The organism is Rhizobacter sp., from assembly GCF_046595475.1.
In the GTDB taxonomy this organism is placed as follows: domain Bacteria; phylum Pseudomonadota; class Gammaproteobacteria; order Burkholderiales; family Burkholderiaceae_C; genus Rhizobacter.
The window spans coordinates 1-52,906 of sequence record NZ_JBKJOQ010000085.1; the positions used below are offsets into that span (position 1 = coordinate 1).

42 protein-coding genes are annotated in these 52,906 nt (G+C 65.4%); 18 read left to right on the forward strand and 24 right to left on the reverse strand.

All coding sequences use genetic code 11. The features are described 5' to 3' along the window. From AC30QB_RS14975 to AC30QB_RS15025, 11 genes are all read right to left on the reverse strand, one after another. The coding region (locus tag AC30QB_RS14975) for a YhjD/YihY/BrkB family envelope integrity protein (protein WP_489547037.1) at positions 1 to 320 on the reverse strand (320 nt) is incomplete at its 3' end. A gap of 25 nt (positions 321 to 345) precedes the next feature. Next, positions 346 to 762, reverse strand: a complete 417-nt coding sequence (locus AC30QB_RS14980; protein ID WP_489547038.1) for a CBS domain-containing protein — start codon at positions 760 to 762, stop codon at positions 346 to 348. A gap of 112 nt (positions 763 to 874) precedes the next feature. Next, positions 875 to 1,573: an ABC transporter ATP-binding protein gene (locus AC30QB_RS14985; protein WP_489547039.1), complete on the reverse strand. Its 699-nt coding sequence runs from the start codon at positions 1,571 to 1,573 to the stop codon at positions 875 to 877. Between the two features lies 1 nt (position 1,574). Beyond that, positions 1,575 to 2,345, reverse strand: a complete 771-nt coding sequence (locus AC30QB_RS14990) for an ABC transporter ATP-binding protein (RefSeq protein WP_489547040.1) — start codon at positions 2,343 to 2,345, stop codon at positions 1,575 to 1,577. After that, on the reverse strand, positions 2,338 to 3,363 hold the full coding sequence (locus tag AC30QB_RS14995) for a branched-chain amino acid ABC transporter permease (RefSeq protein WP_489547041.1): 1,026 nt from the start codon (positions 3,361 to 3,363) through the stop codon (positions 2,338 to 2,340). The genes AC30QB_RS14990 and AC30QB_RS14995 overlap by 8 nt, the downstream gene beginning before the upstream one ends. Further along, positions 3,363 to 4,235 (reverse strand): branched-chain amino acid ABC transporter permease, encoded by an 873-nt coding sequence (locus AC30QB_RS15000; RefSeq protein WP_489547042.1) that lies wholly within the window; start codon positions 4,233 to 4,235, stop codon positions 3,363 to 3,365. Before AC30QB_RS15000 ends, AC30QB_RS14995 begins: the two co-directional genes overlap by 1 nt. Positions 4,236 to 4,261: 26 nt before the next feature. Continuing rightward, positions 4,262 to 5,356: an AAA family ATPase gene (locus tag AC30QB_RS15005; RefSeq protein WP_489547043.1), complete on the reverse strand. Its 1,095-nt coding sequence runs from the start codon at positions 5,354 to 5,356 to the stop codon at positions 4,262 to 4,264. Further along, positions 5,299 to 5,859, reverse strand: a complete 561-nt coding sequence (pnuC, locus tag AC30QB_RS15010) for a nicotinamide riboside transporter PnuC (RefSeq protein ID WP_489547044.1) — start codon at positions 5,857 to 5,859, stop codon at positions 5,299 to 5,301. Before pnuC ends, AC30QB_RS15005 begins: the two co-directional genes overlap by 58 nt. Then, positions 5,856 to 7,244: an AMP-binding protein gene (locus tag AC30QB_RS15015; RefSeq protein WP_489547045.1), complete on the reverse strand. Its 1,389-nt coding sequence runs from the start codon at positions 7,242 to 7,244 to the stop codon at positions 5,856 to 5,858. The genes pnuC and AC30QB_RS15015 overlap by 4 nt, the downstream gene beginning before the upstream one ends. Continuing rightward, positions 7,237 to 7,800: a hypothetical protein gene (locus AC30QB_RS15020; protein WP_489547046.1), complete on the reverse strand. Its 564-nt coding sequence runs from the start codon at positions 7,798 to 7,800 to the stop codon at positions 7,237 to 7,239. Before AC30QB_RS15020 ends, AC30QB_RS15015 begins: the two co-directional genes overlap by 8 nt. Before the next feature lie 76 nt (positions 7,801 to 7,876). Next, the gene (locus AC30QB_RS15025) at positions 7,877 to 8,866 is read right to left on the reverse strand and encodes an SDR family NAD(P)-dependent oxidoreductase (protein WP_489547047.1); all 990 of its coding nucleotides are present in this window, start codon (positions 8,864 to 8,866) and stop codon (positions 7,877 to 7,879) included. Between the two features lie 89 nt (positions 8,867 to 8,955). Here AC30QB_RS15025 and AC30QB_RS15030 point away from each other — a divergent pair, with 89 nt between their 5' ends. From AC30QB_RS15030 to AC30QB_RS15055, 6 genes are all read left to right on the forward strand, one after another. After that, positions 8,956 to 9,177 (forward strand): hypothetical protein, encoded by a 222-nt coding sequence (locus tag AC30QB_RS15030; protein WP_489547048.1) that lies wholly within the window; start codon positions 8,956 to 8,958, stop codon positions 9,175 to 9,177. A gap of 286 nt (positions 9,178 to 9,463) precedes the next feature. Continuing rightward, on the forward strand, positions 9,464 to 9,850 hold the full coding sequence (locus tag AC30QB_RS15035) for a PepSY domain-containing protein (RefSeq protein ID WP_489547049.1): 387 nt from the start codon (positions 9,464 to 9,466) through the stop codon (positions 9,848 to 9,850). Positions 9,851 to 10,040: 190 nt separating this feature from the next. Beyond that, the gene (locus tag AC30QB_RS15040; protein ID WP_489547077.1) at positions 10,041 to 10,790 is read left to right on the forward strand and encodes a COG4705 family protein; all 750 of its coding nucleotides are present in this window, start codon (positions 10,041 to 10,043) and stop codon (positions 10,788 to 10,790) included. After that, positions 10,787 to 11,545, forward strand: coding sequence for a COG4705 family protein (locus AC30QB_RS15045; RefSeq protein ID WP_489547050.1), 759 nt, complete (start codon positions 10,787 to 10,789; stop codon positions 11,543 to 11,545). The genes AC30QB_RS15040 and AC30QB_RS15045 overlap by 4 nt, the downstream gene beginning before the upstream one ends. 27 nt (positions 11,546 to 11,572) lie before the next feature. Beyond that, positions 11,573 to 12,238: a response regulator transcription factor gene (locus AC30QB_RS15050; protein ID WP_489547051.1), complete on the forward strand. Its 666-nt coding sequence runs from the start codon at positions 11,573 to 11,575 to the stop codon at positions 12,236 to 12,238. Next, positions 12,214 to 13,560 carry a sensor histidine kinase gene (locus AC30QB_RS15055; protein ID WP_489547052.1) on the forward strand — a complete coding sequence of 449 codons (1,347 nt, stop codon included), beginning with the start codon at positions 12,214 to 12,216 and terminating at the stop codon, positions 13,558 to 13,560. Before AC30QB_RS15050 ends, AC30QB_RS15055 begins: the two co-directional genes overlap by 25 nt. Before the next feature lie 85 nt (positions 13,561 to 13,645). Here AC30QB_RS15055 and soxR read toward each other — a convergent pair whose 3' ends face one another. Beyond that, positions 13,646 to 14,194 carry a redox-sensitive transcriptional activator SoxR gene (gene soxR / locus AC30QB_RS15060; protein ID WP_489547053.1) on the reverse strand — a complete coding sequence of 183 codons (549 nt, stop codon included), beginning with the start codon at positions 14,192 to 14,194 and terminating at the stop codon, positions 13,646 to 13,648. Positions 14,195 to 14,281: 87 nt separating this feature from the next. Between soxR and AC30QB_RS15065 the strand changes: the two genes are divergently transcribed. Next, entirely contained in the window at positions 14,282 to 14,626 is a 345-nt protein-coding gene (locus AC30QB_RS15065) for an antibiotic biosynthesis monooxygenase family protein (protein ID WP_489547054.1), read from the forward strand. Positions 14,627 to 14,706: 80 nt separating this feature from the next. On the opposite strand, the gene AC30QB_RS15070 is transcribed toward AC30QB_RS15065, so the two are convergent. Genes AC30QB_RS15070 through AC30QB_RS15080 form a run of 3 tightly spaced genes read right to left on the reverse strand, consistent with a single transcriptional unit; the run spans position 14,707 to position 20,933 of the window. After that, a complete protein-coding gene (locus AC30QB_RS15070; protein ID WP_489547055.1) occupies positions 14,707 to 15,297 on the reverse strand; it encodes an SCO family protein in 591 nt (196 codons plus the stop codon). A 10-nt stretch (positions 15,298 to 15,307) separates the two neighbouring features. Then, positions 15,308 to 15,757 carry a hypothetical protein gene (locus AC30QB_RS15075; RefSeq protein WP_489547056.1) on the reverse strand — a complete coding sequence of 150 codons (450 nt, stop codon included), beginning with the start codon at positions 15,755 to 15,757 and terminating at the stop codon, positions 15,308 to 15,310. A 37-nt stretch (positions 15,758 to 15,794) separates the two neighbouring features. Further along, entirely contained in the window at positions 15,795 to 20,933 is a 5,139-nt protein-coding gene (locus AC30QB_RS15080) for a putative Ig domain-containing protein (RefSeq protein WP_489547057.1), read from the reverse strand. 231 nt (positions 20,934 to 21,164) lie between these two features. Between AC30QB_RS15080 and AC30QB_RS15085 the strand changes: the two genes are divergently transcribed. Next, entirely contained in the window at positions 21,165 to 21,911 is a 747-nt protein-coding gene (locus AC30QB_RS15085) for an SDR family NAD(P)-dependent oxidoreductase (protein WP_489547058.1), read from the forward strand. A gap of 14 nt (positions 21,912 to 21,925) precedes the next feature. On the opposite strand, the gene AC30QB_RS15090 is transcribed toward AC30QB_RS15085, so the two are convergent. Further along, positions 21,926 to 22,477 (reverse strand): hypothetical protein, encoded by a 552-nt coding sequence (locus AC30QB_RS15090; RefSeq protein WP_489547059.1) that lies wholly within the window; start codon positions 22,475 to 22,477, stop codon positions 21,926 to 21,928. Positions 22,478 to 22,492: 15 nt separating this feature from the next. Then, on the reverse strand, positions 22,493 to 23,653 hold the full coding sequence (locus AC30QB_RS15095) for an ABC transporter substrate-binding protein (protein ID WP_489547060.1): 1,161 nt from the start codon (positions 23,651 to 23,653) through the stop codon (positions 22,493 to 22,495). Between the two features lie 472 nt (positions 23,654 to 24,125). On the opposite strand from AC30QB_RS15095, the gene AC30QB_RS15100 reads away from it, so the two are divergent. Next, on the forward strand, positions 24,126 to 25,421 hold the full coding sequence (locus tag AC30QB_RS15100; RefSeq protein WP_489547078.1) for a pectate lyase family protein: 1,296 nt from the start codon (positions 24,126 to 24,128) through the stop codon (positions 25,419 to 25,421). 86 nt (positions 25,422 to 25,507) lie between these two features. On the opposite strand, the gene AC30QB_RS15105 is transcribed toward AC30QB_RS15100, so the two are convergent. The 6 genes from AC30QB_RS15105 to AC30QB_RS15130 all read right to left on the reverse strand — a co-directional run bounded on the left by AC30QB_RS15105 (position 25,508) and on the right by AC30QB_RS15130 (position 35,560). Further along, positions 25,508 to 28,186, reverse strand: a complete 2,679-nt coding sequence (locus AC30QB_RS15105; RefSeq protein ID WP_489547061.1) for an EAL domain-containing protein — start codon at positions 28,184 to 28,186, stop codon at positions 25,508 to 25,510. 180 nt (positions 28,187 to 28,366) lie between these two features. Continuing rightward, entirely contained in the window at positions 28,367 to 29,023 is a 657-nt protein-coding gene (locus tag AC30QB_RS15110; RefSeq protein ID WP_489547062.1) for a PAS domain-containing protein, read from the reverse strand. Between the two features lie 77 nt (positions 29,024 to 29,100). Beyond that, on the reverse strand, positions 29,101 to 30,924 hold the full coding sequence (locus tag AC30QB_RS15115) for a sensor domain-containing diguanylate cyclase (RefSeq protein ID WP_489547063.1): 1,824 nt from the start codon (positions 30,922 to 30,924) through the stop codon (positions 29,101 to 29,103). Between the two features lie 332 nt (positions 30,925 to 31,256). Then, positions 31,257 to 31,856, reverse strand: coding sequence for a lipase secretion chaperone (locus AC30QB_RS15120; RefSeq protein ID WP_489547064.1), 600 nt, complete (start codon positions 31,854 to 31,856; stop codon positions 31,257 to 31,259). 54 nt (positions 31,857 to 31,910) lie between these two features. Further along, complete coding sequence (locus tag AC30QB_RS15125; protein ID WP_489547065.1) at positions 31,911 to 33,266, reverse strand: esterase/lipase family protein; 1,356 nt, start codon at positions 33,264 to 33,266, stop codon at positions 31,911 to 31,913. A gap of 656 nt (positions 33,267 to 33,922) precedes the next feature. Then, the gene (locus AC30QB_RS15130) at positions 33,923 to 35,560 is read right to left on the reverse strand and encodes a cellulase family glycosylhydrolase (RefSeq protein WP_489547066.1); all 1,638 of its coding nucleotides are present in this window, start codon (positions 35,558 to 35,560) and stop codon (positions 33,923 to 33,925) included. A gap of 327 nt (positions 35,561 to 35,887) precedes the next feature. Between AC30QB_RS15130 and AC30QB_RS15135 the strand changes: the two genes are divergently transcribed. Continuing rightward, a complete protein-coding gene (locus AC30QB_RS15135) occupies positions 35,888 to 36,598 on the forward strand; it encodes a hypothetical protein (protein WP_489547067.1) in 711 nt (236 codons plus the stop codon). A gap of 299 nt (positions 36,599 to 36,897) precedes the next feature. Then, complete coding sequence (locus tag AC30QB_RS15140) at positions 36,898 to 41,829, forward strand: diguanylate cyclase (RefSeq protein ID WP_489547068.1); 4,932 nt, start codon at positions 36,898 to 36,900, stop codon at positions 41,827 to 41,829. Between the two features lie 39 nt (positions 41,830 to 41,868). Here AC30QB_RS15140 and AC30QB_RS15145 read toward each other — a convergent pair whose 3' ends face one another. Next, a complete protein-coding gene (locus tag AC30QB_RS15145; RefSeq protein WP_489547069.1) occupies positions 41,869 to 43,437 on the reverse strand; it encodes an acyl CoA:acetate/3-ketoacid CoA transferase in 1,569 nt (522 codons plus the stop codon). Between the two features lie 191 nt (positions 43,438 to 43,628). Here AC30QB_RS15145 and AC30QB_RS15150 point away from each other — a divergent pair, with 191 nt between their 5' ends. The 7 genes from AC30QB_RS15150 (at position 43,629) to AC30QB_RS15180 (ending at position 52,623) form a co-directional block, all read left to right on the forward strand. Further along, positions 43,629 to 44,438, forward strand: coding sequence for a crotonase/enoyl-CoA hydratase family protein (locus AC30QB_RS15150; RefSeq protein ID WP_489547070.1), 810 nt, complete (start codon positions 43,629 to 43,631; stop codon positions 44,436 to 44,438). Next, positions 44,435 to 46,309, forward strand: coding sequence for a feruloyl-CoA synthase (locus AC30QB_RS15155; protein ID WP_489547071.1), 1,875 nt, complete (start codon positions 44,435 to 44,437; stop codon positions 46,307 to 46,309). The genes AC30QB_RS15150 and AC30QB_RS15155 overlap by 4 nt, the downstream gene beginning before the upstream one ends. A gap of 51 nt (positions 46,310 to 46,360) precedes the next feature. After that, the gene (locus tag AC30QB_RS15160) at positions 46,361 to 47,623 is read left to right on the forward strand and encodes a thiolase family protein (RefSeq protein WP_489547072.1); all 1,263 of its coding nucleotides are present in this window, start codon (positions 46,361 to 46,363) and stop codon (positions 47,621 to 47,623) included. A gap of 87 nt (positions 47,624 to 47,710) precedes the next feature. Further along, positions 47,711 to 48,475, forward strand: coding sequence for an SDR family NAD(P)-dependent oxidoreductase (locus tag AC30QB_RS15165; RefSeq protein ID WP_489547073.1), 765 nt, complete (start codon positions 47,711 to 47,713; stop codon positions 48,473 to 48,475). Between the two features lie 42 nt (positions 48,476 to 48,517). Then, positions 48,518 to 49,660 (forward strand): ABC transporter substrate-binding protein, encoded by a 1,143-nt coding sequence (locus tag AC30QB_RS15170; protein WP_489547074.1) that lies wholly within the window; start codon positions 48,518 to 48,520, stop codon positions 49,658 to 49,660. 126 nt (positions 49,661 to 49,786) lie between these two features. Then, positions 49,787 to 50,860 carry a branched-chain amino acid ABC transporter permease gene (locus AC30QB_RS15175; protein WP_489547075.1) on the forward strand — a complete coding sequence of 358 codons (1,074 nt, stop codon included), beginning with the start codon at positions 49,787 to 49,789 and terminating at the stop codon, positions 50,858 to 50,860. Then, entirely contained in the window at positions 50,857 to 52,623 is a 1,767-nt protein-coding gene (locus AC30QB_RS15180; RefSeq protein WP_489547076.1) for a branched-chain amino acid ABC transporter ATP-binding protein/permease, read from the forward strand. The genes AC30QB_RS15175 and AC30QB_RS15180 overlap by 4 nt, the downstream gene beginning before the upstream one ends. Positions 52,624 to 52,906 lie beyond the last annotated feature (283 nt).

Genomic DNA, 52,906 nt, shown 5'->3' on the forward strand with positions numbered 1-52,906 from the left:
GCCAGCAGCACCCAGCCGATCGAGCCCTGGTGCTCTAGGAAGTTGGCGAGCTCCTTGACGATCGGACGTGACTGCCCCGGCACCAGCCATTCGAGATAACGGCCGAGCGTCGACAGGAGTTCGCCCTGGTTGACCAGCTGCGACAGCGCGATGACCGTGAGGATCAGCAGCGGGACGATCGACAGCAACGCGTAGTAGGCGACCGCGCCGGCGAGAAGCAAGCCCTGGTTGGCCCGGAACGCGCGCAACGTGCGCCACGCGAACGTGCCCGGGTGGAGCAGTATTTCCTGCGTCGAGGGGTGAAGGTGGAGGAAACGCATCGGCGGCCGGCGCCGTGATCATCGCTCAGTCGGGAAGGGAAATCTCGCGCAGGACTTCGTCGGTGTGCTTCGACTGGCGCGTCGCCAGGTCACCCAGGGCGACGATGCCGACGATCTGGCGCGAAGCGTCGAGCACCGGAAGACGCCGCACCTGATCAGTGCCCATCTGTTCGAGCACGCTCTCGACGGTGTCGTCTTCGGCGCAGCAGCGGACGTCGGCGGTCATCACGTCGGATACCAGAGCCTCCTGCGGAATCATGCCTTCGGCGACCCCGCGGACGGTGATGTCGCGGTCGGTGATCATGCCGGCCAGTGCCTTGCCGTCGGCCACCGGCAGCGAACCGACGTCGAGCGCCCGCATGCGCTGGGCAGCGTGCTGGATCGTGTCATCGCGCTGTATCAGCTCGACGTCGCGGGTCATGATGTCGCCGATTCGGGTCATGGCGTGCTCCTGGTGCAATGGCGCTGTAGGCTAACGCCCTCAGGAAGGCAGGCCTACAAGCGCCGCGGCCGATCGACTGTCGGACAGCGCCGCGCTTGCCCGAAGCCGGTGCTCAGACGCCGAGGAACTCTGCCAGACGGCTGTCGGCGCGCAGCGCATGTGCCGGTCCGGCGAGCACGACACGGCCCTTCTGCAAGACCACCAACTGGTCGGACCGGGCGGCGACCTTGCGGTAGTCGCGGTCGACGATCAGCGTTGCAATACCGCTCTCGCGAACGTCGCCGACGACCCGCCAGATCTCGGCGACAACCAGCGGCGCCAGGCCCTCGGTCGCTTCGTCGAGCACCAGCAGTTGCGGATTGGTCATCAGCGCGCGGCCGATCGCGAGCATCTGCTGCTCGCCGCCAGAAAGTTGCTGGCCGCCGTGGCCGAGACGCGCAGCCAGGCGCGGGAACATGCCGAGCACGCGCTCCAGCGTCCACGCAGAAGCGCCATCGACGCCCGGACGCGCCGCCATCACCAGGTTCTCGCGCACCGAGAGGTTGGCGAAGATGCCACGGCCTTCGGGCACGTAGCCGATGCCGAGCCGCGCCATGCGCTCCGGCGGCGAACCGGTGACGTCGCGCCCGTCCCACTGGATGCTGCCGGCGGTCGGCCGCAGGTATCCCATCAGCGAGCGGATCAGGGTGGTCTTGCCCATGCCGTTGCGGCCGAGCAGGCCCACCGACGTCCCGGCCTCGATCATCAGGGTGACATCTCGGAGGATGTGGGCGGCGCCGTAGTGGGCGTGCAGGCCCTCGATCTGCAGCATTTCAGTCGCCCTCGCCGAGATAGGCCAGGCGCACCTCGGGGTGGGTACGGATCGCCTCGGGCACATCGCTGGCGAGGACGACGCCGTTGACCATCACCGTGATCCGGTCGGCGACGCGGAAGACCGCGTCCATGTCGTGCTCGACCAGCAACACGGCGTGCGTGCGCTTGAGGGTCGCCAGCAGCTCCAGCATGCGCTCGGTTTCCTCGGCGCCCATGCCGGCGAGCGGCTCGTCGAGGAGCAGCACCTGCGGCCGGGTCGCCAGGCACATCGCGATCTCGAGCTGGCGCTTGCCGCCGTGGCTGAGGGTTGCCGCGGGCCGCGCCGCACCGTCGGCCAATCCGGCCGCGGCAATTGCCTCGCGGGCGGCCGCACCACTGGAGCGGCAGCTCGCCGCACCCTGCCACACCGCCCAGACGCGCTGATGCGCCGCCTGCGCGCACAGCCGGGCATTCTCAAAGACGCTGAAAGCCTCGAAGATGTTGGTGCGCTGATAGCTGCGGCCGACGCCGGCGCGGGCGCGGCGGGCCTGCGACCAGGCCGTGACGTCGGCACCGCGCATCCAGATGCTGCCGGCAGAGGGCGCGAGCTCGCCGGACAGCATGTTGATCAGCGTCGACTTGCCGGCGCCATTGGTGCCGATGACGGCGTGGATCTCGCCTTGGCGCAGCTCGATGGAAACGCCGTCCACCGCGGCCACGCCGCCGAAGCGCCGCGTCAGACCATCGGCCCGCAGCAGGATCGCCGCGTCCGTCGCGACCGCGTCAGTCATCGTCGGCCACCAGGTCGACGCGCGGATGGCGGCGCAGCTGCGCCGGCAATCCCATCAGGCCCTTCGGCAGCAGCGCGACGAAGACGATGATCGTCAGCCCGAGCGTGAGCTGCCAGTGATCGGCGAGCAGCGCGCCCACCCAGGCCGGCGATGAATAGCCTTCCTTGAGCAGCGTGAAGGCGATCGCGCCGATGACCGCGCCGCGCAGGTGTCCCAGACCGCCGAGGATCAGCATCAGCAGCACGGCGCCCGACTCCTGCCATGCCAGCATCTCCGGATTTACATAGCCGTCGCGCGCGGCGATGAGAAAGCCCGCCAGGCCGGCGAGCGTTCCGGCGATGACGAACGCGGCGAGCTTGTAGCCGTAGGTGCGGAATCCCGCCGCGCGCATGCGCTGCTCGTTGACGCGGATGCCGGCCAGGGCGTGGCCGAAGCGCGACCGCAGCAGGACGGCGAGCAGGCCGTAGGTCAGGGTGAGCGCCGCGAGCGTGAAATAGAAGAAGTGGCTGCGGTTCTTCAGGTCGAGCAGGTCGCCGAAAACCGGCTTGAAATTGAGATAGATGCCGTCGCTGCCGCCGCCGATGCTGGTGTCGTGGAAGACGAAATAGGCCATCTGCGCGAAGGCGAGCGTTACCATGATGAAGTAGACGCCGCGGGTCCTGAGGCTGAGCGCGCCGACGAAGAGCGCGTAGCCCGCCGCGCAGGCGAGAGCCGCCGCCAGCAGCAGCGGCAGCGAACCGGCTCCCGCCGCCGGGGCGAGCAGGACGGTCGCATAGGCGCCGATGCCGAGGAAGGCCGCATGACCCAGGCTGACCAGGCCGGTGGTGCCGACCAGGAGCTCCAGGCTGAGGGCGAAGATCGCGAGGATCATTACCTTGACGATCAGGTCCTGGGTGTAGGCGCCTACGACGAACGGCACGCCGGTCATCAGCGCCAGCACGATCACCGGCACGAGCGCGCCGTAGCCATGCCTCGGCAGCGGCGTTCGGGCGGCCCGCAGCGGGGTCGTCTCGGCCATCAATAGCCCCGCTTCGCCAGGCCTTCGGGACGCCAGATCAGGATCACCGCCATCAGCAGGTAGATGCCGATGCCGCTGACCTCGGCGAAGAAGACCTTGCCGAAGGTGTCGACGAAGCCGACCATCAGCGAGGCGACAAGGGCGCCGGTGATCGAGCCGATGCCGCCGATCACGACGACGACGAAGCAGATGATCAGGACGCTGCCGCCCATGCCGGGATAGACCGAGGACAAGGGCGCGGCGATCATGCCGGCGAGCGCGGCGAGCGCGACGCCCGCGGCGAAGACCAGCCGGTACAGCCGCGTGATGTTGATGCCCAGGCCGCGCACCATGTCGCGGTTGCTGGCGCCGGCGCGCACCATCATGCCCAGGCGCGTGTGGTTGACCACGGCATACAGCCCGAGCGCGATCACGATGCAGGCAGCCGATGCGAAGAGGCGGTACACCGGGTAGCGCATCAGCTCACCGAGTGCGATGCTGCCCGAGAGCCAGGCCGGCACCGGCACGCCGTGCACGTCGTTGCCGGCAATCAGGCTGCGCGCCTCTTCGAACACCAGGATCAGCGCATAGGTCATCAGCACCTGCTGCAAGTGCTCGCGCTGGTAGAGGTAGCTGAAGAAGAGCCACTCCAGCAGGTAGCCGAACACCCCGGCCAGCAGCACGCCCACCACCAGCATCAGCACAAACTGGCCCACGAAATACGGCGCCAGCAGAAACGCCAGGTAGGCGCCGAGCATGTAGAAGCTGCCGTGCGCCAGGTTGATCACGCCCATGATCCCGAAGATCAGCGTGAGCCCGCTCGCCAGCAGGAAAAGCAGCAAGCCGTATTGCACGGCGTTGAGGCACTGGACGAGGAAGGTGGCGAGATCCATGGCAGGTATGCGCGGGGCGGCGCAGCTTAGCAGGCAGCTGCCAGCGCGAGGCTCACCTGCTGCAAGCGCTGCGCCAGCGGGCCGTGCACGCGCAGCACCGCAGCGCCGCGCGCGGCCAGCTCGCGCTCATGCCATTCGTGCTGCTGCTGGCGAAAGGCCTCGCCGCGGCGGGTGCCGTCTTGCACGAAGGGGAAGTCGGGCTCGCACAGCAGCTGCAAGGTGTAGCGGCGCTGCGCGCGCTGCACCAGCTCGGGCTCGGCGCGGCCGTACAGGGTCAGGCTGTAGAAGAGTGTGGTGAGCGCCGAGGTGTCGCAGAACAGCACGCCGCTTGCGCGCTGGGCGGCGGCATCTTCACGCGCCTGCTGCTCGCGCGCGATGCGCAGCAGGTCGGGCTCGCTGAGCTCGCCGCCTTGCTGCTCCCACAGCTCGCGGCCGTATTCGGGCACGTGCACGGTGTTGTGCTGCGCGGCCAGCGCGGCGGCCAGCGTGCTCTTGCCGCTGGACTCGCCACCCAGCACGCACACGCGCGGCACCCAGTCGGCCCACACCGCGGCGGGTAGAAAGGCGCGCAGCGCAGCCGGGTCGCGGCGTATGCGGCTCGCGCTGATGGGCACTGCGCGGCGCTCGGGGTCGACCAGCACGGCGGCGACTGGCCTATGCAGCTTTTGCGCCATCAACGCGGCGCTGGGCTGCACATACGGCTCGCTTGCAAACATGGCGTCGGGTGAGCGCTGCAACACCGCGGCCAGCAGCCAGGCGAGAAAGTGCTGCTGCGTTGCGTCGTCGCTCGCATCGTCGGGCAAGGTGCGGGCGGCCATGCCGCGCTCGGCGCAACAAGCGGCCAGTGTGGCGTGGTCGAGCACCAGGGCCTCGTGCTGCGGCCGGCACGCTGCCAGCCAGCGGCGGCGTGCAGCGGCATCGCAGCGCACGGGTTCGGGCTGGCACCAGCTCAAGACCAGCAAGCGCTCGCACTGCGCAGCGGCTTGGTCGATGAGGTGCAAGTGCCCCGCATGCAGCGGCGCAAACTTGCCCACCACCAAGCCCAGGCCATAGCGTTTACCGCTCATGCCACCACGCGCGGCTGCTGGCGCCAGCGCCACCACCCATACCACGCGTTGCACCAGTAAGCCGCATACAACACCGCCGTGAGCTGCAGGCCGCGCGACGCGAACAGCGGCACCGACAGGGTGTTGACCAGCAGCCACGCAGGCCAGGTCTCGATGCGCCGCTGCATCAGCAGCAGCTGCGCCACCACGCTGAAGGCCAGCACGGCCGAGTCGACGAAGGGTGCATAAGCATCGGTCCAGTGCTTGAGCAGGCTGCCGTAGGCCACGCTGACCGCGAGTGCGGCCAAGGCCATGGTGGCCAGCGCGCGTGGCGACGTGCGCTGCACCGCGGCCTGCGCCCCTTGAGCGCCGTGCTGCCAGTAGCGCCAGCCCCAGGCGCTGGTGGCAATGAAGAAAAGCTGCAGCGTGGCATCGGCGTACAGCTGTGATTGGGCGAACAACACGCTGAACAGCACGCTGCCGACGATGCCCGTCCACCAGGTGTGCACGCTGTTGCGCGCGGCCAGCGCAACCGAGACGGTGGTGACCGCATTGGCCGCGATCTCGAGCGCGGTCACCGCAACAGCTCGCTGGTGTACTGCCGCACCTTGTCACCCTCGGGCAGGGGCTCGATCTGCAAGGCGATGCCGTCGCCGAGCAAGGCGTGCAGTGCCGAGGCGAGACGTGGCGCCAGGGTGGCCAGTGTTGCGCGGGCATCCACCTTCAGGTTGAAGGAGGCGTCGGCGCGCTGGTGCAGCGCAAACCGCGTCAGGGCGAACGGTGCGAGCGCTCGCGTGACCTCGATGTTGTTGAGCCATTCACCTGCGCCGCTGAGAAAGCGCACTGGCGCGCGGCCTTCGAGCTCACGCAGCACCAGGCCGTGCGGCGTGACGGCAATGTGCGCGTGGTCACCCGTGCGGTAGCGCAGCAGCGGCAGCCAGGGGTTGAAGCCGCCGGTCACCGTGACCTCGCCGCGCTGCCCGGGCGGCAGGGCGCGCCCTTCGTCGTCGACGATCTCCACCAGCAGGCGCGGCTGCAGCAAGGCGAAGCCGCCGAGGGCGGGCACGTGCACGCCGACCGGCCCCACCTCGTTGAGCGAATAGAGATCGGCCACCGGGCAAGCAAAAGCGTTTTCGAGCTCGGCGCGCAAGGCAGGGCTGAGCGCCATCGAGGTCGACAGCAGAGCACGCGGCCGGTGCCGCAGCCCGAGGCGCAGCAGCTCGGCCAGCGACACCGGGTCACCCGAGATCAGCTCGGGTGCCAGTGCATCGAGATAGCGTGCGCGGTCATCGCGGTGGCGCCACTCGCTCGTTTGCAGGTTGAGCTTGGCGAGCCCGCACTCGCCCTGCAAGGGGTTGACTGACACATAGGTGAAGCAGCGGCGCTGCAAGCCCGCCAGCACGATGCCCACTTGCCCGCGCCCGGCTTGCGGCACCACACCGAAGTGGGCCAACGCCCGCCGGTGATGGGCGTAGTAGTCGCTGGCCACGCGTGGGTGCGAGGGCACGCGCAGCGGGTGTCCGGTGGTGCCGCTGGTCGAGTAGCAGATCAGATCGGCCAGCGGCCGCTCGCGTGGCATGTGCATCGCGAGGGCGGTGGCGAGGGCGTGGCGGCCCATGGTGGGCAGGGTGTTCATCGAGCACGTGCTCGGTGTGGGTGCATGGCGATGTGCAGGCACTTCATGCTGGCAGGCCACCACGAAGCGCGTCACCCAGCCCGGCAGGGTTTGGCCCGGCAGCCAGCGCGGCAGCGGCAGGCGCGTGATCAAGGCATGTCGCGCGCGGGCTTGCCAGCGCTCCAGCCAGCCGAGCCGGTGGCCGCTGTGGTCGCGGTAGTGCGGCGCGTGAGGGTGCTCGCGCATCCATTGAATCAAGGCCCGGCCTTGCGGCGTGAGGCCGGGCAGGCGCGTGCGGTCTGCCTGCCGGTGGGCTTGTGCCGGAAGGGCGGTGTGCGCGTCAGTCACGGGTGTACTTGTCAGCGGCTTCTTGCGCCTCGGGGCTCGCCAGACGTTGCTGAACTGCGGCCTCTCTTGCGGCTTCACTTGCGGCCTCTCTTGTGGCCTCACTTGCCGCTTCTCTTGTGGCCTCACTTGCCGCTTCTCGCTCGGCAACAGCAGGTTCGTCTGGCACGGGCGGCGGCTCGGGCCGTGGCGTGGCGAATTGCTTGCACAAGCCCACGATCAGCAGCGGCGTGGCGACCACCAGCAGCGCGTCGTGGGCCAGCAGCACGGCGGTGGTGCCCCCGAGGGCGCGCAGGCCCAGCAGCACCCACAGCATGAGCGACGCTGCAAAGCCCACCGCGAACAGCAGCATCAGGGGCTTGGAATCGCGCGCGCCATACGCCCACACGATGCACATCGGTGGCGCCATCAGCAGCACCCACCACGGTACCTGCAGGTGGTTCAGGCCGTGGCGCGTGACCAGCAGGCCCACGGCGGCGGCGCCACACGCGCTGCCCACGGCGAGCACGGTGCGCCAGCTGCGTGACAGCTCGGGCCGAATGGCGCCGCCCGCGGCCACCAGCGCGGCGAGCGGCAGCAGCCCCCACGCGACCGCCGCGTGCAGCTGGCCGGCGAGGTCGGGAATGTCCAGAGCCTCAGGCTCCGGCCTGGGCCAGCAAGGCTTCGCTCGCGGCCCACAGGCGCGCCGCGGCGTCGCGGTCGCGTATGTGCGGCACGTAGCCCCAGCGGCGCTCGCCTTCGGGCGAGGGCACAGCCTCGTTGCAGTCTTCGAGGTAGAGCCCGCCGTGGCCTTGCAGCTCGGGTGCGGTGGCGGCCCACACGCTGGTGGCGGCGCCTTGCTCTGCGTTCTTGAAGCCGGGCGGAATGACGTTGGCATCGTCGCCGGGCTTAGCCCAGCCCAAGGCCTCCATTTCTTCGCGCGGCAGATAGCGCAGCAGGCCGGTCTTGATGCCGCCGGGGTGCACGGCGTTGGCGGTGAGGCCGTCTTTTGCGTGCAGCGTGTCGAGGTGCAGCGCCATCAGGGCGTTGGCGGTCTTGGCCTGGCCGTAGGCCTTCCATTTGTTGTACTCGCGGTGCTCGAACTGGATGTCGTCGAACACGATCGGGCTCAAGCGGTGGCCCGAGGAGCTGAGTGTCACCACGCGGGGTTGGTCGGCCTTCAGCAGCGAGGGCAGCAGCGCACGCGTGAGCGCGAAGTGGCCCATGTGGTTGGTAGCGAACTGCGACTCCCAGCCCAGGGCATTGCGCGCCAAGGGGCAGGCCATGATGCCGGCGTTGTTGATGAGCACGTGCAGCGGCTCGCCGCGGTCCAGCCAGGCATCGGCAAAGCGCTGCACGCTGGCCAGGTCAGCCAGGTCGAGCAGGGCCACGCGTATGTTGGTGTTGCCGGTTTCTTCGCCGATGGCATTGACGGCCGCATCGCCTTGCGCGGCGTTGCGCACGCCCAGCGTGAGCGACGCGCCGGCCTTGGCGAGCGCGCGCGAGGTTTCGAGCCCGAGGCCCGACGCGCCACCGGTCACGATGATGTGGCGGCCTTTCAGGTTCACGCCGTCGATCACTTCGAGCGCCGTGCTCGTGCGGGTGTGGCGGGAGGTGATGCGCGTGGGTGCGTTGGTTGTGCTCATGCCGTCTCCTGAATGTTGTAGGGGTTGGACGAACACTTTAACGCCGCGTGGCGTGGTTGAATGTCAGGATCGCGACCCGGAGACCCCCTATGAACCCCATCAAACTCGTTGGCGCCCTGCTCATTGCGGCGGGCGTGCTCGGCCTGCTCTACGGCGGCTTCAGCTTCACCAAAGACACGCACGACCTGAAGGTCGGGCCCATCGAGCTGTCGGTGAAGGAGAAGCAGACGGTTAATGTGCCGATGTGGGCAGGTGTGGCGGCCATCGTGGCCGGTGCGGGGCTGCTGTTGTTCGGCGGCAAGAAAAGCTAGCCCGCCTGTTGTGAACAATGACGTCCGTCGGAGCACCCATCCGTCAATGCCAGAGTGAGTTTGGGTGCCGCCGAGCAGTTATTCGACTGCTCACACCAACGGTCAGGAGCGGGTGCTCCCGGCTGCGCTCCAAAGCCGACTTCGGGTCCAAGGCAGCGCTAAAACAGAAATGACCCCGGCACCGCCGCGCTTACTTCCCGGACTGTTGCTGGCTCGCCTTGCGCCAGCAGGCGACGAAGTCGTTTTTTTTGATCACCTCAGTGCGACCTAAGTCGACTTACCTATCGTGACCCAGACGCAGATCCCTGCGCAACTCGATAGGAGATTCGTCATGGTTTTCAAGTCACTTTTCGCAATGCTCGCTGCTGCGTTGGTCGTCGCTGGCGGGGCGACCGCATTCGCCGCCCAGACCGGAGGGAACGACGCCCTTGCGGTCAATCAAGCCACGGTCACGCTGACTCAGGCCATCGCAGCAGCGGAGCAGCATGCCGGCGGCCGCGCCTCGAAGGCCGAGTACGAGCACAGCAAGGCGCATGGCTGGGTCTATGACGTGGAGGTTGTGTCAGGCGCAAAAGTGTTTGACGTCAAAGTCGACGCGCAAAAGGGCACCGTGCTCGCATCCACGCTGGACACCGCCGACCGCGACACCGACGAGCACGACGAACGCGATTGACGCTCGCAGTGCCGACGCCTCGCGTGAATTCGGTGAACCCGATTCGTGCGGGGTCGCAAGGGCGCAGCATCGCGTCGCGCCTGCGGTGAAGGGCTATGCCTAGCCTAAGTCAATGAAATCAAACTGCAGGCGACGCGAACAACAAGGAGATTGATCCATGAAGGCGACAACCATCAGCCCGCTGCGGCAAATGCTCAACAAAGTGCCCGAAGTCACGCTGCTGTTCTGGATCATCAAAATGATGTCCACAACCGTGGGCGAGACAGCGGCTGACTTTCTGAACAGCCACTTTCAACTCGGCTTGACAGGTACGTCGCTGGTGATGGGTGCGCTGCTGGCGGTTGCTTTGCTCCTGCAGGTCAGGACAAAGCGCTACGCCCCGCCGATCTACTGGCTCACGGTGGTACTGATGAGTGTGGTCGGCACATTGATCACCGACAACATCACCGACCATTTCGGCGTGGCGCTTGCGGTGTCGACCGGCGTGTTCACGATAGCCTTGATGCTCGTTTTCGCGATCTGGTACTACCGCGAGCGGACCTTGTCGATCCACCACGTCGACAGCGTGCCGCGTGAGTTGTTTTATTGGCTTGCCATCCTCACCACCTTCGCTCTTGGCACGGCCGCAGGTGACTGGTTTGCGGAAGCTCTGCAGATGGGCTACGGCAATGCGGCGCTGCTGTTCGGTGGGGCTATCGCATTGGTGGCAGCCGCGCACTACGTGCTCAAGGTTAGTGCGGTGCTGAGCTTTTGGCTCGCCTACATCTTGACCCGTCCCTTTGGCGGATCGCTGGGCGATCTGCTGTCGCAGCCACACGCCAACGGCGGCATGGCTCTGGGCACCACAATGACTAGCGCGCTGTTCTTGGCCACGATTGTCGGCATGGTGGGCTACTTGACCATTTCTGCGCGGCGCAACGGCGCGAAGGACGAACAATGAAGAACATCAACGAACAAGCCCTGAGCAAGGTGCCCCAGGTCACGCTGCTGTTCTGGATCATCAAGATCGCGGCCACAACCCTCGGCGAGACAGGCGGCGACGCCGTCTCGATGTCGATGAACCTGGGCTATCTGGTTGGCACGGCCATCTTTGCTGCCCTCTTTGCGGTGGCCGTGCTGGCACAGATCAAGGCCAAGACCTTCCAGCCCCTGCTCTACTGGACGACGATCATCGCCACGACCACCGTCGGCACAACCCTCGCGGACTTTGCCGACAGAACACTGGGCATCGGCTATGCAGGCGGCACGACGCTGCTGGCAACCCTGCTGCTCGCCTCGTTCGCCGTCTGGTACCGCACGATGGGGTCGGTGTCTGTCTCGACAGTCAGTGCCCCCAAGGCAGAAGTCTTCTACTGGGTCACGATCATGTTCTCGCAGACGCTGGGTACAGCGCTGGGCGACTGGACAGCCGGCACCGCTGGCCTGGGCTACCGCGGCGCAGCACTCATCTTCGGCGGCATGCTGGCAATGCTGGTGCTGGCCTACTACCGCACGAAGATCTCTCACACGGCGCTGTTTTGGGCCGCGTTCGTGCTGACCCGGCCGCTTGGTGCGGTGGTGGGTGACTTCCTCGACAAGCCGCTCGCTTCTGGCGGCCTGGCCTTGAACCGCTACAGTGCAACAGCCACGCTGCTGGCCTTTGTCATGGGTTGCATCCTCCTGTTTCCGCAGCGCGCCAGCAGCAAGGCGCACTGAACGATGCATGCGGTCTCAGGAGCCTGAATGCGCGTTCTGCTGGTCGAAGATGATCCGATGATTGGGCAGGCGGTGCAGGACGCGCTTCGTGACGCTTCCTATGCCGCCGATTGGGTCAAGGACGGGCTGTCGGCGCTGAGCGCCACAGCCACCCAGCACTACGACCTGGTGCTGCTCGACCTGGGGCTGCCCGGCAAGGACGGGGTCGAAGTCTTGCGCAGCATTCGTGGCCGCAACAATGCCGTCCCACTGCTCATCATCACCGCGCGCGACGGTGTCGAGGTGCGCATCCAGGGCCTGGACGGCGGCGCTGACGACTATGTGCTGAAACCCTTTGCAATGAGCGAGTTGCTCGCCCGCATGCGGGCCGTGCTGCGACGCAAGTCCGGTGCGGCGCAGCCTGTGCTCAGCAATGGCGTGCTTACCCTCGACCCTGCTACGAGAGAGGCGGCGGCCGAAGGTCAGCAGCCCCTGCAACTGTCCAACCGCGAGTTTGCGCTCCTGCAAGCATTGATGGTCAGACCTGGTGCGATTCTGTCGCGCGCCGAACTGGAAGACAGGGTCTACGGCTGGGGTGAGGAAGTCGAGAGCAACGCGGTGGAGTACCTGATTCATGCCTTGCGCAAGAAGCTCGGCAGCACCAGCATCAAGAACGTGCGGGGGGTCGGATGGATGGTCTCAAAGAACAGCTGACGCATTCGATCCGGTTTCGCCTGTCGCTGTGGCTGTCCTTGGCCATCCTGGTTGTGTCGGTGTTTGCAGGCGCTTTTTCGTTCATTGGTGCCTACGACGAGGCGCATGAGACGCAAGACGATGTCTTGCGCCAGGTGGCCTCGCTGCTCAGGCACCAACGCACGGTCCTGGTCGACATGGCGGGCACTGCTGATGCTGACCCGGAAGCCCGACTGTTCGTCCAGTATCTTTCAGAAACGACGACGCACAGGAATCCCGCCAGCGCCCTTCCGCTGCCAAGCAGCTTGCCTGATGGCCTGCATACCGTTGTGTTGCCAAGCGGGTCGTATCGAGTTCTTGCCTCTTCGCTGCCTGAGGGCGTGCGCATCGCTGTGGCACAGGAGACGGCCGCGCGTGATGAACTGGCCAAGGACAGCGCCACGCGAACCGTAGTGCCATTGCTGGTGCTGGTGCCCATCCTGCTGCTGGTGGTCGCCGACATTGTTCGCAAGTTGCTGCGGCCAGTGGCCCGACTAGCGGCCGAAGTCGAAGGGCGCGGCGATGGACAGTTGCATGCGCTGCCCGAGCAGGGTCTGCCGACCGAGATCCGACCCTTCGTGATGGCGATCAATCGCATGCTTGGACGCGTATCAGAGGTGCTGGAGGGCCAACGAAGGTTCATTGCAGACGCTGCCCACGAACTGCGTTCACCCATGACTGCTTTGTCGCTGCAGGCCGAGCGCCTGGAAGGCTCTGAGTTGTCTGCCGAAGCGCGGGAGCGTTTGGGCGCATTGAGGCGCGGCATCGATCGGGGCCGTGTATTGCTGGAACAGTTGCTGGCCTATGCAAAGGTGCAGTCTGTCGAAACGGTGAGTTCGGCTCGCTGCGAGGTGCGACTTGTTGTGCGCCGCGTCCTTGAAGACTTGTTGCCCCTGGCGGAGGAAAAGAACCTCGATATCGGCATCGAAGGCGAACAGGACGCCGTCGTCGCCATCAGCGACCCGGATTTGAGCACGGTCCTCAAGAACCTGATCGAGAACGCCATCCGGTACACACCGGCGGCGGGACGAGTTGACATCGCAGTGCGGCGCGCTGGGGCGATGGCTACCGTGGTCGTCGCAGACTCTGGTCCTGGTATCGCGCCTGGCGAACGCGACCAAGTTCTGCATGCGTTTTATCGCACGCTGGGCAGCGACCAGATTGGCTCAGGCTTAGGGTTGGCCATTGTCAAGGCCATCGTTGATCGGAATGGCGCTCAGCTTCGCCTTGATTACGCCGACGGCAAGACGGGATCGGGCCTTCGTGCAACGGTTTCGATTCCCCTCGCTGCCAGCCCCGCCTAATGGCACGTGGCAGTGCTCAATTGCCGACGATCGCTGGCGCCAAAAACGGGTCGGGGCCCTCAGTCATGAAGGCGCCTGCGAGTTCTCATTGCCGGGACGATCGGCGATTTGCTCTGTCAGCGCCAACACCGGGGGTACGTTCAGGTGTGCTCGCGGGCTCCGGTTTAACAGTTCTCACCCACAAGCGCTGAGCCCCTGGCCCTTTCACCGCCAGTTTGTCAAAGGGGTTGCGCAGTCGGCAGCGATCGATCGACAGGCATCCGCACCCAATGCAGTCATCGAGCGCATCTCGCAGTTTTCTCAGCTGGGTGATGCGTTCATTCAGAACGGCGCGCCAGGCGGCGGACAACCGCGACCAATCCTCGCGAGTTGGGGTGCGTCCCGCGGGCAATGCGGCCAATGCAGTCGCGATATCTGTCAGTGCAATGCCAACACGCTGCGCTACGCGAATGAAGGCTACGCGACGCAGCACGTCGCGGGCATAGCGTCGCTGATTTCCCTCCGTTCGCTGACTTGTGATCAACCCCTTGGATTCATAGAAGTGCAGGGTCGACACCGGCACGCCGCTGCGTTGGGCCACTTCGCCGACGCTCAATGCGAGCGGGATGCCGGCTTCTTCAAAAGTCTGTTTCATGTCACACCTCTTGACCTCAACTTTACTTGAGGTTTTAGAGTTTGGTTGTGACGCGCTTGTCGCGTTTGACTTTGAGACCCATCCACAATGCCTACCACTGCATCAACCGCTCCCCAGGCCTCGGCATTCCGCGTTGACAGGTTTGCCGTGCCCACGGCAGCCGCATCGGCTTTCTTGGCCCAGTTGCAGCGAGTGCAGCGTGTCCTCGACACGCTGTCTGGTTGCAAGCAAAACCTCATCCTGACCCAGACTGCCGGCCCCGGCGAGTTCAATGTGGTGACCGTTGTCGAATGGGCCACTCAGGCAGCAATGGCCGAGGCCAAATCGTTCATGCAGGCGCACTACGCCCGAGAGGGCTTCGACGCGGCGACCTTCATGGCCAGTTTGGGCGTGCGCGCAGACTTGGCGACGTACACGGTCGCAGCTGGGTGAAGAGGAGCCCATCGTCTCCGTTGCCCCCCGCCAAACTTTCTTGTCACCGTCACGCCTCTACACCCCGAGCTTTGCGCGGCTTAGCCGCGTGCGCTCACGCTGTGCAGCAGGCTGGCCAGCGCCTGAGGCGCGGGCATCTCTTCGGTGCGGTACACGAGGCGCGCACGCCGATCGAAAACGTAGGCCTGCGCGGTGTGGCTGTCGACCCCCGCCGCGCGGCCACCCAGAAAGTCGAGCAGAGGGTCGACCTGCTTCAGCGGCGGCAGCGCGGCCGTCCAGCGCTGCGGCTGCGCGCCATAGCGGGCGAGCCAGGCGCGCAGGGCCTTGACGTCGTCGCCCAGCGGGTCGATCGACACCGACAGCAGGCGAATGCCGCTGCCCTCGCTCGCCAGCAGCGTTTGCGTCTGCGCGAACACGGCGCCCTGGATGGGGCAGGTGGCGCTGCAGCCGGTGTAGATCAGCTGCAGTGCGGTCACCTGGCCCTTCAGTGTGCTGGCCAGGTCGGTGCCCTTGCCATCCATGCCGGTCAGTTGCAGGGCAGGCGCGGGCTGCTCCGGGCGCACCGGGCCAAACGTGCCGTGTGAGTTGCCGCGCTCGTGGCGCAGCAGCGCGGCTGCGCCCAGCGCAAGGATCAGGCGGCGGCGCAGCAGGGGGTTGTGAACGACAGACATGGGGCGCTCCTCAGGGCAGGCTCGTCAGGTATTGCCAGAGGCCGTGGCAATCGGCATCGGGCAGGGTGTAGCGCGGCATCTCGCGCGGGATCAGCACGTGGGCCGGGTCGATGCCGGTGCGCAGCAGGCGGCAGAACGTGGTTTCGTCGTAGGCGGAAGGCGGCCCGCCGCGGCGCTCGATGCGCTTCGTGAGCTGCCCGCGCGTGAGCAGGGGGCCGAACGAGCTTGGCGCGGATGACGGCGCAGACACCGCCTTGACCGGCCGCGCCGTGCCGATGGAATGGCAGTTGATGCAGCGCGTGGCCGACGGCGGCAGCGGCATGCCGTGGCCCGTGATGGCGCCTTGCAGCGGCGCCGCGCCGGCGTACAGCTGCAAGCCGCGTTGCACGGCCGTCTCGTTCGGCGCGGTGGCCGCGGGCGGGGTGAGCAGCGCCGCCATGGCGGCGCTGCTCACCCACATCAGAACCCGCCGGGCTGCCCTCACGCTGCCCGCTCCCTCACTTCACGATCACGCTGTACATGTTGTTCCCAGTGGCTGCACCGCCCAGGCTTACCGCGCCTGCGGGGAAGTTCTTGCGGTACAGCGTCAGCGCACGCGGTGTGCCTTCGTTGTTCACCAGTTTGATGCCGGTCGACGCCCAGCCCGCGGTCATCCAGCCAAAGGGCGCGCCGATGCGGTCGTCTATGGCCACGTACACATCCGCCGAGCGGTTGAGGGTGAAGGTCACGGTCGGGTTGCCGGCAAAGCCCTTCGAATCATTCGCCGTGCGTATCCACGCCGAGCCCGCCACCTGCGAGGGCACCGTCGTCCAGGTGAAGGTGCGGTCACCGAACTGAAGGTTGCCGACTTGCAAATTACTCTGGACAGACCAGTCGGCTGCATTCGCCGTGTCGGCCACGGTGAGGCCGCTTAACACCAGCGCAGGCGCCGGCGAGGCCGTCTCTTCACGCCCGATCTGCGACACATAGGCCACCACGTCATTCACCTGCGTGGCGCTGAGCGTGAAGACGTTGTGGGCCCGCACCGCATCTCCCAGCGTGGCGGCCGAGCCGTCGTGCAGGTAGGGCGCGGTGGCCCACACGTCGCGCAGGGTCGGCGTGTCGATGCCGCTCAGGGGTGCGCCCGAGCGCTGTCCGCTGCTGGACTTCAAGGTGCCTATGTTGCGCAGCGTGGCCGCACCGCTCTCGGTGAAGGCCGTGCCCGAGTGGCAAGAGACGCAGTTGTTGATGAACACCGTGCGACCGGCAGTCGCCGATGCCGTCAGGCTGCCGTCGGTGTTGCGCAGCGGGCTCAGTGCGAACTGGTTCAGCGAGGCAAGGTAGGCGGCCAGCGAGTCGAGGTCGGCACTCACGCCGGCCTTGGCGTCGCCCAGCGGTTGCGAGCGCGTGCCGGTGTTGAACTGCGCATCGGTCATCAGCCCGCGGCCACCGGCCAGCGTGCGGATCTGGCCTTCGAAGTCTTGCGTCTCGTCGAAGTTGGCGCTCCAGTGCTTGAAGCCCTGCGCCCCGGCGCGGCCGCGCAGGTTGATGGTGTTGCGCAGGCCTTCGCCCAGGCCGGTCAGGTCCCAGGTGCGGCCGTCTTGCCCGCCGTCGTTGTGGCACGAGGCGCAGCTCATGTACGAGTCGCGTGACAAGCGCGGGTCACGTGCGTCGTAGAAAAACTGCTTGCCGATGAGCACGTTGGTGGCCAGCTTCTCGGTGGTTACCGCGTTGGGCGAGGCGAACGCCGGCACCGTGCTCTCGCCATAGTTGACGAGGCGGCGCAGGTCGTAGATGCCCAGCGTGCGGTCCATGAAGTTGTTGACGTAGAGCTTCAAGCCGTCAGGCGACACCGCCACCGCATCGGGTGCGCGGCCGGTGTCGATGCGCAGCATCTCGAAGTGGCCGTAGGGGTTGACCACCGCCACCTGGCGGCTGGTTTCCAGCGCCACGAAGAGATAAGCCCCGGTCGGGTGGTACACGGCGCCGCTGGCGAGGCTGGAGTTGTCGTGGTCGATGCGGGAGGCGTAGTCCTCGGTGAATGCCCCAAGGTCGATGCGCGAGCTGATTGCGCGCACCGTGTTCTGGAAGTCGAGGGCGTTGCCATCACGCAGGGTGCCGCGCAGCAGGTTGTCCTGCTTCGAGGGCACCCAGGCGCTGGCGCCATCCGGCGAGATGGTTGCCGCATGCAGGTAGTTGGGCAGGCCACGGCCCTGGATGGAGCCGTCGAACTTGTCGCTGTGGCGCAGCACCACGGTGCGCTCGATGGCCATGGCCGATGTGACCACCACCACTTCGCCGCCACGGTTCACGCCGCCCACTTGCGTCTGGACGGCGGCGGTGGCTTCACCGGGTTGCGTTGGCGAGATGAAGCGCGACACCAGCACGCGGTTGCTCGCGGCGGGGATCGACAGGTGCCGCGGGTTGGTCCCCACCGACACCGAGCCCAGCGTGGCGCCGGTGCTCGCGTTCAGCTTGAGCAGGGTGCCCGTGGCTTCGAGCGCCACATAGGCCGCGCTGCCGTCCGGCGCAAAGGCGATGCCGTAGGGCATGGAGGCGCGTGGCAGGGCCAGCGTCTGCACCACCGCGAGCGTGCTCGGGCTGATGATGCTGATGCTGGCGTCACTCTTGTTGGTGACCCACACGCGGCCATCAGGTGCGATGGCCACGCTGCGCGGTGCGATGCCGACGTTGATCTCGGCCACCTTGGCGTTGGTGCTGCCATTGAACACGCTCACGCTGTCGTTGTCCTGGTTCACCAGCCACACGCGCGGCGTGGCCGCGGCTTCGACGGCGAGCGTGGACGACTGTGTGGGCTTGGCCGCCGTAGGTGTGGCATACACCGCCTGAGTGAACACCAGGTCCTTGGTCACGCCGTTCGCGTCGATGGCTGTCACCGTCACCGTGTAGTGGCCCGGCGTGGCATAGGCATGGCTGATGGTGGTGGCGGTGGAGTAGGCGGTGGTGGCCGTGCCGTCACCGAAGTTCCAGCGGTAGCGCGTGCCGGTGCCGCCGTTGGAGGCCACGCTGAAGTTGGCGTTGTTGCCGCTCACCACCGGTGGTGCGAGCACCGGGTCGACCACCAGGGCCGAGGCGCTGACGGCCCAGCTGAAGTTCACGCTCGAGGTGCCGCTGCGGCCGTCGTTGGCCGTCACCGTCACGTTGAAGGTGCCGGCTGTCGTCACCGTGCCGCTGATCAGGCCCGAAGCGGTGTTGATCGCAAGGCCGGTCGGCAGGCCGCTGGCGCTGTAGCTCAGGGTGTCGCCATCGGGGTCGCCGGCGCTGATGCCGAACGAGACCGTCTGCCCCACCGTGTTGCTGCGGTTGGCCACGCCCAGCACGGTGGGCGGGCGGTTGATCATTTCCGTCTTCTCGGCCGAGCGGTCGGCGAAGTCGTTGAAGTTGCCTTGCTTGACCAGCGTCCAGTTGCTGCCGTCGTTGCTGGTGTAGAAATTCCAGCCCGCGATCACGCCGTTCAGGCCGCTCGCCGCTGGCCGCGGCAGGTACCTGAAGCCGCCGAAGGTGCGCGGCCCACCGAGGTTGATGGTGTAGCGGTGCGGCATCGGCGCGGTGGTGCCGGTGTACTGCGTGTGCCAGTAGGTGGCGGCGTCGCCATCGATGGCGGCGGCTGCCGAGTTGTTGCCCGAAGCAGCCTCTTGGCTGTCGACCTGCACTTGCCAGCCGCTTCTGCTGATGGTGGCGCCGCTGCGGTCCAGCAGGTTGAACTCAGCCATCGAGGTCCAGGGCTGGCCATTGGTTTCAGACACGGCTTCGAGCCGCACCCACGAGGCGGCGATGGACGGGATCACCACGTTCCAGGCCACGTTGGTGCTGGTGGTGGCCACGTTGTTGGTGGCCGACAGCGTGACCACATGCTGGCCCGCCGTGGTGGGTGTGCCGGTGATGGCGCCGCTGCTGGTGTTGATGCTCAGGCCAGGTGGCAGGCCGGTGGCGGCAAAGCTCAGCGTGCCACTCGGTGTGGTGGCCGCGAGGTTGAGCGTGACGGCATTGCCGGTGCTGCTGTTCTGGCTGCCTGGGTTGGTGAGCTTGGGCGCGGCATCACCTGAGATGCGCAGCGTCTTCGACACTGAGGGTGTGCCGCCCGCGTTGATCGCGAACAGCATGTAGTAGCCCGGCAGCGTGACGTGCGGGTTGCCGGGGATGCTGAGCGAGTAGGCGTTGGTTCCGGTGCTGGTGAACTGCAGCGGAATGCGCCGCTGGTCGTTGTTGATCGTGTGGGTGTTGGAGCCCAGGCGCATCAGCGCGAACGAGGTGACGGCCGAGTTGGTGGTCACCGCGATGCTGGTGCCGTGCGTGGCCGTGGTGGGCACGGTGTTGAGCACCGGCCGTGTGGCCGGCGTGCCGTCAGAGTTGATCAGGTAGTGCGGGGTGAGGATCTGCACGTTGGGGTGGTTGGTGGCGCAACCGCCGCACAAGCCGCCGCCGCCCGACATCACGCGCCCATCGGGCATGAGCAGCGCCACGCTGTGGTAGTTGCGCGGCGCGGCAATCGGAGGCAATTGCGTGAAGGTTTCGGTGGTCGGGTCCCACAGCTCGGGCACCAGCACCGAGTTGTCGTCGGAGAAGGGGTTGCCCAGTGTGTGGCCGCCAATGATGATCACCTGGCCATTGGGCAGCGCAACGCCGCTGCTGAAGATGCGCGCAAAGGCCATCGGGGCCACCTTGCGCACCGACACGCCGGCGTTCATGTCGATCACGTAGCTGTTCTTGGTGGCGTTGCTGCCTTGGTAAGCCGGCGCGCCGCCGACCTTGAGCACTTTGCCGATGTCATACGTCACCGCGTTGCCGCTTTGGCTGTAGGCGTCGTCGCCGCGCGTGCCGGCCGGCACGATGCTGCCGTTGCCTTGCGTGTCGATCCAGTTCATGTTGGCGCTTGGGCCGGCCTGCAGCACCTTGCCATTGGGCGCGGGGAACAACCACATGTGGTTGTCGGCACGGAACAAACCCTGAGGGTCAGGGGCCTGGGTGCTGTCGACCGGCACGCCGTTGAGCCGCCTCCAGCCGCCAGCGGCCGTCCACAGCTCACCGTGTTTGCCGCCCAGGCCGCCGCTCCACGAGCCGCCGAGCGTGAGCACCGAGCCGTCGGGCATCAAGGTGTTGGCGTTGTAGCCGCGGGCGACGTTCATCTGCGCGCCGGTCGACCAGCTGTTGCTCACCGGATCGTAGATGCTGGTCTTGCCGGCATCCTTGCCACCATTGGCCAGGATGCGGCCATCGGGCAGGTTGGTGGTGCCTGTGCAGAACATGTCGTGGCCGGTGTTGGTGACCAGCGTTTCGGTGGCCGTCTGCGTGGCCGGGTCGAACAGCGTGGTGTAGGTGCTGCCGCTGGGTGCGCCGTCTGAGAAGCGGTCGGCCGACGACCAGAACAGGATCTTGCCGTTGGGCAGGTTGGCCGACGACGAAGGCACCAGCGACAGGTTGATCAGCGGCGACCAGGTGCTCGCACCCGGCGCGGCGATGGCCATTGCACGCTCTCGCGTGGCGCCGTCGCTGCTGGCGGGCGGCGCGGCTGCGCTGTTGTTGTTGTTGTTGTCTGAGCCGCCGCCGCCGCCGCACGCGGCCAGCGCGAGGGCGGTGAACAGGGCGGTGCCACGACGCGCGCAGCTGCGCAGGTGGGTGCCAACGAAAGTCTTCATTTGTATGTCTCCTGGGGGCGGCCCCTGGGCGTGCGCTCAGCCGTGAGCGGCGCTCGGGTGCATCTTTGGAATCGTTGTGAAACGTTTGTTCTATTTATTTAATCAACAGAATGTTTGTTTTATGACGAGACACGGGGAGCTGTCAACAAATGAATGCCGGCTTCGGGTTTGTTCGGGGTGGGTTGAACCCCTGTTCTAAAGGGGCAGGCGAGTCGGTACTAGAGTGCAGCCATGAACAAACACCTCACCATCGTCACCGGCGCGTCACGCGGTCTGGGGCTCGCCATGTGCGCCCAGCTGCTGGCGCAGGGCCATGCCGTCGTCGCCATCGCCCGCCAGCCCACCGAGCTGCAAGTGCCGACTGGCGGCGAGCTGCTGGCCTGGTCGCTCGACCTGTCCGAGCCACAGTCGGCGGCGCGCCATCTGGCCGACTGGCTGGCCGGCCCCGGCGCCAAGCCCTGGGCTTCGGCCACGCTGATCAACAACGCGGGCGTGGTGTCGCAACTGGCGCCGCTGTCGGGCGGCACCAGCGCAGACCTGTCGAACGCACTGCGCGTGGGGCTGGAGGCGCCGCTGCTGCTGACCGCCGCTTTTCTGCGAGCCACCACCGGCTGGGCTGTGCCGCGCAAGGTCTTGCTGATCTCGTCGGGCCTGGGCCGGCACGCAATGGCGGGCAGTGCCTCTTACTGCGCCGCCAAGGCCGGCATGGACCATTTGGCACGCGCCGTGGCGCTGGAAGAAGCCGAGCGCCCGAATGGCGCGCGCATCGTGTCGCTCGCCCCTGGTGTGATCGACACCGACATGCAGGTGCAGCTGCGCGCGGCCGACCCGGTGCAGTTCCCCGCGCGTGAACGTTTTGTCAGCCTCAAGACCGGCGGCCAGCTCGACTCGCCCGGGCAAGCGGCCACCAAGGTGCTGAAGGTGCTGGCACGCGACGACTTCGGCAGCCAGCCGGTGGCCGACGTGCGGGACTTCTGAGGGCCGCGGCTGGATTACTTGGCCGCAGGCCCGGCGCGCAAGCCCACGCGGGTGGTCTGCAGCTCGTGCAGGTAGGCGGCGCTGCAGGCCTTGCCACGGGGGCTCGCGCGCAGCACCGCGTCGGCCTCGATGCTGCGCATGCGCCGTCGCAGCTCTCTGACGGTCTGCATGATGGTCCAGGAGGCGCTGGATGAACAAAAGCGCGGCACTTCGTGAAGCGCCAGCAGCGCCAGGACGAAGCCGGTGCAGCGGCCGAGCGCGATGCGCAGCGACTCTGCGTGCGCGTCGGTGGCCCTGCGGTCGTCACCGCGGGCCAGCCGCACCGAGAGGCTGACGGCCCCCAGCTCGCAGCGGGCCGTGCTGTGCCTCAGCGGGTTCAGGGCCGCCGCCTCGTGGGCGATCAGGTAGGCGTTGACCTTCTCCACGCCATCGGCAGCCCAGCGCTGATCGAGCTCGGCGACCAGCGCGTCGGCTGCCATCGCGGCCGCCGGCAGCAGCACGCTCGCAAGCAGCAGAATCGCCAGCGTTGGCCTGCTGCCAGCACGCGCGTCAGGCGATCGCGGCACAGCGTCAGTGGGCCGTCACAGCTTGCAACCGCGAGCCGGGTCGGCCAGTGCCTTCACCGCTATGCCGCGCGATTCGTTGTTTTTGCCTTTCACCTCACGCAGGTACATGTCTTGCACCGGGTTGCCGGCCGCTGAGAGGGTGAACTTGCCGCGCGGGCTGTCGACCGTGGTCTTGCGCATGGCAGCGGTGAGCGCCGCGCGTTGGCTGAAGTCGCCCTTGACCGCCGTGAGGCCAGCACCGAGGATTTGCGCCGCGTCGTAGCCTTGCACCGCGTACACGTCGGCATTGGCCTTGTAGGCCAGCGCAAAGCTTTTGCGGAAAGCATTGTTGCGTGGCGTGTCGAGGTTGTCGGCGTAATGCAGGCCCGTGAGGATGCCTTGTGCCGCCTCGCCCTGCGCTTCGATGGTGCCGTCGGTGAGGAAGCCTGAGGCCACCAGCGGCACGGTCTTGTTCAGACCCGCGGCGGCATAGTCCTTGACGAACTTCACCGCGCCACCCCCGGCAAAGAAGGCGAACACCACCTCGGGTTTCTGCGCTGCGACCTCGGTCAGCAGCGCCTGGAACTCGACGTTGGGGAAAGGCACGGTCAGGTCTTTCAGCACCTTGCCGCCGCCCTTCTCGAAGGCCTCGGTGAAGCCCTTCACCGTCTCGGCGCCGGCCGCGTAGTTCCAGGTGATGGTCATGGCGCGCTTGTAGCCTTTGCCGGCGGCGATGGTGCCGGTGGCGTAGCCCGGCTGCCAGTTCGAGAACGAGCTGCGCACGATGCTGGGCGAGCACAGCGGGCCGGTGATGGCGTCGGCGCCGGCGTTGGGCACGATCAAGAGCGTGTTGCTTTCTTTCGCGGCGCGCGCCATGGCCAGCGCCACGCCCGAGTGCACGCTGCCCACCAGCACGTCGACCTGGTCGCGCTTGATCAGCTTGTTGACGTTGTCGGTGGCCTTCGAAGGCTCAGACTCGTCATCGACCTTGAAGTACTGCAGCTCGCGCCCGCCGAGGGTGCCACCTTGCTCTTGCACATAGAGCTTGAAGCCGCTCTCGATCATGTTGCCGAGTGCGGCATAGGTGCCGGTGTAAGGCAGCATGAAACCGATCTTGAGGGGGGGCGCTTTCTGGGCATGGGCGGCGCTGGCCACGCACAGGGCGGCGGTAAAGAGGGCTAGTCGGGTGCTCGACATGGGGCTCCTGAAGGGCGGTTGCGATTGAGGTGACGCAAGCGAAAGAACGAAGTGTGCCGCACCGCTTGGTTGAACGCTCTTCGCACAGTCCCGTACTCGTGAGCAGAACTGGCGGCGGTCAGAAGCTCAGTTCGGCGGTTGGGTGGCTGGCGCCATCGACACCGTCGGGCGCAGAGTGCGATGGGCCAAGGATTCAACTCTGAAACGAGTGTTTCAAGGTATTGGAATGCTGGTCGTTTTTGCAGACGCCAAGTACGCTACGCGGCTCTGCAAGATGTGACGTCTCTTGTCTGCTGTGCCGGTGAGCGCACACCGGCCGCGTGACGCCACTCGCCACGCGCTTCATTGATCCATGGTGCAACCACGAGCGGGCTGTGCCGGGCTCTTTGCAGAGCCGGCCTGTTTGGCCCCAACCCCATTTCAAACCCACGACGGAAGCCTCCGAATGAAGACGATAGTGATTTCCTTGCAAATGACCCTTATGGCCATGGCGTTTGCTGCCGCGCCAGCGCTCGCCGCGGACTGGCCGTCTGGGTACTCCAAGTGTGCTGACGAAGGCAAGAGCTGCAAGGTCGGCGACACGCCGCGGCGCGTGTCTTTTGGTGTGCGGGACAAGTGGGTGTTGAAGACGCTGTCCGGTACGGTCGCCTGCACGGGCGCCACGTTCAGCAATGCCAACCCAAATCCCGACCGCCAAGAGAAGTGTGCCGTCGGGCCGGTCGCGGCACCGGCCCCTGCACCTGAGCCGAACACCCAGTCCGGTGGCTTTGCAGGTTTGGTGACGGGTGGCGGCAGTGTCGGGCCGGTGACGGTCTCGACCGCGGCGCAGATGCAATCGGCCATCAATGCCTACTCGGGCCATGGCGGCTTGGTGATCCGCTACAGCGGCAGGTTCGACTTCGCCTCCATCAGCGACTCGTGCGCGCAGTGGAAGAAGGGCGCCGGCGCCATTGTGGAGATCAAGGGAAAGGGCGATATCACCATCGAGGGCACCGACGGCTCCGCCGCCAACTTCGGTCTTGCGATCAAAGGCGCCTCTGCCAACGTCATCGTGCGCAACATGACCATCGGCCTGTTGCCCGGCTCCATCGACGCCATCGGCATCGAGGGGCAGAGCGGCAAGTTCCCTGGCTACATCTGGATCGACCACAACTCCTTGTTCAGCAGCGCCAGGGACTGTCCCGGTGCCGGCGACCTCGAATTCGACGGTCTCATCGACGACAAGGCTGGCGCTCACCACATCACCTACTCCTACAACCACATTCACGACCATCAGAAGGTCGGGCTGATCGGCTCCAGCGACACCGATGCCGGCGATCGCTTCGTCACCTTCCACCACAACGTCTACGAGCACGTCAAATCGCGCTTGCCGCTGCAACGCGGGGGCTACACCCACCTCTACAACAATCTGTACAGCGGCGTGCTGACTTCGGGTGCCAACATCCGCATGGGGGGGTTCTCGCTGATCGAAGGCAACTACTTCGAAAACGCGCAGAACCCCGTCACCTCGCGCGACAGCTCCTCTATCGGCTACTGGGAACTGCGCGGCAACAACGTCAAATCACCGGCCGACTTCAGCCGCTTCGGCATCACCTGGTCGGCGAGCAGCTCGCACCCGACGCGCGACGCCACCGACTGGGTGAGTACTGGCACCTTTCCGATCGGCATCCCCTATGCCCACGCGGTGCAAGATCCGGCCTGCGTGAAGCAAAAGCTGGCCGCCGTGGCCGGGGCTGGCAAGGCGCTGGCCAGGCTGAACTGCAACTGATGCTGCCGCGGCTTAGGCGGTTCGGTGGGGGCACTGGGGCCCGCGCCTGCCGCGCGCCGCGGCCCCCAGGCGCCGCGTGACACGCTTCAGGGCTTCTGCGCCTTCAGAATCTCGGTCAGCTGCTCGGGCGGCACCGGCTGGTTGAAGAAGAAGCCCTGAAACTCGTCGCACGAGCGCTGGCGCAGAAACTCGGCTTGCTCGCGTGTTTCCACGCCCTGCGCGACGATGGTCATGCTGAGCGCGCGGCCCATCGCGATGATGGCGTCGGCCAGGCGCTCGTCGCCTGCCCCTCCCGAGACGCGGTGGATCAGCGAGCGGTCGATCTTGATGGTGTCGAGCGGGAACTGCTGCAGGGTTGAGAGCGACGAGTAGCCCATGCCGAAGTCGTCGATCGCGATGCGCACACCATGTTGTTTGAGCTGCGTGAGCAGCGCCAGCGTGCGCACGTTGTCCTTGAGCAGCGTGGTCTCATGGATCTCGAGTTCGAGCAGGCGTGGGTTCATGCCCGTCTCGGCCAGTATGGCCAGCAGGTCGCTCACCAGCATCTCGTGGGCAAACTGGCCCGGCGTGAGGTTGACCGAGATCACCAGCGGCTGCGCGCCCTGCTGTTGCCAGGCGACGTTTTGCGCGCAGGCGGTCTTGAGTACCCACCTGCCGATGGGCACGATCAGCCCGGTCTCCTCGGCCACTGACAGGAACTGCAGCGGCGCCACCAGCCCGAGGTCGGGGTGTTGCCAGCGCAGCAGCACTTCCATGCCGCTGATGCGTTCGGTCTCTGTGTCGCGCTTGGCCTGGTAGTGCAAGCGGAATTCGTTGCGCCCGAGGGCGTGGCGCAGCCCAGCCTCCAGCGCCAACCGCTCCAGCGAGCTGGTGTTCAGGCGCGACGAGTAGAACTGGAAGTTGTTCTTGCCCTGCTTCTTCGCGTGGTACATCGCGATGTCGGCGTTTTTTGTGAGCGTGGGTTCGTCGAGCCCGTCTTCGGGATACATGGCGATGCCCACGCTGGCGGTCACGTTGAACTCCTGGCCGCTCAAAACAAAGGGCTGCGCGACAGCGCTCAGGATCTTCTGTGCCACCGTGGCCGGGTCTTTGTCGTCGCTCAGCTCGGGCAGCAGCACCACGAATTCGTCGCCACCGAGCCGGGCCACGGTGTCGCTGTCGCGCAGGCTGCCTTTGAGGCGATGGGCGGCTTCTCTCAGCAGTTTGTCGCCGGCTTCGTGGCCCATCGCGTCGTTGACCTGCTTGAAGCGGTCGAGGTCGATGAAGAGCACGGCCAGGGTGTGCTTGTAGCGGTGCGACTGCACGATGGCCTGTTCGAGCAGCTTGTTGAGCATGCGCCGGTTGGGCAACTCGGTGAGGGCGTCGTGGTACGAGAGGTACTCCGCGCGCTGCGCGTGCTGCAGCTTGGCCTCGGTCTCGCGCAACTCGCTTTGCGCCAGGCGCACGGTGTGGGCATAGAGGCTGGCGTTCTCCAGCGCGATCGCGCCCTGGTGCGCAATGGCTTCAAGGATTTCAACCGTTTGGCGGTCGAAGGCCTTGGCGCCCTGCACCACGAGCTCGCCCATCAGTTTGTCGCCCGAGCGCAGCGGCAGGGTGAGCCGGGCCGCATCTTCGCCTGCCGACAGCGCAACATTGCTGGCGCCGGCGCAGGGCGTGAACAGCGGCTCGTCGGGTGCAGGCGAGGCCGAGGCACTGAGCAGTGCGAAGTCGGCGCACAGCATGTCGACCAGACCCTGCATCATCTGTTGCGGTTCGCGGATGCGGCTGAACACCTTCGACACCGCCGCCACGGTGCTCAAGGTCTTGCTTTGTTTCTGGATCACCGCTTGCTGCAGCTCGCGCTGCGCGTGCTGGCCCAGGCTCAAGTCGACGATGAGGTTAGGCACCAGGCGTAGCGACTTGATGGCGGTCGCCATCACGTTGTCGGCGGTGATGAGCTCGGTGTCGAGGTTGAGCAGGTTGCCCACCCCTTGGCCGTTGATGGCGGCAAGCGCCGCGTCGAGAGACTTCTCGGCGATCAGCTCCGGGCTCTGACGGATGGTGGCGAGCATGGCCCCGTCACGGATGGCCAGCAAGGCCTCGGGCAGGCCGTCGAAGCCGGTGACGATGACTTGGCCGGTGAGCCCTTCCTGTGCGATGACTTGAAGCGCCCCGATGGCCGCTTCGTCGTTCGCCGCGATCACGGCGTCCGGGCGAAGGCCGGCGTCGAACACGGTGCGCATGCAGGCGGCACCCGCCAGGATGCGCGGCCCCGTGGACATCCAGTCGAGCATCACCTCGTGCACGAGCTCGATGCTGGTGTGCGCGGCCAGCTGGCGGTGAAAGGCGCTGCTGCGGAGCACGCCCACGCTGAAACTCTGGTCGCCCTGCAGGTGGACCACCTTGCCGACGTGGCCGAGGCGCTCGAAGGCCAGCCGGGTGAGCGTCGTTTGCGCGAGATCGTTGTCGGCCCGCAAGGTGCTCACCACTGCCGGGTGATCGATGGGGGAATCGAGGGTGACGACGGGCACGCCGGCAGCCGCCGCGCGGTCGAGCACACGGGGCAGGGCGGGGTCTGAGGTGGACTGGGGCCTGAAGATCAGCGCATTCACGCCCAGGTCGAGCAGCTCGTTGAGCATGGCGAGCTGGTCGGGTCCCGTAGCCGCCGCCATGTACGAAAGCTGGCAGCCGCGGCGTTTGGCCTCAGTGCGCAGCGCGCTTGCGACAAAGGTCCAGATGAAGGCTCCCACCCAGGGAGCAGAGAGCACGACGCCGACGTGAACCATTCATTTCTCGTCCTGATGGGTGACAAGCTCAGCTGCTCTGTCCCACCACCGTTCGGGCTGAGGTATCGAAGCCTTGCGCAGCCCTTCGATACCTCAGGGCGAACGGAGCTTGGCTCAGGGCGAACGGCGCTTGGCCGAGGGTGCGTCGCTGGTCAGGTTTCTCGTTGGATGTGAAAACGATCATCGCATGCGCGGCCCCGCTGGGTGCGTGTCGCTGCTGTCATGCAGGGCTCTGTCGAGCAGGTCGCTGATCAACTCAATGAGCCTGCGCGCCTCGTGCGCAGTGTCGGCGCTTTCACCTGCCGAGCCCTCCGCGCCAGCGGGCGCGCATGCGATGGCGAGAGCCACGTGCAGAGGCAAGTGGGCCGACTTGATGACGTCCCCGGGGTCTTCGGTGGCGAGGCCGTGCGGTGCGCCAGCCACGGGTCGATCGGTCAGATCGACCATGGTGCCGATCATCCGGGTTGCATTGCCGGCAGCGTCACGCGCCGCGACCCGCCCGCGCGACAGCACCGTTCGATAGCCCGAACCATTGCTGCGCACGCGAAAGCGCATCTCATAACTGGAAGCATCGCCCTCTAGGTGCGAGCGCAGCGAGCCTTGCATGGGCTCCAGATCGTCGGGGTGCACACGGCAGCGCCAGAAGCCGGTGCTGTCGGGCTCATGAATGCGTGGAAAACCAAAGTGCGCCTTCCACTGCGGTGAGTAGTGAACCAGCTCGAGAAGGGGGTCCAGATCCCAGACCCCGAAGCGGGCGCTCTCAACCGCTTGCAGCCAGCGCAGCTCTTCGGCGCTTCGATCCGACATCGTGTCTTGGGCGGCAGGGCGGGAGGTCACGGTGGCATTGTCCTACCGCAGTCTTTCGAAGCACGACGAGCTTTCGACCCTGGCGGGTGGCGCGTGCCCGACACCCCTCAGGCTTTGGCGCACATGCCGCTTTTTGAAAGATCGACCAGGGTCAATCGATTGCGACCGTTGCGTTTGGATTCGTAAAGCGCTTCATCTGCGATCTGCACCAGGCGCTCTGCATCGGCTTCTGTTGATGGAAACCCGATTGCAACGCCGACGCTGACGGTAATTGGCACGCGTTGGCCCTCTACAAGGAAGTCAAGTGCTTCCACGCTTTGGCGCATACGCTGCCCCACCTGTTCGGCACCTGAAGCATCGGCATGGGGCAACAAGATGATGAACTCCTCGCCACCGTAGCGTGCGAGGCAGTCAGTGGTGCGCTTGAGTTGGCTTTTCAGGGTTTGCGACACCTGGCGCAAACAGGCATCGCCCACCTGATGGCCGTATGAATCATTGAACTGCTTGAAGTGGTCGATATCGAGCATGATCACAGCAAACATTTCCTTTTCGCGGCGGGCGCGATGGCTCTCCGTTTCGAGGGCTTGCTGGAAATGGCGCCTGTTGTGCAGCCCGGTCAGGCCATCGGTAATGCTCATGGTTTGAAGCTTGCGGTTGGCAATCTCAAGCTCTTCAGTGCGCTGCTGTACCCGGTGCTCCAGCGCCTCATTGGAGCGGCGCTGGATTTCCAGCGCATCTGCCTGGGCGGCGCGGGCTTCCAATTGCGATTGCTCCCGGTGGCGCACTTCAACCTGGATGCGCGCGGCAATTGCCATGGACAGCAGCAGTGCTTCGATTCCCGAGCCCACCTGCCATCCGTATTCGGTAAAAAAGTTGCTCGGGGCAAAACCCCATGACTTCAGGCTGTAGGCCAAGCCTCCGACGATGATGAAGGTCCATGCCAGCATGAAATAACGGGCGGCGGGGTTACCCTTTCTTAAAATGATCCAACCTGAAACCCACAGCATTGTGGCGGTAAGCGAAGCAATTGGGTTGGCAACCCGAATACTGATGTAGTAATCGACGAATATCGAAAGAAGCGCGGTCATGAGCGCCAGGCCCATGAGCGTCACCAGCGCTTTGTCCAGTCGCGGGGACTGATTTGGGATGTCCAGCAGCGCGCGACTGAACTGAATCATCAGTGCCATTGAGATGCTCAGCAGCACCGATATAAACTCACGCGACCACCAGGGGTTTTCGAGCCCGAAATAGGTATAACCAAGACCATCGAACAGTGCGAAGAAAAGCCCATGGTGCAAGGCAATGGTGAGAATGTAGTAGAAGTAAACCCAGCTGCGCAGTGTATTGAGAAGGAACACGCTGAAAAGCGTCATCGCGAAAATCAGCCCTTGGTAAAACATCAACCATGATTGGTCTGTTAGATCAGAGGCGCTTAACCCCTTGGCATCGAACAGATGCAACGGTATGGTCAGCGTATCGGCGCTGTCGGCATAGAAATAATAAGTTTGCTCGCTGGCGGGGGGGATTTCGATTGGAAATAAAAACTCGCGCGAGGCGAGGGGGCGCTCAGAGGGTACTATCTCTCGACCCGATCGAATGACGGAATAAGTACCGTTCGCGTCGGGCGAATAAAGACGAAGATGGTCGGCAAACCGTGTTTGATAGTTCAGAAAAATGGATACCGGCTCGGGTGCTGTATTGCGAAGGCGAAAGCGTACCCAATAGCCTGCGCGTGTATACCCCGGGTTTAATATCTCGTCGTCATTTGCGGAAAATACTGCACTTGTGGCACGTACATCCGCCAGCTCGAAGCTCCTGTCCGGGTCTTTCAAATATTCAAAGTGGGGGCCTAGCGCGACGTGGCCAAAGCCTTGCTGAATATTGACCGTTTCCAGAGCCCAGGCGCTTGATGCCAGCATCAGCAGCAGCACCGCGCACAACCAGTTCCACCGACGGCGCCCGAGCACCACCGGATTGATCTCATCCAGGAACTCTCGCTGGCGCGTTCGTTTGGTATTCAGGCTCGACCCCAGATCAGCTTGCTAGATGCTCCGCATCGTCCACGCACCTGCCTGCCTGAGCAAGCAGGTTTGCACTCGTTTTGTGCACAGCATCTCTCCAGGTCAATAATTTTTCAACCCATGGCCGTGCTGAGGAGGGCACCTGATGCGAGTTGCCGCGGCGGGCCATCGGCGGGGCCGTCTACGGCTGCCGGCAGAGTGAAAGCGAGTCTGGCGGCCTCAGAAAGCCCGGGCGCAAGTTTTCATTCGGGCTGGAGGATCAGCTGCGGCCCTGATGAAGGCTCACCGGCGATCAACAATTCTTGCTCTTCCGGTGTAAATCGGCCGTTGCGCAGCTGCTGCAAAGCGATTGACTGATCGGCGGGGGTGACGGCGGCGTTGCTGTTCGACAGCCGATTTTTCTCTGCCAAATAGGATTGCACGCGAATATTCCAACCTGTCGCGGCTCGTTCCATTTCTGCCAGTAGCGCGGCCTTTTCTGCCGAGTACGCGGCCGCACGATAGCGATAGACATCGTCATCGCTGGCACCCTGTTGGCGCTTTGATTGCACTTCACTTTCCGTGGCGGCAATCATTGCCGGAGTCAGGCCACTCGCCTTGACCATTGACTCGTAGGCAAACTCTTTGTGCTGCGGAAATTCACCACCCGATGCAGATGCCTGTGGGGCGGGCTGAGCGGGTTTTTCCGGGCGATCCGCCGATTGCAAGAGCGCAATGGGAAGGGGGGCGGCACCAAGGCCTTGCGTCGCGTCCTGGTGTTGCGCGCCCTCCAACCACTCGAAAAGGACGGCGATGACCAGCATCGCCATGCCAAGCCATGCCGTCCATTTCCAGATCTTCATCGTGTGCTCCTGACGCGCCAACGTGGTGTCTTCTTGGCGCGCAGATGCTGATAGTTACAAGCCAAACACGATGTTGGAAACGTTGTCGTATATCGGATAGAACGCCGATGTGGGCCGCAGCCAACCGAGCACGTCAAAGTGGTCGTACTGGTTGTAGTAGCCCAGGTAGTTCCAGGTTCCGCGCACAGAGGTGCCGTCAAAATTGCGTACCGGCTGACCGGTGGGCGATTTCATGCTGATGGTGTTGACCACGCCATCGTTGCGGAACCAGTTGCTGTCGACGATCACGCGACTCGAATTCGATTGCGTGTATGAGCCCATGCCACGCGTGAGGATCGATGGCACGACCCATTCACCGGCGGTGAACTTCAGGAAGAAGATCATGTCGTCGCGGGCGTACTGGTAGCTGCTGTTTTGGAAGGGTGCAATCACCCGATCGGTGCTGTTGCAACAGAAGCTGCCCCTCTCAGTGGCAACGCTTCCGATGGAGTAGTAATACACATTGGGCGAAGTTTTGACCCAGCCGTTGAGTTCCTTGGCTCCATCTGGAGAGAGGTCCCACTGTGCCGAGTCATGGTTGGCCGCCGACCAAAAGGGAGCCCCTTGGGCGCGGCTTTTAAAATCAGAGATTGACTCCGCCGGCCCCTGTGCCAGGCCAAATTGTTCCAGACGGAATTTGAAGATCGGGTTGGTGCTGCCACCCAGCCCCGCCACTTCCACCAGTTTGCCGACCAACTCGAAAACGTTGGGTGCCCAATTGTTGAGCACATTGGTCAGCGTGGTGCCATTGTTCGGCGTCGAGATGGTGGTTGCGGACGTGACCCAGCCGCTCTTGCCACCGGCGTAGAGAGCCGCACCGCCCTCATCGCCATTGGGGGATCCGTTTTCCATGAGTTGGATCAAGGTGCGTATGGTCTGCCCGCCTTGGCTGTGCGACACCAGGTGAATCGGATGGCTGGCGTCCCATGCGGGGTAAAGCGCTACTGGATAGCGGTTCGGGTTGTTGTTGGCGTCAGCAGCCCAGCATTTGCCCGCTGGTTTTTGTATGGCTCCGAATGCCGCGTACTGGGCGGTGTGCTTGGCGCCATAGTCGGCACAGCCCCCTTTGATTTGGTAGTACAGCTCAACTGCACGATCCCAGTTGGAACTGACAGGCCCGACGCTCGCGGTAAAGACCTGGTGCGTGCCGTTGTGGAGTTTCATGTGGGCTTCAACGTCGTTGAAACCGCCCCAGTATTTGAAGCCTGTGCCCTGTAGCTCATTGGGGCCAAATCCCAAAAAGCCGTGCACCAGCACGACGGGGTGATTGTTCGCGGCAAGCGCTTGATGCCCTGCGAGCAGGGTGGATGCCGCGACCGAAAAGCGTGCCGCCCATAGCAAAGCCGATCCGACGACTTGGGTAAGTCTCATTTTTTGTCTCCTGCAGAGTGAACTGACGTTGTTTGTGTTTTATTGAATCCGCTCGAGTGCCCCGAAGCGCTCGAACAAAAACGATCTGGCTCTAGATTTCGGCTGCAGCGGCGTCTGGGTCAAAGCCGTGCGGGAGGCCGGCCGGGGCGGCGCAGCACTGCCGACGTGTCACACGTCGGGAAAGTTTCATCGTTGTCTCCTGTGGTGTTGTGATCTCACCGAGAAAGGCTCTCGGCGATCAGCGCCCGGCCACTGCGGGGCGGTGCGGCTGATGCAGAAAATTTTCGAGCAAAGCGCCGTGGCGGCGTAGTCGCAATTCGCGCCAAACGATAGCGCTTTGTGCCAGGAGGGAGGGGAGTTTCCCGGGGCAGAGGCATCCACTGCGCGTGCAGGTACATCGCCAGACGGAAAACGGCTGCGGGCATCGTGGCGTTGGTGCTGGTCTCGCCCTAAACCGCGGACTACCGTCTCTGTGTGGCCGGCCAGTGCTCGCCACGGACCCGCTGGCTGCCAATCGATGCCGGGCTCACCGTCGTGGCACATTGCGCCAACAAGGCCGTCGATACGCCATAGAAAAGCCCGAGGGCTTGCGCCTTCGGGCCTGATGCGGTTCAACCCCGCAGACGAAGAGCTAACGCGTCTGCGGGGCGAGGTGGTCAGAAGTCGTCAGGCGGGTTAAGCAGACGCTCTTGCACCCAGCGGCCCGACTCTTTCAGCGCCGAACCGGTGAACTTGTTGCTGGCGCATGAACCGGTGTTGAACACCGAGCCGCTGCGGAAATCGTCCGCAAAGTTCCAGTTCACCCAGCTGATCTTGTGGGTCTTGAAGAAGTCGATGTACTTCTGGCCGCTGACGAAATCGTTGGCGCCGTCGCCCGAGAAAGTTTGCGTGCCGAACTCGGTGACGAACAGCGGCAGCTTGCCCACGCTGCGGCTCAATGCGTCAAGGTACGCCTCCTTGTGCGAGGCCGAGTAGAAGTGGAACGAGTACATGATGTTCGAGGCGTTGACCGGCGATGCAATCATCTCCTCGGGGCCCGAGCCGTCTGACACCCCCAGGCTCGACCAGCCTCGCGTGCCGACCAGGATCAACGCGTCGGGGTCGTTGTTGCGGATCACCGGGATCACCTGCTCGGCGTACCTTTTGATGTCGGCCCAGGAGGTGCCGTTGGGCTCGTTGGCAATCTCGTAGATGATGCCTTTGCGCGCGCCGTGCTTCTTCGAGATGTAGTCGAAGAAGTCTTTGGCTTTGTCGAGGTTGGCGAGTGGGTTGCCGGGGTTCAGGATGTGCCAATCCACCAAGGCGTACATGCCACGCTGGTTGGCAGCTTCGATCAGCCCGTCGATGCGGGTTTTGTAGCCGGCTGGGTCGGTTTCATAGCCACCCTCTTGCACGTACATCGCCAGGCGGAAAACGTCTGCACCCCAGTCCTTGGCGGCAGCGTCCAAGGCGGCATTGCTGTAGCACTGCGCAAACCATTGCAGGCCGTGGCCGCTCATGCCGCGCAACTGCACCTGCTTGCCGGCGGCATTGCACAGCTGGGTGCCGCACACCTTGAGTTGCCCGTTGCGGGCCAGAGGCGTGCCGGTGCCGGGGTTTGTTCCGCCGCCGGGGTTGACCGTCACGGTGGCGCTGGCCGACGCCGTGGCGCCACGGTTGTCGGTGACGGTCAGCCTGGCGCTGTAGCTGCCCTGCATGGCGTAGGTGTGGCTGGTCTGCGGGCTGGTGGTGTTGGCGGCAGAGCCGTCGCCGAAATTCCAGTTGTAGGCGACGATGCTGCCATCGGCATCGCTCGAGCCTGCCGCGCTGAGTGACAGCGACGTGTTGGCCGTTGCGGTGTAGGGGCCATTGGCTCTCGCAACGGGAGCTTGGTTGGGCGTGGTCGAGCCACCCGCGCAGACACCCGTGGTCACAGGCTGGCCACTGAGCACGCAGCTGCTGGGTTTGTCGGTCGGCGCGCCGTTAGAAGCACCGATGAAGCCGAACGCAAAGCTGCTGTTGGGCGCGATGTTGGCGCCCCAGTTGGGGCCTGTCACCACGTAGCGGTTGCCGGTTCTGGAAACGAGGGTGCCGTTCCAGAGCTGCGTGATCGCGTACGGGTAGTCGAACTCCAGACGCCAGCCATTGAGGGCGGTGCTGCCGTCGTTCACCACCGTCATCTCAGCCTTGAAACCCGAGTTCCATTGCTCGGCAACGGTGTAATTCACGCCTGCGGCTTGGGCGCTGCCGTAGGCGGCGAGGGCGCTCGCCGTGACGAGAACGAGGGCAGTCAAGTGACGTGAGAACGTTTGCATGAGGTTGTCCTTGGTGGAATGAGTGGATGAGTCGCATCGAGCGGTGCCCTCCACCAGAGTTACATGGGAGAGGCACGCGAAATGCTCTGGAGCGCGACGCACGTTGCCTTGGCCGTGGGCTGTGAAAACGATATCAGACGCATGTCGCCGCATTTGTGATGATTGGTTAGCGGCGCGGGAGCCGCCGCGCGTCACACCGGCGGGCCGCATGTCGATCTCGAAGGCCCGCTTGAGCGAAATCCATCGCGACTGCAGGCCATTGACGCCTTTGCACGGCCGTGCTACGTAACTTCGTTATTATAAAAACTTTATAAGGAGAGATTGACCATGAAGACGCGTTCCTTGCGGGCTTCAATGGCCCTGGTGATGTGTGTGCTGGTGGCCTTGGCAGGCTGCGGCGGCGGCGGCGACAGCAATGCAGACACCCCCGACACCCGCCCCAGCTTTCCGTTGCAGGCGGCTTACGCCGCTCGAATCGTCAGTGGAGCGACCGACAATTTCGTCGCGTCCGGCCATTGCACGGGTACCGTCAGCTTGGCAGCGGGCGCCGTGACCCCCACCACATTTGAAGGCGTGAATGCCTACCAGGCAACGACCCGGGTCACAGCCGATCTGATGTGCGGCTCGGGCCCTTCCCTCGTCACCGACGAATCCTCAACGGACTACTTCGACGCAAACTACATGCCGATGGGGTCGTCGGATGCCGACGAATACATGCGGTACACCTCCGCGCCGGTCGTGTTTGCGGCCCAGGTGAGGGCCGGAGATGCTGGCAGCTTGGGTACCGGCACCATTTACAGCGACAGCACCAAAGCCCAGGTCACCGGCCAGGTGCGCTCTCGTTATGTGGTGCAAGCTGACACATCGACCACCCTGATCGTGGTCGTCATCACCGATTACTACACCGCAGCAGGGCAGATCGATAGCACGGGCGAGTTTCGGTATCGGCTGGGGTTGAACGGCAGCTTGACGATGGTGTCGATCACCTCCGACCAGGCCGGGCCCGACCCCATGAGTGTCGTCTTCACGAAGGTGTGAGTCTGGCGCGCCCGCGAGTTCGTTCTCATTTATCGCCTGCGCGGCAGACGCCCCGTGATATCCGACACGCCCAGGTCGGGTTGTTGAATCTGGGGTGCCAACCCGGCCCCGCCCACTTCGCTAAAGCATTCAACTGGCGCGCTTTCCTGCCGATATGTGAGGACGGGCACGCTTGTGTACACAGCCGCCCACGGGCGAGCCGGTGCAGCAAAGGATGAAGTGGAATGGGATCGGTAGATGACTCGGTAATGCGCGCCCTTTCGGTGGCCGCTACGGACGTTGCGACGGGAGCAGACGAAGTGCTCCATCGCAACGACCGGACCTTGATCACCCGTCGGCGCGTCTCGGGCTCGACCGGCGGGCGCGAACCTCCCTGCGCCTTTGTCATCATCAAGCGCGCGCTGGGCGCAGACGCACTGCGGCAGGCCCGGCATGAGGCGGCCATCCTGGAGCGGCTCGCCAAGGTGGACGGCGTCGTCAAGCTGGTGCAGCCCTTGGCGAACGCCGACACGCCAGCCAACACGCTGGTGATGCGCGACGACGGGGGCGTACCCCTGTCGAAGCTCATCCAAAGCACGCCACTGAGCATGCCCGAGGTCGTGGGGTTTGGTTGCGCGCTGGCCGAGATTCTGGCCAACGTGCACCGGGCCGGCGTGGTCCACAAAGACATCAACCCATCCAACGTGCTGGTCAGCGGCCCTGCGCACCACCCCACGCTGATCGACTTCAGCATCTCCAGCAGCGCGGCCGAAGAGCGGCCCGGTTTCACGCACCAGAGTCACATTGCCGGAACACTCGCCTACATGTCGCCCGAGCAAACGGGGCGCACCGGGCAGGCCGTCGATTCGCGAGCGGACTTGTACTCGCTGGGCGTCACGCTCTATGAGCTGGCCACTGGCCGCAAGCCGTTTGCAGGCGATGACTTGCTGGAGCTGGTGCGCGACCACCTCGTTCAGGTGCCCTCGGCGCCAGTCGTCGTCAAGCCCGAGATCCCGCAGGTCTTCTCCGACATCATCATGCGGCTGCTCGAAAAGGAGCCAGACCACCGCTACCAAAGCGCGCACGGGCTGGCACTCGACCTGGCCCGCGTGCAAGAGGCCCTGCGCACGGGGGACAGCACCCCCTTCGTGCTGGGCCAGCAAGACTTTGCGCTGCGGCTGACGCCGCCCTCGCGGCTGATCGGCCGCGACGCAGAGAGCAGCGTCCTGCAGAGCAGCATCATTGGCGCGATCAAGGGCACGGGCTCCTGCCTGCTTGTGGGCGGCGCGCCGGGGGTGGGCAAGACCGCGCTGGTGAACGAATTGCGCCCGATGGTCACCGCCCGCCGCGGGTGGTTTGCTTCCGGCAAGTTTGATCAGTACCGACAAGATGCGCCTACCGCCTCGCTCGAAGCGCTACGCGGCTTGGGGCGCTTGTTGCTGGCCGAGCCCGAAGACCAGCTGGCGAAGCACCGCGAGCGCATTCTCAAGGGGCTGGGCAGCAACGTGGGCTTCGGCCCGTCTTTGTTGCCGGAGTTTCAGTTGCTGTTGGGCAAGCATCCGCAGGTGACGGTGGACGACCCGCGCGAGGCCGAAGCGCGCATGATTCAGTCCACGCTGGACCTGCTGCGCAGCATCGCCTGCCCCGAGCGGCCGGTGGTCATGGTGTATGACGATGTGCAGTGGGCGCCAAGGATCACGCTGCGCTTCATCGATGCCATCGTCACCGCCAGTGACCGCATTCCCGGCCTTTTGGTGGTGGCGGCCTACCGAACCAACGAAGTCGATGCTGCTCACGCTTTGTGCGTGCTCATGACGCGCTGGAAGGAGCTGGGCATGGCGCCGCCTCAGGTGCTGCTGAACAACCTGCCGCCGGCAGATGCCAGCACCCTGATCGGGCACATGCTGCGCCTGCCCATGCAAGCCGCGAGCGACCTTGCCGCCGCGCTGCACGACCGCTCTGAGGGCAACCCCTACGACACGGTGGAGCTGATCAACGCCTTGCGCCAGGACGATTTGCTGGTGGCACGCCATGGTGCGTGGGAGTGGGACGCGCGGGCGCTGCGCCGATACGTTGGTGAGTCCAGCGTGGTGGAACTGCTGGGTCGACGGGTCGCCAAGTTGCCGGAGTCGGCGAAGGCCTTGCTGGATGTGATGGCCTGCCTGGGCGGCGAAGTCCACCCCGACACCTTGGCGCTGGCCAGCGGCTCGACCGCCGACGACTTGCGCCAGCAGTTGGCGCCCTCTCTTGAAGATGGCTTGCTGGTCACCGAACAGGGCAACGAAACCCTTTTGCGTTTCAGGCACGACCGAGTGCAAGAAGCGGTGTTCAAGGGCATGGACCCCGCACATCGCAGCCGTCTGCACCTTGCCCTGGCCCGCCGCCTGGTGGGCAGCCCCGAGCTGGTGACGGCTGCGGCGGAGCAATACCTGCCCGCGCTGGATGCCCTGGAAGCTGCCGCCGACGAAGCCGAACGCCGCGAGGTGGTCGGATACTTTCAGCACGCCGCGGCCCGTTTGCGCGGCCTGAACTATGGGGTGGCCGAGCGCTTCCTGGCCGCGGCCATTCGCTTGCTCAAGGCCGTCGAGACCCCGGCCGATGCCCGCCAGCTGGCCTTGCTCGAAGCGGAGCAGCACAAGGCGCTCTACAGCCTGGGCCGGCTCGACGAAGGCGATGCCGTGTATGCGTCCATGCGGGCGCGCGCCGAAAACCCTTTCGACCTGGTCGACGCTGCGGGCGTACAAATCAGCAGCCTGCTCAACCGCCGTCGCTACCCCGAGTCGATGGCGATGGGCCTGCAACTGCTGACCGATCTCGGGCTTCCCAAGCCTGTCGATCCCGGCCCGACCCTAGGGGCCGGGATTCAGCGCCTGATCAGCTGGTATCGAGCCGACGACAAGCAGAACGACTTTCATCGCCCGGCGGTGGAAGACCCGCGGGTACTGGCCTGCGCCAAGTTCCTCATCAAGACCGCCAACGCCGCCTTCTTTTGTGACCCGCCCACGTTTGCGTGGGTCGCGCTGGAAGCCCACCGCCTTTGGATCGAACACGGCCCCTGCGCGGAACTGATGCCCAGTGTGGGTTCGACGCACTTCTTGCTGGTGGGCGCTCCGCAGGACTACCGCGGTGCCTACGAAGTCGCTCACCACGTGGTGTCGGTCGGGGAGGCCCGTGGCTTCGAGCCCGGAACCTCCGTGGCGCGCTGCAATTTCGGCACCGCGGCGGGCCACTGGGTGGAGCCGATCGAAAGTGTGGTGCATTCCAGCCGCCGGGCGCGGGCGGATCTGATGCGCGCGGGGGACTTTCCATTTGCCTCCTACACCTATCTCGCCGGCGACTTGCTGTTCGACTGTGGCGCCACACTGGATGCAGCAAGCGCGGAAGTGGAAGAGGGCCTGGCTTTTGCCGCCCGCACGGGCAACGTGGATGTGTTGCAGCGCTACCGCCCGCGCCGCCAGCTGATCCGTGCCATGCGCGGAGAAACGACCGCGGCCGGCGGCTTCAGCGACGAGGGTTTCGACGAAGTCGCGTACGCGGAAAACCTGGGCGGGCCCGGCACCACCGCGGCCACCTATCACATCGTGCGCACCGTCTGCGCAGCCATTTTTGGCGACAGCGCAGCATGGGCACGCCACGCCGGTTTGGCCATGCCTTTGCTAGCGCGCACGCCCGGCTACTACCTCACGGCGCTGGCCCGGGTGCTGCAGGCTGTCGCCCTCGCGGACCAAGCCCGCGGCCTGCCGCTGGAAGAGCGTGAGCCCTTGTTGCGAGAGCTGGACACCACCTGCCTGGGCTGGCTCACCTTGCGCGCCGCCGACGCGCCGGAGAACTACCTGCACCTGCAGCGCTGGGTCGAGGCGGAGCGGGCCTGGGCGGCTGGCAAGACCTGGGCAGCGGGTGATGCCTTCGACATGGCGATGCAAGCGTCAGCGCTTCGCACGCGCCCCTGGCACCGCGCCCTGATCACCGAGCGCGCCGCACTTTTCCACTTGGCCCATGGCATGGAAAAAACCGGTCGCGAATGGATGCGCGGCGCCTGCGAGTTGTATGAAGCATGGGGCGCCACCGGCAAGGCCAGCGAGATGCGCCGCACACATGCGTTCTTGCGCAGCGGCTCCAACCTGCGCCGCGTCGAGGGCCATTCGCGCAGCACCATCGTCTCGACCGATGTGGTGGACATGATGGCGGTGTTGCGGGCGTCTCAGGCGCTCAGCTCCGAGACCAGCCTGGCGCGACTGACCGACCAGGTCGGCAAGGTGCTGGGCTCGATGACAGGCGCCACCGGCGTGCAACTGCTGGTGCGCCCCGAGGCCACAGCAGACTGGTTCATGTCGGTGTCCATGGGGGGCGGTGCCGAGCCCGTCACGGTAGAGCAGGCGGGCGCACGCGGCGAGCTGCCGTTGTCAGTGTTCCGTTATGCCGAGCGAACGGCCGAGGTCTTGCTGATCGACGATGCCACACAAGATGACCGCTTCGCGAGCGACCCGTACATCGCCAAGCTCGAGTCTTGTTCACTGCTGCTGGCCCCGGTGTTCAACCAGGGCAAGCTCAGCGCGATGTTGATGCTCGAAAACCGCTTGCGCCGGGCTGCGTTCACTGCCGACAGGCTGGACGCGATCACGCTCATTGCCGGGCAGTTGTCGGTGTCGCTGGACAACGCCTTGCTCTATGCGTCTTTGGAGCGAAAGGTGGCGGAACGCACGGCCGCGCTGGAAGAGGCCAATCAGCGCCTGGAGCAGCTCAGCCATACCGATGCCCTGACGGGCCTGGCCAATCGCCGCCGCTTCAACGAAGCCCTGGACGCCGAATGGCAGCGCGCCAAGCGCACCGGCACACCGCTGGGCCTGGCCATCATCGACATCGATTTTTTCAAGCTCTACAACGACCACTATGGGCACCAAGGTGGCGACACCTGCTTGCAACGTGTCGCCGGCAAGCTGGCCACGGGGCGCCGCGGTGGCAGCGACCTGGTGGCCCGTTATGGCGGCGAGGAGTTTGTCATTCTGTTGCCCAACACCGATCTGGCCAGCACCTGCCTGGTGGCCGAGCGTGTGCGCGCCGAGGTCGAGGCGCTGATGGAGCCGCATCTGAAGGCCACGTTGGGGACGGTGACCATCAGCGCGGGCGTGACCTCAACCGTGCCCGTCGACGACGCCACCGCCGGCGCCTTCATCGAGACAGCCGATGCAGCCCTTTACGAGGCCAAACGGCGTGGTCGAAATCGCGTTGTGACCTCGGCCGACGAGGGCTAGGCGCGGTGCCGCGCTTCACCCCTTTGGGGGCGAGCGCCTTCAGCGGTGGGCTGGGCCCATCGCCGCCGCAAGCCCGCCCCAGGTCTGCGAGAACAGGCCTGCGTCCATCAGGCGCACCTTGTTCATCACGGGCTTGAAGTCCATTTGCGCGAGCACGTCGCGCTCCAGGTCGATGCCGGGTGCGATCTCGATCAGCTCAAGCCCCTGGGCGCCCAGCTTGAAGACGGCGCGCTCAGTGACAAACATGACCTGCTGCGGGCGCTGCACCGACTCCTGGCCATTGAAGGTGGTCTGCTCCACCTGAGCGATGAACTTCTTCACCGCGCCTTCCTTCACGATCTTCAACTGGCCGTCGCCGATGGAAAGCTCCTGCCCGTCGGCGGTGAAGGTGCCGCAAAACACCAGCGCCTTCGCGCTCTGCGTGATGTTGATGAAACCGCCGCAACCCACCGGCCGGCCGCTGAACTTGCTCACGTTCACATTGCCGCTGGCGTCGGCCTGGGCCAGGCCCAAACAGCTCACGTCTATGCCGCCGCCGTCATAGAAGTTGAACTGCAGCGGCTGCTCGATGATCGACTCGGCATTGAGCGAGAGCGCGAAGTCGCCGCCCATCTGCGGCACGCCACCGTTCACACCGCTCTCCACGCTCAGCTCGAAGGCATCACCCAGGCCTTCTTCATGCGCCACCGCCGGCACACCCGCCGGCACGCCGATGCCGAGGTTGACCACTGCGCCGCGCGTGAGCTCCGCCGCGGCGCGGCGCGCGATCACCTTGCGCGCATCGAGCGGCATGGGCTTTAAGCCACCCACGGGCACGCGGACGTCGCCCGACAAGGCCGGGTTGTACTGCGTGCTGATGGTTTGCATGTGGTTCTCGGGTTGGCTGAGCACGAGGTGGTCAACCACCAGGCCCGGCACCTTCACCGACTTGGGGTGCAGCGAGCCGGCCTTCACGATGCGCTCGACCTGGGCGATCACGATGCCGCCGTTGGCCTTCACGGCCTGCGCCACCGACAGCGTCTCTAAGAGCACGCCTTCTTTGTCCATCGAGAGGTTGCCGCGCTCGTCGGCCAGCGTGGCGCGTATGAAGGCGACGTTGACCTTGGGCGGCGGGTAGTACAGCCACTCTTCGCCGGCGAAGGTGACCACCTGGTTGAGGCTCTCGGTGGTGGCCGAGTTCATCTTGCCGCCCTCGATGCGCGGGTCGACAAAGGTGCCCAGGCCCACCTTGGTCAACAGGCCCGGCGTGCGCGCCGCAATCTCGCGCGGCAGGTTGGCCAGCGTGCCCTGCGGGAAGTTATAGGCCTCGATCTCGCCCGCCATCACCATCGCCATCAGCTTGGCGCCGCACTGGCCGTAGTGGCCGGCAATCATGCGTTTGAGCATGCCGGGGTGGGCGAAATGCACCATGCCGCCGTCACGGCCGTTGCCGATGGCGCCCGAGGCCCAGGTGGTCAGGTTGCGTGGCTTGCCGGTGGCCAGGAACGAGGCTTCTAGCGCCTTGGCGATCTCTTCGGCGAAACCCATCATCGCCAGGCCCCCGAGCCAGATCGTCGAGCCGTCGGGGATCAAGCCGGCCACGGCCTTGGCGTCTAACAGTTTGCTCATGGTGCCTCGCAGGAGAAAGCGCTAAGTATTTATGATATTGAACTAAATGCCGCTGCTGATCCAGGGTAAATACTTAGAGTCTTTGCCAATGAGAAACTTGCGAGAGAGATGGCGGTCTCCTATGATTTCGGCAACAAAAGTAGTTGTTTGTTTTAACTAATTGGGTCGTTCAGCCACATGATCGCGCCGCAATGAGCACTGATTTCCAACCCGCTACCGGCCTGCTGTCCACGCTAGACCTCTTGCAGATCAGCCAAGCGGGTGCGGTGGTGCATGTGCGGCTGGCGCGACCGGCCAAGCGCAACGCCATTTCCGATGCACTGATTCAGCAGTTGCACACCGCCTTTGTCAACTTGCCGGCGGGGGCCAAGGCGGCCATCGTCAGCGGTGAGGGCGACCACTTTTGCGCCGGGCTCGACTTGTCTGAGCTGGTGGAGCGTGACGTGGGCGAGGGCGTGCTGCACTCGCGCATGTGGCATGCGGCGTTTGACCAGCTGCAGTTCGGCTCGGTGCCGGTGGTGTGCGTGCTGCAAGGCGCGGTCGTGGGCGGCGGGCTGGAGCTGGCATCGTCCACGCACATCCGTGTGGCTGAAGCCTCGGCCTACTTCGGCTTGCCCGAAGGCCAGCGCGGGCTCTTTGTCGGGGGTGGTGGCTCGGCACGCATTCCGCGTTTGATGGGCGTGGCGCGCATGAGCGACATGATGCTCACCGGCCGCGTGTACGACGCGCAAGAAGGCCTGGCTGCCGGACTGGTGCAATACGTGGTGCCTGAGGGCCAGGGGTTTGCCAAAGCTTATGAGCTGGCCCAGCGCATCGCGCAAAACGCGCCGCTGTCCAACTACGCCGTGACCCATGCGCTGCCGCGCATTGCCGACCAGTCGCAGTCCGATGGCCTGTTCACCGAATCGCTGATGGCGGCGGTGGCTGAAAGCACGCCCGACGCGAAAGACCGTTTGCGCGCCTTCCTGGAAGGGCGCGCGGGGAAGGTGGTGAAGTCGTGAGGGCCAAATATCGCAACGCAACCATCGGCGGGGCGATTCATGCCGCGCTCGAAGTGCGTGGCGATGGCATCAAGGTCTTGCGCTCCACCGAGCCGCTGGGCGCGTACCCGGTGCGCATCACGGACCGGCTGGTGCAATGGGCGCAGCAGGTGCCCGACCGCACCTTTGTCGCCAAGCGGCACCACGGCGGCGATTGGCGTTGCGTCAGCTACGCCGAGATGCTGCTGCGTGCCCAGGCCGTGGGCCAGGCGCTGGTCAGCCGAGGCCTGTCGGCCGAGCGCCCGGTGGTCATCTTGTCCGACAACGACCTGGAGCACCTCACGCTCGTGATGGGCGCGCTGTGGGTGGGCGTGCCGCACGCCACCCTCTCGTCGGCCTACTCGGTTGTGGCGCAAGACTACGGCAAGCTCAAGCGCATCGTCGACACGCTCAAACCCGGTCTGGTGTTCGCAAGCCACGGCGCGGCGTATGCGCGCGCCGTCCAGGCGTGTGTGGGTGCCGATGTCGAAGTGGTGCTCACCGAAGGTGAGATCGAAGGCCGCAAGACCACGCGTTTCAGCGCGCTGCTCGACACGCCGCCGGCCGCCAGCGGTGCGGCGGCGCATGCGCTCGTGAACGCCGACACCATTGCCAAGTTCATGTTCACCTCGGGCTCCACCCAGAACCCCAAGGGCGTGGTGGTGACCCAGCGCATGTGGTGCGCCAACCAGCAGATGCTGCGCCAGTGCATGGCCTTCCTGGCCGAGGAGCCGCCGGTGCTGGTCGACTGGCTGCCCTGGAACCACACCTTCGGCGGCAACCACAACGTCGGCATCACGCTCTACAACGGCGGCACGCTCTACATCGACGACGGCAAGCCCACGGCCAAGGGCATCGCCGAGACGCTGCGCAACCTGCGCGAGATCCAGCCCACGGTCTATTTCAATGTGCCCAAGGGCTTCGATGAAATTGCGGCGGCAATGAACACCGACGCCGCGCTGCGCGAGTCGCTCTTCAAGCGCGTGCAGGCTTTCATGTGCGGCGGTGCCGGCCTCTCGCAAGCCTCATGGAACCTGATCGACCAGCACGCCGAAGCCACGGTGGGTGAGCGCATCCGCATCATTGGCGGGCTGGGCATGACCGAGACCGCGCCTTCGTGCACCTTCGTGCTGGGCACAGACGCGCGCGCAGGCTACATCGGCCTGCCCTGCCCGGGGGTCGAGGTGAAGCTGGTGCCTCAAGGTGACCAGGCGAGTGACGAGACGGGCGGCAAGACCGAGGTGCGCTTTCGCGGCCCCAACGTCACGCCTGGCTACTGGCGTAACCCCGAGCAAACGGCGCTGGCCTTCGACGAAGAAGGCTACTACCGCACCGGCGACGCGGTGACCTGGGTCGACCCGCAAGACCACCACAAGGGCTTGATGTTTGACGGCCGCATCGCCGAAGACTTCAAGCTGGCAACTGCCACCTTCGTGAGCGTGGGGCCGCTGAAGGCGCGCATCGTCGCGCTGGGCGCGCCGCTGGTGCAAGACGTGGTCATCACCGGGCTCAACCGCGACGAGGTGGGGGCGCTTGTCTTCCCGCGCGTGGAAGAGTGCCGCCGCCTCGCCGGCCTGGGCGATTCGCTGCCCGTGGGCGAGGTGCTGCGCCACGAAGCCGTGCGCGCCTTCTTCCAGTCACTCGCCGACCAGCTGTGGCAAGCCGGCACCGGCAGCGCCAACCGCGTGGCGCGGCTGCACGTGATGAGCGCGCCCCCGTCCATCGACAAGGGCGAGGTCACCGACAAGAACTCGATCAACCAACGCGCGGTGTTGACGCACCGGGCGGGCTTGGTGGATGCGCTTTATGACGGCAGCGTGGAGGGCTTGATCCTTCCGCGGGCAAGCGCATGACAACTTCCCTTCTTCCATTCGGGCGAACGCAGGGTTAGGCGAAAGGATTCCATGGCGACCAAAGGATTCTTCGGCGGCTTCGACGACATCTGGATCGTCGACGGCCTGCGCACGCCCATGGTCGACTACTGTGGCGATCTGGGTGGCGTGAGCGCCACCGACCTGGGCATCAAGGTCGCACGCGAGGTGCTCAAGCGCAGTGGCGTGCCGGCGGCTGACATCGGCTCGGTGATCGCCGGCAACATGGCGCCCAGCGATTTCTTCCAGTTCATGTTCCCGCGCCTCGTGGGCCTGTACGCCGGCGTGCCCACCGAGGTGCCAGCCATCATGGTGCAGCGCATCTGCGGCACCGGCTTCGAGCTCTTTCGCCAAGCTGGCGAGCAGATCGAGCGTGGCTATTGCGACGCGGCGCTCGTCGTCGGCGCCGAGTCGATGACGCGCAACCCCGTCGCCGCCTTCACCCACCGCACCGGCTTCAAGCTGGGCGCCCCGGTCGAGTTCAAAGACTTCCTGTGGGAAGCGTTGATCGACCCCGCGCCCAACATCACCATGATCCAGACGGCCGAAAACCTGGCCAAGAAATATGGCATCACCCGCGCCGAGGTTGACGCCTACGCTTCACGCTCGTTCGAGCGCGCCGTGGCGGCGCAGGCGGCGGGGTACTTCGATGGTGAGATCACGCCGGTGAGCACCGAGACTTTCGAGCTGGCCGGCTACGAGCCGCGCAAGTTGGAGCTGCCACGCAAGGTGACCCGCGTGGCCCATGACACCCACGTGCGCGCCTCGCCGGTGGAGGTGCTGGCCAAGCTGCGCTCGGTCTACCCGGGCGGCGTGCAAACCGGGGGCAACAGCTCCGCGCTGGTGGATGGGGGTGCAGCGGCGGTGGTCGCCAGCGGTGCCTTTGTGAAGGCGCACCAAAAAAAGAGCGGGCACAAACCGCTTGCCCGCGTGCTCGCCGCCGCCGCGGTCGGCGTGCCGCCCGAGATCATGGGCATAGGCCCGGCGCCGGCCATTCGCCTCTTGCTGGAGCGCAGCGGCCTGAAGCTGTCTGACATTGGCCGCTTCGAGATCAACGAAGCGCAAGGCGCGCAGACGCTGGCGGTCGCCAAAGAGCTCGGCCTGGATCAAGACCAGCTCAACGTGCACGGCGGCGCCATTGCGCTGGGCCATCCGCTGGCTGCCACTGGCGTGCGCCTCACCATCACCGTGGCCCGCCAGCTGCGCGAGAGTGGTTTGCGCTACGGCATCTCGTCGGCCTGTGTCGGCGGCGGGCAGGGCATTGCCATGTTGATTGAAAACCCTGACGCCGCTTGACGGCTGGCTACGTTTAATTCCCATGGCCTCCACACCCACCTTCGACAAGCTCAGGGCGATCGCTGAGGTGAACACACCCAAACCATCATGAAGATCACATCCCAAGCAGCCCTCGTCACCGGCGGGGCCTCTGGCCTAGGCGCCGCCACCGCACGCGAACTGGCGCGCCGCGGCGCCAAGGTCGCCGTGCTCGACATCAACCTCGAGCTCGCGCAGAAGGTGGCCACCGAGATTGGTGGCATGGCGCTCAAGTGCGACATCACCGACACCGCTTCCGTCATCGCCGCGCTCGACGCGGCCGAAGCGGCGCACGGCCCGGCGCGCATCGTGATGAACATCGCCGGCATCGGCACTGCCAAGCGCGTGGTGCAAAAAGACGGCTCGCCCGCGCCGCTCGAAGACTTCGAGCGCGTGATTCGCGTCAACCTGATCGGCACCTACAACGTGATCCGCCTTGCAGCGGCGCGCATCGTGAAGCTGGAGCCCTTGGAAGACGGCGAGCGCGGCGTCATCGTCAACACCGCCTCGGCCGCTGCCTTCGACGGGCAAGTGGGGCAAGAGGCGTACTCGGCCTCCAAGGGCGGCCTGGCTGCGATGACGCTGCCGCTGGCGCGCGACCTGGCGCAATTCGGCGTGCGCGTCTGCACCATCGCACCGGGCCTGTTTCTCACGCCGCTTCTGGCCGAGCTGCCCCAGGCGGTGCAAGACTCTTTGGCGGCGAGCATCCCCTTCCCCAAGCGCCTGGGCAAGCCCGAAGAGTTTGGCCATCTTGCGGCCAGCATCGTTGAAAACCTGTCGCTCAACGGCGAGGTGATCCGTCTCGACGGCGCCTTGCGCATGGCAGCGCGCTGAGCAAGCCCCCGTTCCTTTTCAATCAGCAGGAGACACAGAAGCATGAAAGCACTTTTCAAACCCTTCGCCTTCGCCGTAACAGCCCTGTGCATGGCAAGTGCCGCGCAGGCCGACATCACCATCGGCGTGAGCCTGCCGCTCACCGGCCCGGCCTCGGGCCTGGGCATCCCGGTCAACAACTACATCAAGCTGTGGCCGAGCACCCTTGCCGGTGAGAAACTCAACGTGATCGTGCTCGATGACGGCGGCGACCCCACCAAGGGCGTGACCAACGCCAAGAAGTTCGTCACCGAAGACAAGGCCGACATCGTGATCGGCTCGGCCGCCACGCCGGTGGCCATTGCCATGGCCGGTGTGCTGGCGGAAGCGCAGACCGAGCAGCTGATGATGTCGCCCGCCGCGCTGCCCGCAGGCAAGGATCACTGGGCCTTTCGCCTGCCGCAAAGCAACGCCGTGATGGCGCATGCGCTCATCGAGCACATGAACAAGCATGGCATCAAGACCATCGGCTTCCTCGGCTACACCGATGCCTACGGCGAAGGCTGGCTGAATGACTTCAAGGCCGAGTCGGCCAAGATGAACGGCCCCCAGATCGTGGCGGTGGAGCGCTTTGCACGCCCCGACACCAGCGTGACGGCGCAAGCCTTGAAGCTCGTGTCGGCCAACCCGCCGGCCATCTTGGTGGTGGCCTCGGGCAGCGGCGCGGCCATGCCGCACAAGGGGCTGATCGAGCGCGGCTACAAGGGCACGATCTACCAGACCCATGCCGCTGCGTCGCGCGACCTGATGCGCATCGGTGGCAAAGACGTTGAGGGCTCCTTCGTCGTCGCGGGCCCGGCCGTAGCGCCTGAGCAGCTGCCCGATGCGCACCCCTCCAAAGCGCTCGCACTCGACTTCGTGGCGAAGTACGAGAAGGCCTACGGCCCGGGCAGCCGCAACCAGTTTGGTGCGCACGCCTATGACGCCTGGCTGGTGATGGAAAAGACCATTCCGGTGGCCCTCAAGGCCGGCAAGCCGGGCACGCAAGCCTTCCGCAGTGCGCTGCGTGACGCCACCGAAAACATGGGCCGCACCGTGCTCTCGCAGGGGGTGCTCACCTACTCGAAAGACAACCACTGGGGCTTCACGACCGAGACGGGCGTGGTCCTCAAAGTCGTCAACGGTGACTGGAAGGTAGAGCAGTAACTCGGGTCTCCTCCCACCTGTGCCGGTCGCCCTGAGCCTGTCGAAGCCTGGCGCAATGCGCCTGGGCCCTTCGACGGCCTCAGGGCGCACGGAGCAGGGCAACTCAGGCCGCAACTCCTCCTTCCTATGGACTTCTCCATTGCCAGCATCCTCACGCTAGACGGCCTGACCAACGGCGCCATCTATGCGTTGCTGGCCCTGGCCACCGTGCTGGTGTTTGCCGTCACGCGGGTCATCTTCATCGCGCAAGGCGAGTTCGTGGCCTATGGTGCGATCACGCTTGCCATGCTGCAAGGCGGCAACCCGGTGGGCACGTTTTGGCAACTTCACGGTGACCTGCCCGGCACGGTGTGGCTGCTGCTGGTGGTGGCGCTGCTGGTGGTGCTGCTTGATGTGTTCGAAGGCGTTCGGCGCGGCCCGTCGGGCAGGGTGATTGCGGTGGGCGCGCTGAAGACTTTGGCGGTGCCGGTGGCGGTGTTCGTCGTGGCCTGGTTCGGCGGTCCGCGCGCTTGGCCGCTGTGGGCGCAAAGCCTCTTCACGCTGGCCATCGTCACGCCGCTTGGGCCGTTGATCTACCGGTTGGCCTACGAAAAGGTGGCCGATGCGAGCGTGCTGGTGCTGCTCATTGTGTCGGTCGGGGTGCACTTCGCGCTCACCGGCTTGGGCCTGGTGTTCTTCGGCGCCGAGGGCTTTCGCAACCCGAGCTTCTGGGACGTGCGCTTCCAGATCGGCGCCATCACGCTCACCGGCCAGACCATCATCATCTTTGCCGCCACGGTGTTGCTGATGGCGAGCCTGTTCGTGTTCTTCGAGCGCACGCTGCGCGGCAAGGCCCTGCGCGCCACCGCGGTCAACCGCCTGGGCGCGCGGTTGATGGGCATCTCGACCTCGGGCGCGGGCAAGCTCACCCTGGGGCTGGCGGCCTTCATGGGGGCGTTGTCGGGCCTGCTGATCGGGCCCAGCGCCACGGTGTTTTACGACTCCGGCTTTCTGATCGGCCTCAAGGGCTTTGTGGCCGCCATCTTCGGTGGCCTCGCGAGCTACCCGGCCGCCGCGCTGGGCGCGCTCTTTGTCGGCTTGCTGGAGAGCTTCGGCTCGTTCTGGGCCAGTGCATTCAAGGAAGTGATCGTGTTCACGGCCATCATTCCCGTGCTGCTGTGGAAAAGCTTCCAACACGGCCAGCACGACGACGAAGCATGACCACGCGTCGCGCTTTCCTTATCGCCTTTGTTGTGGCGCTGGGCCTGATGCCCATGCTGCCGGTGCCCGAGTTCTGGATCACCCAAGCCAACTACATCGGCCTCTACGCGCTGGTCGTCATCGGGTTGGTGCTGCTCACCGGCGTGGCCGGGCTCACCTCGTTCGGCCAGGCCGCGTTCGTCGGCATGGGCGCGTACACCGCAGCGTATTTCGCAACGGTGCACGGCGTGTCGCCGTGGCTCACGGTGTGGATAGGCCTCGCGATCACCGGCGTGTTCGCGCTGGTGCTGGGCTGGGTCACGCTGCGCATGTCGGGCCACTACCTGCCGCTGGCCACCATCGCCTGGGGCTTGAGCCTGTACTACCTGCTGGGCAACATCGACGGCCTGGGCAAATACGACGGCCTTCTGGGCATTCCCGCGATCAGCTTCTTTGGCACTGAGCTCAAGTCAGGCCGCAGCTTTTACTACTTGCTGTGGGTGATCGTGCTGCTGGCCGCGCTCGCCGCCACCCATCTGCTCGACTCCCGCGTGGGCCGCGCGCTGCGCGCCGTGAAGGGCGGCACCACCATGGCCGAGGCCATGGGCGTCGACACCTTCCGCGTGAAGGTCACCGCTTTTGTGCTCGCAGCGCTGCTGGCCAGCATCTCGGGTTGGCTGTTTGCGCACTTCCAGCGCACGGTGAACCCGTCGCCCTTCGGTTTGAAGATGGGCATTGAATACCTCTTCATGGCGGTGCTGGGTGGCGTAGGTCATGTGTGGGGCGCCATCGTCGGCGCGGGCGTGGTCAAGCTGCTCGAAGACCAGTTGCAAGACTGGCTGCCGCGCCTGATGGGCAGCAGCGGCAACTACGAAATCATCGTGTTCGGCGTCGTGCTGGTGCTGGTGCTGCACCACGCGCGCGACGGCGTGTGGGCGTTCATCGAGGCCCGCTTGCCGCCGTTGCGGCGCAAGGTTGATTGGGCTGACGCCGCTGCGCTCATGGAGCGCGGCCGCCCGCCCAAGGGCGAGGTGGTGCTCGACGTGCACGCGGTGCGCAAGGAGTTCGGTGGCCTGGTGGCCGTGAACGACGTGAGCTTCCAGGTTCGGGCCGGCGAAATTCTGGGCCTGATCGGGCCGAATGGAGCGGGCAAGTCGACCACATTCAATCTCGTCACCGGCGTGCTGCCGGCCACGCGCGGCGAGGTGAAGTTTCGCGGTGAGCGCATAGACGGACTGGCGTCGCGGCGCATTGCGCGTCGCGGGGTGTCGCGCACCTTCCAGCACGTGAAGATGATCCCCGGCATGACGGTGCTGGAAAACGTGGCGCTGGGGGCGCACCTGCGCGGCAGGCGCGGGGCGGCTGCGGCCATGCTGCGCCTGGACCGCGCTGAAGAGCGCAGCCTCTTGCGCGAGGCCGAGCGGCAGCTCAAGCGCATCGGCATGGCCGAGCATGTGCATGAGCAGGCGGGCAATCTGGCACTGGGCCAGCAGCGCCTGATGGAGATCGCGCGCGCCTTGTGCGCTGACCCTGCGTTGTTGTTGCTCGATGAGCCGGCGGCGGGGTTGCGGCACAAGGAGAAGCACGCGCTGATGGGGGTGTTGCGGCAGTTGCGCGGCGAGGGCTTGTCGATCTTGCTCGTTGAGCACGACATGGATCTCGTGATGGAGGTCACCGACCGGATCGTGGTGATGGAATTCGGCACCAAGTTGATCGAGGGCACGCCGGCGGAGGTGCAGGCGAGTCCGGCGGTGCGTGCCGCCTATCTCGGGACGGAGCATTGATGGATCGCACATCACAGACGGCTCAGCCTGAGGTATCGAAGGCCTGCTCGGTTGTTCGTGCTTTACCTTGCGAGGGTTTCTCTCTGCGAGATGCCGCGCCGGGAGTTCGGCCCGGCGGCCGACCCCCTTTCTTTGTGTCGACAAGGAAAGGGGGGAAAGAAAGCGACCCTGCCGACTCGGCCCACGCTGCGCGAGGGCTGCCTTGCGCTGCTCGGGCTTTGCGGGTCGGGCAGAACTCGCTACGCGGCCTGCGGCCGCTGCGCTCTAACAGCTGCCCGAAGTC

What these genes read in the sequence shown, in the direction of transcription:
- AC30QB_RS15175 (WP_489547075.1), top strand. Translation starts at nt 49,787, where the DNA reads ATGGACTTCTCCATTGCCAGCATCCTCACGCTAGACGGCCTGACCAAC.
- AC30QB_RS15025 (WP_489547047.1), bottom strand. Translation starts at nt 8,866, where the DNA reads ATGAGCACAACCAACGCACCCACGCGCATCACCTCCCGCCACACCCGC.
- AC30QB_RS15135 (WP_489547067.1), top strand. Translation starts at nt 35,888, where the DNA reads ATGAAGACGCGTTCCTTGCGGGCTTCAATGGCCCTGGTGATGTGTGTG.
- AC30QB_RS15070 (WP_489547055.1), bottom strand. Translation starts at nt 15,297, where the DNA reads ATGTCTGTCGTTCACAACCCCCTGCTGCGCCGCCGCCTGATCCTTGCG.
- AC30QB_RS15145 (WP_489547069.1), bottom strand. Translation starts at nt 43,437, where the DNA reads ATGAGCAAACTGTTAGACGCCAAGGCCGTGGCCGGCTTGATCCCCGAC.
- AC30QB_RS15120 (WP_489547064.1), bottom strand. Translation starts at nt 31,856, where the DNA reads ATGAAGATCTGGAAATGGACGGCATGGCTTGGCATGGCGATGCTGGTC.
- AC30QB_RS15130 (WP_489547066.1), bottom strand. Translation starts at nt 35,560, where the DNA reads ATGCAAACGTTCTCACGTCACTTGACTGCCCTCGTTCTCGTCACGGCG.
- AC30QB_RS15040 (WP_489547077.1), top strand. Translation starts at nt 10,041, where the DNA reads ATGCTCAACAAAGTGCCCGAAGTCACGCTGCTGTTCTGGATCATCAAA.
- AC30QB_RS15030 (WP_489547048.1), top strand. Translation starts at nt 8,956, where the DNA reads ATGAACCCCATCAAACTCGTTGGCGCCCTGCTCATTGCGGCGGGCGTG.
- AC30QB_RS14985 (WP_489547039.1), bottom strand. Translation starts at nt 1,573, where the DNA reads ATGCTGCAGATCGAGGGCCTGCACGCCCACTACGGCGCCGCCCACATC.
- AC30QB_RS15050 (WP_489547051.1), top strand. Translation starts at nt 11,573, where the DNA reads ATGCGCGTTCTGCTGGTCGAAGATGATCCGATGATTGGGCAGGCGGTG.
- AC30QB_RS15150 (WP_489547070.1), top strand. Translation starts at nt 43,629, where the DNA reads ATGAGCACTGATTTCCAACCCGCTACCGGCCTGCTGTCCACGCTAGAC.
- AC30QB_RS15000 (WP_489547042.1), bottom strand. Translation starts at nt 4,235, where the DNA reads ATGGATCTCGCCACCTTCCTCGTCCAGTGCCTCAACGCCGTGCAATAC.
- AC30QB_RS15165 (WP_489547073.1), top strand. Translation starts at nt 47,711, where the DNA reads ATGAAGATCACATCCCAAGCAGCCCTCGTCACCGGCGGGGCCTCTGGC.
- AC30QB_RS14980 (WP_489547038.1), bottom strand. Translation starts at nt 762, where the DNA reads ATGACCCGAATCGGCGACATCATGACCCGCGACGTCGAGCTGATACAG.
- AC30QB_RS15095 (WP_489547060.1), bottom strand. Translation starts at nt 23,653, where the DNA reads ATGTCGAGCACCCGACTAGCCCTCTTTACCGCCGCCCTGTGCGTGGCC.
- AC30QB_RS15180 (WP_489547076.1), top strand. Translation starts at nt 50,857, where the DNA reads ATGACCACGCGTCGCGCTTTCCTTATCGCCTTTGTTGTGGCGCTGGGC.
- AC30QB_RS15160 (WP_489547072.1), top strand. Translation starts at nt 46,361, where the DNA reads ATGGCGACCAAAGGATTCTTCGGCGGCTTCGACGACATCTGGATCGTC.
- AC30QB_RS15055 (WP_489547052.1), top strand. Translation starts at nt 12,214, where the DNA reads ATGGATGGTCTCAAAGAACAGCTGACGCATTCGATCCGGTTTCGCCTG.
- AC30QB_RS15100 (WP_489547078.1), top strand. Translation starts at nt 24,126, where the DNA reads ATGACCCTTATGGCCATGGCGTTTGCTGCCGCGCCAGCGCTCGCCGCG.
- AC30QB_RS15085 (WP_489547058.1), top strand. Translation starts at nt 21,165, where the DNA reads ATGAACAAACACCTCACCATCGTCACCGGCGCGTCACGCGGTCTGGGG.
- AC30QB_RS15125 (WP_489547065.1), bottom strand. Translation starts at nt 33,266, where the DNA reads ATGAGACTTACCCAAGTCGTCGGATCGGCTTTGCTATGGGCGGCACGC.
- AC30QB_RS15075 (WP_489547056.1), bottom strand. Translation starts at nt 15,757, where the DNA reads ATGTGGGTGAGCAGCGCCGCCATGGCGGCGCTGCTCACCCCGCCCGCG.
- AC30QB_RS15170 (WP_489547074.1), top strand. Translation starts at nt 48,518, where the DNA reads ATGAAAGCACTTTTCAAACCCTTCGCCTTCGCCGTAACAGCCCTGTGC.
- AC30QB_RS15045 (WP_489547050.1), top strand. Translation starts at nt 10,787, where the DNA reads ATGAAGAACATCAACGAACAAGCCCTGAGCAAGGTGCCCCAGGTCACG.
- AC30QB_RS15105 (WP_489547061.1), bottom strand. Translation starts at nt 28,186, where the DNA reads ATGGTTCACGTCGGCGTCGTGCTCTCTGCTCCCTGGGTGGGAGCCTTC.
- soxR (WP_489547053.1), bottom strand. Translation starts at nt 14,194, where the DNA reads ATGAAACAGACTTTTGAAGAAGCCGGCATCCCGCTCGCATTGAGCGTC.
- AC30QB_RS14990 (WP_489547040.1), bottom strand. Translation starts at nt 2,345, where the DNA reads ATGACTGACGCGGTCGCGACGGACGCGGCGATCCTGCTGCGGGCCGAT.
- AC30QB_RS14995 (WP_489547041.1), bottom strand. Translation starts at nt 3,363, where the DNA reads ATGGCCGAGACGACCCCGCTGCGGGCCGCCCGAACGCCGCTGCCGAGG.
- AC30QB_RS15065 (WP_489547054.1), top strand. Translation starts at nt 14,282, where the DNA reads ATGCCTACCACTGCATCAACCGCTCCCCAGGCCTCGGCATTCCGCGTT.
- AC30QB_RS15080 (WP_489547057.1), bottom strand. Translation starts at nt 20,933, where the DNA reads ATGAAGACTTTCGTTGGCACCCACCTGCGCAGCTGCGCGCGTCGTGGC.